Source organism: Curtobacterium sp. Leaf183 (assembly GCF_001424385.1).
GTDB lineage: Bacteria > Actinomycetota > Actinomycetes > Actinomycetales > Microbacteriaceae > Curtobacterium.
Genome location: NZ_LMPO01000012.1, coordinates 55,386 through 107,862, shown reverse-complemented (window position 1 = coordinate 107,862; position 52,477 = coordinate 55,386). Strand labels below are relative to the sequence as shown.

Sequence of the window (52,477 nt, the reverse complement as noted above, 5' to 3'; positions counted from 1 at the left end):
GGCGCGGTGCGGGTCCGACCCGCACCGCGCCTCCCGGGTCCCACCGTCGGAATCGACCAACGGAAGCCGCATGACCACAGTCCTCTACCTGACCAGGCGGGTGCTCCAGGCACTCGCCGTGGTCCTCATCGTCACGATCGTCGTGTTCTGCCTGCTGCACGCCCTGCCGGGCGGCCCCGCCCGCGGCGTGCTCGGTGTCTCCGCGACCCCCGCGCAGATCGCCGCGTTCAACCAGCAGCAGGGACTCGACCAGGCGCTGCCGATCCAGTACTTCCGGTTCCTCGGGCGGCTGCTGAGCGGCGACCTCGGCACCTCGTACACGCTCAACGAACCGGTGTCGCAGCTGATCCGCGAACGCCTGCCGAAGACCCTCGTGCTCACCGGCCTGTCCGCGGTGCTCGGGCTCGTCATCGCGATCCCGGTCGGCATGTGGCAGGCAGCCCGTCGCAACGGTGCAGTGGACTACACGGTCACGGCGCTGGCGTTCGTCTTCTACTCGACGCCGGCCTTCTTCCTCGGCCTGATCCTGATCGTGGTGTTCACCCAGCAGCTGCCCTGGCTGCCGTCGCAGGCGCCGACCGGGTCCACGCTCGCCGAGGTCTTCCAGGACCCCGCCGGACTCGTGCTCCCGGTGCTGACCGGTGCGCTCGCGATGATCGCGGTGTTCAGCCGGTACATGCGGGCCTCGACGCTCGAGAACCTGCAGGAGGACTACGTGCGCACGGCCCGCGCCGGCGGGGCGTCGACGGCGACGATCCTACGCCGGCACGTGTTCCGGAACTCGCTGACGCCGGTCGTCGCGATGCTCGGCTACTACCTGCCGGTGCTGTTCGGCGGTGCGCTCGTCACCGAGCAGCTGTTCAACTACCCGGGCATGGGGCTGCTGTTCTGGAACGCGGCCCAGTCCTCGGACTACCCGACGCTGCTCGGCTGCGTCCTCGTCATCTCGATCGCGACGGTGATCGGCACGCTGCTGGCCGACGTCGCGCAGTCCTTGATCGACCCGAGAGTGAAGGCGGACCGCGCATGACCACCGTGCAGATCGCACCGGAAGCCCCCGGCGCCCCCGTCTCGGTCGCCGCGACCGGGTTCCGCCTCGCCGCCCGCCGGTTCTCGCACAACACGCTGGCGGTCATCGGCCTCGTCGTGATCGTGGTCATCGTCCTGTTCTGCTTCGTCGGCCCGTTCCTGTACCCGACCGACCAGACCCACACGCAGCTGTCCCAGGCGAACCTCGGCCCGAGTGCCGGGCACTGGCTCGGCACCGACGCCGTCGGCCACGACGTGGTCGGCCGGCTGATGTACGGGGGCAAGGTCTCGCTGCTGGTCGGCATCGCAGCTGGGGTCCTCGCGACGGTCGTCGGCACCCTGTGGGGTTCGATCGCCGGGTACGTCGGCGGCTGGGTCGACGCGGTCATGATGCGCATCGTCGACGCCGGCATCGCGATCCCCGCGCTGTTCATCCTGCTCGTCATCTCGGCGATCACCACGCCCGGTGTCGCGGGGCTCATCGTGATCCTCGGCCTGGTGTCGTGGCTCGTGCCCTCGCGCCTGATCCGCGCCGAGACCCTGACGCTGAAGAACCGCGACTACGTCCTGACGCTCCGTGCGATCGGCGGCTCGCACGCCCGTGCCATCGGCAAGCACCTGCTGCCCAACTCCGTGTCGACGATCGTCGTCGCCGCGACCTTCCAGGTCGCCGACGCGATCCTGCTGGTCGCCTACGTGTCCTACCTCGGCCTCGGGGTGCAGCCCCCGGCGACGGACTGGGGCGGGATGCTCTCGGCGGGACTCACCGCCGCGTACTCGGGACGGTGGTGGCTGATCGTGCCACCGGGTCTCGCCGTGATCCTGGTCGTCTGCGCGTTCAACGCCGTGGGCGACGGGCTGCGGGACGCCTTCGACGTGAGGGGACGAGGATGACCGACATCCTGCAGATGACCGACCTCGGGGTCACGTTCACGACCGAGTCCGGCCCGGTCGACGCCGTGCGCGGGGTCTCGCTGGCGGTCGCCCCCGGCGAGACCCTGGCGCTCGTCGGCGAGTCCGGCTCGGGCAAGTCCACCGTGGCGCTCGCCGCGATGGGGCTGCTCTCCGGCAACGCGACGGCGACCGGCAGCGCCGTGGTCGACGGCCACCAGGTGATCGGTGCCGGGGAACCCGCACTGCGTGGACTGCGCGGCAGCACGGTGTCGATGGTGTTCCAGGAGCCGGCGACGGCCCTCGACCCCCTCACCCGGGTCGGTGCGCAGATCGCCGAGGTCGTCCGGAACCACCGGCAGGCGTCGGCGTCCCAGGCGTCCGCCGAAGCCGTCGAACTGCTCCGAAAGGTCGGGATCCCGGAGCCCGAGCAGCGCGCGAAGGCCTTCCCGTTCCAGCTCTCCGGCGGGCAGCGGCAGCGCGTCGTCATCGCGATGGCGATCGCGAACGCGCCGAAGCTCCTGATCGCGGACGAACCCACCACGGCGCTCGACGTCACGGTGCAGGCCGAGGTCCTCGAGCTGCTGCGCGCGCTCGCCGTGGACAGCGGCACCGGCGTGTTGCTCGTCACGCACAACATGGGCGTGGTCGCGGACTTCGCCGACCGGGTCGCCGTGATGCTGCAGGGCGAGATCGTCGAGACCGGCAGCGTCGAGGACGTGCTGCTCCGCCCGCAGCACGAGTACACGAAGCGGCTGCTCGCCGCCGTGCCGCGGCTCGACACCCCCGAGACGGTCGCGATCCGCGAGCGGGCAGCGGCACCGGCATCGGGACCGGGCGCGCCGGGCGTCCCGGCCGGTCCGGACGGGAGGCCCGATGCGGCTCCGGTCGTCGACCTGCGGGACGTCTCGGTGACGTTCGGGCGCGGTGCGCGGGCGGTCCACGCCCTGCAGGGCATCGACGTCGCGGTCCACGCGGGCGAGACCGTCGGCCTGGTCGGCGAGTCCGGTTCGGGCAAGTCCACGGCGGCGCGGGTCGCCCTCGGGCTCATCCCGCCGACCTCCGGCACCGTGAGCCTGTTCGGGCAGGACCTGCGCCGGACGCCCCGACGCGACCGGCGGGCACTGCGCGCGGGCATCGGCGTCGTGCTGCAGGACCCCGTGGCCTCGCTGGACGCCCGCATGTCGGTCGGCGAGTGCATCGCCGAACCTCTCGCAGTGCACCGTCGCGGCATGTCGGCATCCGAGCGGCGCACGCGCGTCGACGAGGTCCTCGACGCCGTCCGGCTTCCCCGGGCGCTGGCGAACCGGGCACCGCGCGAGCTGTCCGGTGGGCAGCGTCAGCGCGTCAGCCTTGCCCGGGCGCTCGTGCTCGAGCCGCGGTTGCTCGTCGCCGACGAACCGACCTCGGCGCTCGACGTCAGCGTGCAGGAGGCGGTGCTCGAGGTCCTCACCGAGCTGCAGGCCGACTTCGGGTTCGCGTGCCTGTTCGTCTCGCACGACCTGGCCGTCGTGCAGCACTTCGCCGAGCGGGTCGTCGTGATGCGGCGCGGGGTCATCGAGGAGCAGGGCACGACGGACACGACCCTGCTGCACCCGACGACCGACTACACGCGTCGCCTGCTCGCCGCGGTCCCCGTGCCCGACCCGGTGCTGCAACGACAGCGGCGGACCGAGCGCCTGGCGACGCTCGCGGCGGTGTCCTCGTGACCCGGGTGCTGGCCGGCATCGACGTCGGCGGGACGAACACCAAGGTCGTGCTCGCGACCGCCGCGCTGCAGGTGGTGGACCGCATCGACCTGCCGACGCCCGCCCACGCCGGTGGGGCGGCGATCGTGGCGAGCGCGCTCGGAGCCGTCAGCGGTCTGCTCGAGTCGCACCGGGCCTCCCTGGCGGGCGTCGGGATCGGCGCGGCCGGCGTGGTCGACGCTGCGACGGGCACGGTCCTGGTGACCGGGAACTCGTTCACCGGATGGGCCGGGTACGGGGTGACCGAGGCGGTGACGCAGGCACTCGGTGTCCCGGCGACGCTCGACAACGACGTGAACGCGTTCCTGCTCGGCGAGATCGCCGCCGGGGCGGTCGTGGGGGAGCGCAACGTGCTCGGCATGACGCTCGGCACCGGTGTCGGCGGAGCCCTCGTGCTCGACGGCACGCTGTTCGCCGGACCGCGCGGTGCCGCCGGCGAGATCGGCCACGTGCCGGGGTTCGGCGACGGGCTGTGCACCTGCGGGCAGCACGGGCACCTCGAGACCATCGCCGCCGCGCGTGGCATGGCCGACCGCTACGAGGCCGTGACCGGCCGCCGCTTGCCCGTGCACGCGATCGCCGACGCCGCACGCGCTGGTGACCCCGAGGCCGCCTCGGTGTTCCGGACGGCCGGGTGGGGGATCGCCCGCGGCATTCTGCTGACGGCCGGGATCCTCGACGTGACGACGGTCGTCATCGGTGGCGGTGTCGCGCGCTCGTGGGACCTGCTCGCGCCCGCGATCGAGGCCGCGATCGCCGCCGAACCGCCCGTCTCCGGGGCGGCCATCCGGGTCGAGCCGGCCCTGCTCGGGTCGGACGCGGTCGCGCTCGGGGCCGCGGCACAGGTGCGCGCCCGCGTGCTCGACGCCGAGCTCGCGTAGCGGCGCGCGGCGCTCGGCGCTGCCGCCACGACGTTCCCGCCACTTCGTGGTGCGATCTGCTCCCGCACAACAGAAAGCACCTCGAACCACGTGGTCACGCGGTTCGAGGTGCTTTCTGTTGTGCGAAGACGCGCGGCGCGACGCTGAGTGACGTCCCGCCGACTGCCCTGACCCCGTCGACCTGATCGTGACGGGGTCGACCGGGTCAGGCTCGGCGGGCTCCGACGCGGGGCAGGACCAGTCCGAGCACGATCATGGCGACCGCGAGGACCGCGTGCAGCACGTTGTCAGCGCTGTTCAGCGGGACGAAGTTCGCGGCGCTCGCCATGTTCGCGGTGAACAGGCCGTAGACGAAGAGCACCGCGTAGACGATGCCGCCGACGAGCAGGTACAGCCGGGCACCCGTGGCGGTGCGTGCGGCGAGCAGCCCGACGATGCCGAACAGCAGGTGGACGATGTTGTGCAGGACCGAGACCTGGAACAGGCCGAGCAGGTGCGCCATCGAGCCGTTGCCCGCGGCCGACATCGTGCCCATGTCCATCGTGAGTCCGGGGACGAAGCCGGCGATGCCGACGATGAGGAACACGACGCCGAAGACGAGGGCGCCCTTCTGGGTCCAGGTGGAGCCGTAGCCGGTGCGGCCGGCTGCTGTGTGCGCTGTCATGACGAGACCTTTCGTGGTGGTGAGTCGTCGTGTTCGGCAACCCGTGGCAGATCGTATGCACAGGGGATTCGGAGCGCTCGCCGTGCCGGTTTGCAGCCTTGACCAGGAACAGGTCCCGACTCGTACGATCGACGGGTGGCCACCAGCGCAGATCCCGTCGTCCTCCTGACCGCGTTCGAGCCCTTCGGTGGTGCGGCGCGCAACCCCTCGTGGGATGCCGTCCAGGCCGTCGCATCCGCGTGGGACGGGCCCGGACGGGTCGTCGTCGAGCAGCTGCCGGTCGTCTTCGCCGAGGTCCGCGCCGCGCTCGTCGCCGCGGTCACGGAGCACCGGCCGACGCTCGTGATCGCCACCGGTGTCGCCGAGGGCCGGACGACCGTGTCCCCCGAACGGGTGGCCGTCAACATCGACGATGCGCGCATCCCGGACAACGCCGGAGCCCAGCCGATCGACGAACCGATCGACCAGCGCGGCCCCGACGGCTTCCTGACGACCCTGCCGATCAAGCGCATCGTGCGTGCCGCGACCCGGGCCGGTGTGCCGGCGGCCGTGTCGAACACCGCGGGCACGTTCACCTGCAACCACGCCTTCTACGAGCTCATGTCGATCGCCGCCAACGAGGGCTTCCGTGCCGGTTTCGTCCACGTCCCGGCGACGCCCGAGTCGGCGACCGGCGACGTCCCGACCCTGCCGCTCGACGACCTGGTGACCGCGCTCACCCTCGCCGTCCGCGAGTCGCTCGACCCCGCCCCCGACGCCGTCGTCACGGGCGGCACCGAGCACTAGCACCCCGATGCGTCCGTCGAAGTGCGGACTGGTGCGACCCCTGAACGGGGGATGAAGATGCTCTTCAGTTGCACAGCGCAACGGGTCAGTCCCGGTCAGTGGAGTGGGTCCGGCCCCGACAGAGGAGTCGTCATGAAGAAGTCCATCGCAGCGGCGTTCGCCGCGACCCTCATCGCCGGCGGGCTGTTCGCCGCCGCACCGGCATCGGCCCTGACGGCCAGCCCCCAGGTCGTCGGCGGCGAGCGTGCCACGAACACGTGGGCGGTCCAGCTCGAGGCGTCCGGCGGGTCCATCCCGTCGGGCTACGTCAGCAACTGCACCGGCGAGCAGATCACCGCCTCGTGGGTGCTCACCGCCCGGCACTGCATCGACGGCATCGGTGCGATGAACGTCTACCACTCCAACTCGACGTCGAACCGCGGCGCCGCATCCGTCGTCGACCGGGTGTCCGCCGCACCGACGGGCGACATCGCGCTCGTGCACCTGCGCACCGCGTCCGCGCTGTCGTCCTACGCGCCGCTCGACCTCGCAGCGACCGCGAAGTCGAGCGGCACCGGCACGATCCAGGGCTACGGCCTGCGGGCGAACGCGACGCAGTCCGACGGGCTGTACCAGGCGAGCGTCTCGCTCACCGGCGCCAGCACCGACGCCTACAGCGGCCGCGCGCAGCACGTCACCGGTGTGAGCGGCGCATCGAACCACGGCGACTCGGGCGGCCCACTGATCGTGAACGGCAAGGTCGTCGGCGTGTGCTCGACGGGCGACAGCGCCGACCCGGGCGCGAACACCCGGGCCGGCTCCAACTACGCGCTGCTGACGCAGTCCGCGTCCTGGATCCGGTCGACGGCCGGCGTCTGACCCACTGACGGACAGGAGGTCCGGTGCCAGCTGGCACCGGGCCTCCCGTCCTTGCTGTGGTCGCGCTCATGGCGGGCTCCGGCCCGACCTGAACGCGCGTCCGCCCGCGTCGGAGGACCGTGGTTGCATGAGCCAGTACGACAAGCGCGACCCGAACTCCCTCTACCCCGCACCGCCGTACCCGAAGCAGGAGCAGTCCCTGCCGGGTGCCGCCTGGAAGATGGACCCGAAGCCCGACCACGGCGAGCAGAGCTACGTCGGCAAGGAGCGCCTGACGGGCTTCCGCGGGATCGTCACCGGCGCGGACTCCGGCATCGGCCGTGCCGCCGCGATCGCGATGTCGCGCGAGGGCGCCGACCTCGTCCTGTCCTACCTGCCGGACGAGCAGGAAGACGCCGAGGAGGTCCGCGACCTGCTCGAGTCCGAGGGACGCCGGGCGGTCCTGGTCCCCGCCGACATCTCGGACGAGCAGTACTGCAAGGACCTCGTCCAGCAGGCCGTCGACGAGCTCGGCGGACTGGACACCCTGGTGATGGTGGCCGGTCGCATGGAGAGCAACGAGGACATCCTGACGCTCGACACGCAGATGTTCGACTCGACGTTCAAGACGAACATCTACTCGCTGTTCTGGTTGACGAAGGCCGCGGTGCCGCACCTGGAGCCGGGGTCGACGATCGTGACGACCGGCTCGATCCAGGCGTCGACACCGTCGCCCGACAAGATCGACTACGCCGTGTCCAAGGGCGCGATCAAGCTCTTCACCGAGGCCGTCGCCCAGCAGCTCGCCCCGAAGGGCATCCGCGTGAACTCGGTTGCCCCGGGACCGGTCTGGACGCCGCTGCAGCCGGGCTCCGACGACGCCGAGACCGTGTCGCACTTCGGTGAGCAGTCGCCGTTCGGCCGCCCCGGCCAGCCCGCCGAACTCGGTGCCGCCTACGTGCACCTGGTGAGCCCGGAGTCGAGCTACCAGTCCGGTTCGACCATCACGATCGCCGGTGGCACGCCCGCGTTCTGAGTCACGCCCGCGTCCGGACGCCCTCCGCTCCCAGGACACCGAGGAGCGCGAGGGCGTCCGCGTCCGGTGACCCCGCTGGCGCCGTGTAGAGCACGAGGAACTGGTCCCGGTCCGTCAGCGCCAGGCTGTCGCAGTCCACGGTGACCGGGCCGACGGCCGGGTGGTGGAAGGTCTTCGTCAGCATCGGCGCCGTCCGCACGTCGTGCTGCTCCCACAGTCGGGCGAACTCGGTGCTGCCGGTCCGCAGTTCCTCGACCAGGGCGGACACCGTCGGGTCGGCGGGGTACCGGGCCCGCGCGCTCCGGAGGTGCACCACGACGTCGCGCTGGAACTCGGTGCCGTCGGCGATGCCGAACGGCGGCTGCTCCGGCTGGCCCCCGACCGGGAAGGCCTTCCTGGCCAGGTTCCGCTCCGACGGTGGGCGCTCGCCGAAGTCCTCCATGAGCGCGGCGGCGAGCGCGTTCCAGGCGAGGACCTCGAACGTCGCTGAGATGACGATCGCTGCGGTCTGCGGGAGCCGTTCGACGACAGCGAGGATGCTCGGTCGGACGTCACGCCGGACGAGTCCGCGGTGCAGCGGAGCGGTGCCGGCGAGCAGGTGCAGGTGCTCGGACTCGGCGTCGGTCAGCAGGAGCGCGCCGGTGATCGCGGCGAGGACCTCGGCCGACGGACGTGGCGCGCGGCCCTGCTCGAGGCGGACGAAGTACTCGGTCGAGATGTGCGCCAGGACGGCGACCTCCTCGCGCCGCAGCCCCGGAGTCCGTCGCCGCGGGCCGGAGGGCAGACCCACGTCCTCGGGTCGGAGTCGTTCGCGCCGCGACCGGAGGAACGCGGCGAGTTCCTGCTTGTCCATGGTCCGAGTCTGCTCGCTCCCACGATCCCGATCCTGGTACGGCTCGTACCTGGCTCCGTCGACCCACCGGGCCGGACGCTGAGGGCATGACGAACGACACCACCACCCACACGCCCATCGGCCTGCTCTCCGGCAAGGTCCTGTTCATCACCGGTGCCAGCCGCGGCATCGGCGCTGCCGCGGCCCGGCTCTTCGCCCGCGAGGGCGCCGCGGTCGTGCTCGCTGCTCGCAGCACCGGCGCACTCGACGCCGTCGTCGCCGCCGTCCGCGCGGACGGCGGCACCGCCGACGCCGTGGTACTCGACCTCGCCGACCCCGACAGCATCCGCGGCGCCGTCGCCCGGGTCGACGACCTGCACGGCCGTCTCGACGGGGCGTTCAACAACGGCGCGGCGATCCAACAGCCCGGACCCCTCGACACCACCAGCGACGAGGACCTCGACGAGCAGTTCGCGGTGAACTTCCGCGGGCACTGGGTCGCGATGACCGCCGAGGCCGCGCTGATGCGTCGGGCGGGCGGTGGCGCGATCGTGAACACGTCGAGCATCGGCAGCCGACGCGCGAACCCGGCCCTGCCCGCCTACGGCGCGATGAAGCGCGCGCTGAACAGCATCACCGAGACCGCCGCCGTCACCTGGGCGCCCGAGCACATCCGGGTGAACGGCATCACCCCCGGTGGGACGGCCACCGAGATGATCGACGCGTGGGAGGCCGCGACGCCCGGCATCGCGGCGCAGATCAACGCCTCGGTGCCGCTCGGTCGGATGGCGGAGCCGGCGGAGGTCGCCGAGGTCGCCGCCTGGCTGCTGAGCGACCGCGCCTCGATGGTCACCGGCGCGATCGTCCCCGTCGACGGCGGTGCTGGCGCCTGACCGCGTCGGGGGGACGTGCGCGCTACTCGACCAGCGCCTGGGTCCCGAGCACGATCGCGAGCGAGAGCCGCTCCGCGTCGGCCGTCCCCGGCTCGGCGGTGTAGGCCATGATCCGCAGGTCCTCGGGCCCGACCACGAGCGTGTCGCAGTCCACCTGGATCGGCCCCACCGTCGGGTGGTGGATGGTCTTCTGCCGCGTCGGGTGGTCCGTCGGTGCCGGGGCGGCGGACTCCCACAGCGCGACGAAGCGCGGGCTCGCAGCGCGCAGGTCCCGCACGAGCTGCTGCAGCTGCCGGTCGAGCGGGTAGCGCGCGGCGGTCGACCGCAGGTCCGCCACCACCCGCTCCTCGAAGGCCCCCTGTTCAGCCGGGGTGTGCACGGCGCGACTGCCCGACCCGACCAGGTGCCGCCAGACCGTGTTCCGGTCGTGCCCGCGGAGCGCACCGATCGGCCCCATCAGCGCGTCGTACGGCAGGTTCGCGACGAGCAGGTTGCCCGCGGCGTCGAGCACGGCGACCGGGGTGTCGGCCAGCCGGTCGAGCAACCGCTGCACGCTCGGCGGGATCCGCGTGGGGACGACGTCCGCGCCGGGAGCGGCGTGTCCGGCGAGCGCGTAGAGCAGCTCGCGCTCGGCGTCCGCCACCCGCAGCGCCCGGACCAGCGCCTCGACGACCTGGGCGGACGGCGACGTGGCACGGCCCTGCTCGAGGCGGGTCAGGTAGTCGGCGGAGATCCCGGCCAGGCCGGCCAGCTCCTCGCGCCGCAGTCCGGTGGCCCGCCGGCGGGGCCCGATCGGCACCCCGACCGACGACGGGGCGACGTGGTCGCGCAGCCGCCGCAGCGTGCTCCCGAACTCCGAGTGGTCCATGCCGACAGTCTGCCTCGCGGGGACCGGCCGGGGCCTGGCCCTGCCAGTCCTACGACAACGGGGCGGCTGTCTGCCCGGCAACGGACGGGCGCACGCTGCGGTCATGACAACGACACTCGTGACCGGCGCCTCCCGTGGCCTCGGCAAGGAAACCGCCCGTCAACTCGTCGCCGCCGGGCACACCGTCTGGGTCGGCGCTCGCGACCTGCGGGCCGGCACCGCGGTCGCCGAGGAGCTCGGCGCGCGGGCCGTGCAGCTCGACGTGACCGACGACGCCTCGGCCGCCGCCGCGTTCGCACACCTCGATGCGGCGGGCGGGCTGGACGTGCTGGTCAACAACGCCGGCATCGCGATGTGGGGGCTGAACGGTCCCGACGCACTCGCCGTGTTCGACACGAACGCGGTGGGCATCGTCCGGACCACCGAGGCGGCGCTGCCCCTCCTGCGCCGCTCGGCGAACCCGCTCGTCGTGAACATCGGCAGTGCGCTCGGCTCGTTCGCCGCGACCCACGACCCCGCGAAGCCCGCGTCCACCGTGAACGCGATCGTCTACGGCGCGAGCAAGGCCGCCGTGTCCATGCTCACGGCGCAGTACGCCCGCGCCGTCCCGGAGGTGCACTTCGTCGTGCTCGAGCCCGGCTACACCGCGACCGAGCTCGGCGGGGCGCCGAACCCCCACGGTCGCCCGGTCGAGGTCAGCGCGGCGACGGTCGTGGCCGCGGCATCGGCGGGCCCGGAGGGCCCCAGCGGCGTGTTCCTGGAGGACGGCGAACCGCTCGGGTGGTGACGACCCCACGCTGGGTGTGACGGACGGGAGGCCCGGTACCGACCCGGGACGCGCCTCCCGTCCGCGACGCGGTCACGTCCACCGCACCAGTCGGCCGGCCGGGCCGGATGGCCGGTCGACGGACCACGTTCAGCCCGACGGGCGATCCGCCCGGAGCGTCCGATGGTGTTCCATCGCGGGATGACCTCCGTCTCCGTCCCCGATCGGTGGCGGAGCACCGACAGGGCAGCGCGCCTGCGGGACGCGGGCCTGGCGCTCGTCATCGCGACGGCGTCCGCGGCGTGGATCTGGCACCGGCTCGGGTTCCCCGCTCGCGGGACGGCCTGGGCCGAGGACTCCGGCCGGTTCCTCGAGCAGCGCATCGCGTCGGGTCCGATCCGGACGCTGTGGCACCCGTACGACGGGTACCTGCACCTCGTCCCACGGGTGCTCGTGGACGTCGCCGTGGCGATCCGCCCGGTCCACGACTACGCGACGGTGGTCAACGCACTGTCGTGCACCGTGATCGGCCTCGTCTGCGGTGCGGTCTTCCTGCTCGCGGGTCCGGTCGTCCGGGCCTGGCCGCTCNCCGCCAACCTGCACTGGTACCTGCTGTTCCTTGCCCCGTGGCTGTTCGCGGCACGACCCCGGTCGTGGTGGTCGGCAGCCGTGCTGGCGGCGACGGCGCTCGCCGTGACGCTGACCGAGATCCAGACCGCGGTGTTCCTGCCCCTGTTCCTGCTGGCCCGACGCGAGCGACGTGCACTGCCCGTGCTGGGTGCGGCGCTCCTCGGCATCGCGGCCCAGGTCGTGGCGACCGTGACCCATCCGCGGCCACCGGCGACGAGCATCACCAGCCCGAGCGACATCGTGCTGGGCTACCTGACGCAGGCCTTCGCCGGCGGCTGGACCCCACGGGTGCAGCGTGTCGGGATGGCCGTCCTCGACCACGGCTGGTGGGTCCTCGTCGTCCCCGCGGTCGCGGTCCTGGCCGCGCTGGCGGTCGCCGCCCGTGTCGGCGGTCCGCAGCGTCGCTGGATGTCGGTCGCCCTGGTGGGAGGGTCCGTCGTGGTGTGGACCGCGGCGTTCGCGCTCAACCACGTCGACGACAGCGACTGGTCCGCGTTCACCCGGCAGCAGTACGCGGGCACCGGCCCGTACCGCTACGCCGCCGCCGCGTCGATGCTGCTCGTCGCAGCCGTCGTGCTCGCCGCCGACGCCCTGCTGGCCCGTGGCCGGTGGTGGGCGGTGCCGGCATGGCTGCTCGTCGCGAGCGTGGTCGCGGCCGGCGTGCTCGGTGCCCACACCGTGGAGCGCCGGGACGCGGGTCCGGTCTGGGCGACACAGGTCGAGCATGCGGTGCCCGGGTGTCGCGCGGACCCGACCCGGTCCGTCCAGATCAGCGCCGCGCCCATCCGGCCCACGTGGCGCGCCGACGTGCCCTGCTCGTGGATCCTGCCGTCGGCGGGTCCCGTCAGATGAACTGCCGGAAGTTGGTCGAGGCCAGGTCCAGCAGCTCGTCGCCGCGGCCGCTCAGGACGGTTCGGATCGCGTAGAGCGTGAAGCCCTTGGCCTGCTCGAGCGTGACCGCCGGCGGCATCGACAGCTCCTGGCGGTCGGCCTTGACCGACACCAGCGCCGGGCCGTCGTGCGCGAGGGCCGCTGCCATCGCCGACTCGAAGTCCGCGGACTCGTCGACGCGGAAGCCCTTGATGCCGATCGCCTCGGCGACCTTCGCGAAGTCGGGGTTCCGCAGCTCCGTGCCGAAGTTCACGAAGCCCGCCGCCTTCATCTCGAGCTCGACGAAGTTGAGCGACGAGTTGTCGAACACGACGATCTTCACCGGCAGCTCGTTCTGCACGATCGTGATCAGCTCGCCGAGCAGCATCGTCAGCCCACCGTCACCGGCCATCGCGATGACCTGCCGGTCCGGGAACGCGGTCTGTGCGCCGATCGCCTGCGGCACCGCGTTCGCCATCGTGCCGTGCACGAACGACCCGATCAGCCGTCGCTTGCCGTTCAGGGTCAGGTACCGGGACGCCCACACGACCGGCGACCCGACGTCCGGGATGAACACGGCGTCGTCGGCGGCGAGCCGGTCGAGCACGCGCGTGACGTACTGCGGGTGCAGCGGCTTGTGCTTCCCCGCGGGGACGGCCAGGTCGTCGAGCTTCTCGCGGGTCTTCCGGTAGTGCTTGCGGGCGTCCTCCAGATGGTGCGCGGGCTTGGCGCCGTCGAGCAGCGGGATGAGCGCGAGTGCGGTGTCCTTGACCGTGCCGACCAGCCCGATGTCCACCGGGTGCCGGCGCCCGAGCTGTGAGCCGCGGACGTCGACCTGCACGTGCTTCGCCTTCGCCGGGAAGAACTGCTGGTACGGGAAGTCGGTGCCGAGCATGAGCACGACGTCGGCGTCCTCCATCGCGCGGTACCCGGACGCGAAGCCGAGCAGCCCGGTCATGCCGACGTCGTAGGGGTTGTCGTACTCGATGTGCTCCTTGCCGCGCAGGGCGTGCACGATCGGGGCCTGCAGCCGCTCGGCCAGGGCGACGACCTCGTCGTGGGCCCCGGCGACACCGGCGCCGGCCAGGATCGTGATCTTGTCGGCGCCGTTCAGCAGGTCCGCGGTGCGCTGGAGCTCGGCCTCGGACGGGAGGACGCGCGGGGTGGCGCGCTCGATGCGGGTGGTCCGGGTGTCCTTCGCCTCGGCGAGCAGCACGTCCCCGGGGATGACGAGCACCGCGACGCCGCGCTTCTCGATCGCCTCACGCATCGCGATCTCGAGCAGGCGGGGCATCTGCGTCGGGTCGGCGACGTACTCGACGTACACGGAGCACTCGCGGAACAGCTCCTGCGGGTGGGTCTCCTGGAAGTACCCGGAGCCGATCTCGGCCGTGGGGATGTGCGCGGCGATCGCCAGCACGGGCACGCGGGAGCGGTTCGCGTCGAACAGCCCGTTGACCAGGTGCAGGTTGCCCGGGCCGCAGCTGCCCGCACACACCGCGAGCTCCCCGGTCAGTTCCGCCTCGGCCGACGCGGCGAACGCGGCCGCCTCCTCGTGCCGGACGTGTTCCCACCGGATGGTGCCGTCCTTGCGCAGGGCGTCGGTGAACCCGTTGAGGGAGTCCCCCGGCAGGCCGTAGACCCGCTGGACGTCGTTCAGGCGGAGGGTGGCGACGATGTTCTCGGCAACGGTGGGCATGCGGTTCCTCTCGTGGTGGACACCTCCCGGTGTAGTCGTCCCGCGCGGGCGGCGACCGGACGGCGCGTGGCCGGTCGCGTCAGGACGGAGCCTGTCTGAGCGCTTTCGGATGGGCTCGACGTGCTCCGTGTGCACGCTGGTCCTCCGGGGCTGCGACCATGGACGGATGATCGACGACGCGCCGCCGCTCCGACCCCGCCGCCGAGAGCCCGACGCGAACGGCATCCTGGTGCGCTCCCCGTACCCGCTCGCGATGCTGGCGATCGGCATCGGCGCAGTCGTCGTCCTCACCGTGGTCGGCTTCTTCCTCGGCACCGTGGACATCGGGTTCGCCCGCGCCCTCAACGCCCTGCACACCGGTGCCCTCCGCGCCGTCACCGACGGGGTCTACCACGCGATCAGCCCCGCGCCCGCGATCGTCGTCACCGTCGTCGTGACCGGCGTGATCTGGGCCGTGCAGCGCAACGTCCGACCCGCGGCAGCGTTCGCCGGGGTCGTCGCGATCACCTGGGTGCCGTCGGCGATCGTCAAGGAGATCGTCCACCGCACCCGACCCGACGTGTCCGTGCTGCCGCACCCGTTCCCCGTGCAGCCGGACCCCGGGTACCCGAGCGGCCACACGGTGTTCATGGTGGCCTTCACGATCGCGATCTGCTGGGTGCTGCGCGACACCCGGTGGCATGCGTTCGCCGTGACCGTCGGCACGATCGCCGTCGTCGTGGTGTTCTTCTCGGTGACGATCGACGCCGTGCACTACCCGACCGACGCACTGGCCTCGGTGGCGTGGGCGCTCGCCGTGGCCCCGGCCGCGCGGGTGCTCTGGGTGGACCTGCTCATGCCGCGGCTGCCGTACCTGCGGCCCGCCAAGCCCGTCGCCCGCTGACGCCGCCGGCTCTGATCTGCGGTCGGGTCTGCCACGGGTGGTCGAATCGCGCGTGGTCGGTCGGAACTTCCGACTGACAACGCGCGATCCGACATCCTCTGCGCGGAACGTCTGCCGCGTCAGTCCGCGCGAGCTGCCCGTCGACCCCGCGCCGCCAGCAGCGCGACGACCGCGACCACGGCGGCCGCGAGCATCACGATCGCCAGCGGCGCCGCCGTGCTCGACCCGCCGATGCTCACGAGCGGTGACACCAGTGCCGCGAGCCCGAACTGCAGCGCACCGAGCACCGCCGAGGCGCTGCCCGCGGCGGACGGCACGGCTCCGAGTGCCAGGGCCGTCGCGTTCCCGAGCACCAGCCCGAGGCTGCCGACCGCGGTGAACAGGGGCACGGCGAGCAGGAACACCGGGGCTGCGGTGACGACGAGCAGCGCGAACGCCACCGTCGAGGCCAGCACCAGGACGATGCCGAGCGACAGCACCCCCGTCACGGAGCGACGCTCGGTGAGCTTGGCGGACAGCACGCTGATGCCCATGAGCGCCAGCGCGTTCAGCCCGAACGCCAGCCCGTAGCCGACCGTGCCCAGGCCGAGCATGTCCTGGTACAGGAACGGCGACGCCGAGATGTACGCCATCATCACGGCGAAGGCGAACCCGAACACCGCGGTGTAGCCGAGGAACGTCCGCGAGCGCAGTGCGGTGAGCGGCGAGGACGACGACGAGCGTGCGGCCCGGAGGGCGTCCCGGTGCGAGCGCAGGTGTGTCTCGCGGATGACGGCGAGCACCGCCACGAGCATGACGACCGACAGCCCGAGCACGATCGTCAGCAGGCCGCGCCACCCGATCGGACCGGTGAGCAGTCCGCCGAGCAGCGGGGCGACGACCGGCGCGACGCCGCCGACGATCATCATGAGCGAGAACGCCCGGGCCGCGGGCTTCCCGGTCGCCAGGTCAGAGATCACCGCGCGGCCGATCACCATGCCGGCGGCTCCGCCGAGGCCCTGCAGCAACCGGGCGACGATCAGCACGGCCACGTTCGGCGCGAGCACGGCGGCGACGCTGGCGAGCACGCACAGCGCTGCGCCGGCGATCAACGGGGGCACGCGGCCGAAGCGGTCGGACAGGGGACCGAAGACGAGCTGCCCGGCGGTCACCCCGACCAGGAAGGCGGTGAGGGTCAGCTGCACCGTGGTGGCGGACGCTCCGAGCTCCCGCGTCATCTCCGGGAACGCGGGCAGGTACAGGTCGGTGGCGAACGGCGCCACCGCGCTGAGCAGGCCGAGCACCAGCAGCAGCGCTGTCGTGATGCCCTGTGGTCGTGTCGTGGGTGTCGCGAGGTCCGCGCGGATCGAGCCGGTGTTCGTCGTCATGGTTATGAAAGCATAACTCATTGCTGGTCGGCGGTACAGTCGCTGCATGGAGCCCGCCCCGACCGACGACGTCCTCGCGGAGTTGGCCGACGTCGTCCTGCGCATCTCCCGCGAGGTCGACCCGAACGCCTCGCACGCGCTCGACATCGTGCCGCTGACCGGGACGGAGGCGCTCGTGATGCGGTGGATCGACCGGCACCAGGGCACCTCGCCGAGCGCCACGGCCGAGGCCACCGGGCTGCAGCGGAGCAACCTCAGCGCGGCACTCCGCTCCCTGGTGGCGAAGGACATGGTGGACCGGCGCGCCGACCCGCAGGACGCCCGCCTCGTGCAGCTCTTCTCGACGGTGCGCGCGAAGGAGAGCATCGCCGTGCTGCACGCGCACTGGGCCGAGCAGCTGCGCGGCGCCCTCGGCACGGACCACGCGGGCGTGACCGCGACCCTGGCGCTGCTCACCCGGATCGACGACGGACTGCGCCGGTAGTCAGTGCGCCGACCGGTCCGTCCCGCGGTCGCGTACCGATCCCTCCCGGTGACCGCGTGCCAGGCTCGGACCATGACCTACATCGCCAGCGACGACCGCTACGACTCGATGACGTACCGCCGCACCGGCCACTCCGGCCTCGACCTGCCGCTGCTCTCGCTGGGGTACTGGCACAACTTCGGCGACGACGTGCCCTTCGAGACGCAGCGTGCCGTCAGCCGCCGTGCGTTCGACCTCGGCATCACCCACCACGACCTCGCGAACAACTACGGCCCGCCCTACGGCGCCGCCGAGGTGAACTTCGGCCGCCTGATGCGTGAGGACTTCGCGCCCTACCGCGACGAGATGGTCATCTCGACCAAGGCCGGGTGGGACATGTGGCCGGGCCCGTACGGGCAGGGCGGCGGGTCGCGCAAGTACGTGCTCGCCTCGCTCGACCAGTCCCTGACCCGCATGGGCCTCGACTACGTGGACGTGTTCTACTCGCACCGCCTCGACGCCTCCACCCCGCTCGAGGAGACGATGGGCGCGCTGCACACCGCCGTCCAGCAGGGCAAGGCGCTGTACGTCGGCATCTCGTCCTACGACACCGAGCGCACCCGCCAGGCGGCCGCGATCCTGCGCGACCTCGGCACGCCGCTGCTGATCCACCAGCCGTCGTACTCGATGCTGAACCGTTGGATCGAGACCGAGGGGCTGCTCGACACCGCCGGCGAGCTGGGCTTCGGCGTCATCGGGTTCACCGCGCTCGCGCAGGGGCTCCTGACGGGCAAGTACCTGGATGGGGTGCCGGCCGACTCGCGTGCTGCCGCGGGCAAGTCCCTCGACGCGTCGAGCATCACGCCCGAGGTCGTCGAGCACCTGCGCGCGCTCAACGCCGTCGCCGAGTCGCGTGGGCAGACCATGGCGCAGCTCGCCCTGTCGTGGGCACTCCGCGACGAGCGAGTGACCTCGCTCGTGATCGGGGCATCGCGGGTGTCACAGCTCGAGGACAACGTGGCGGCACTCGGCGACCTGACGTTCTCGGACGACGAGCTGCGCGCGATCGACGAGCACTCCGTCGGCATCGCGGACGTCGACCTGTGGGCAGGAGCGCGTGCCGGCGACGTCTCCTGACGGGTTACATCGCGGTTGACATGGCATCTGACATCCAATATGTTGAACGCACCGAGCCAGATCAGGTGCTCGACAACCCAGGAGTCATCATGAGCGTCGTCGCCGCGACCGTCCGCCCCGCCACCGTCGTCGTCCCGAGCCGGCTGCTGAACGCCGTGCTCTGCGGGCTCGAGGCCGCGGGGGCCCGGCTCCCGCACACGCTGGCGGTCCCCGTCATGGTCGCCCACGACGCGGTCGCCGCGATCGCCTACCGCTGACGTCCGCCGACTGCGGACAGGAGGTCCGGTGCCAGCTGACACCGGACCTCCTGTCCGTCTCCGGCCCGCCACCAGTGCCCGGTCGGCCTCAGCCGACCACCCGCTCGACGGTCCGTCCGCGCAGCCGCTCCCGCGAGAGCGCCGGCAACAGCGACCCCGTGTCCCGCTCCAGCACATGCGTGCCCGGTGCCACCACCAGGTCGACCGCGTCGAGCAGCCCGTCGTCGAGCACGACATCGGCCGCCTGCGCGTAGGCGTCCACGTGCGAGGTCGTGCGCGGCCCGACCACCACCGACGCGATGTCCGGGTGCGTGAGCGCGAAGCCCACGGCGAGCTCGAGCAGGGTCAGGCCGGCCTCGTCAGCGAGCCGGCCGAGCCGGTCGGCGACCGCGAGCTTGTGCCGGTTCCCCGGGCTGTCCACGGCGAAGGTCTCCGGCTGCGCCGCCGCGTGCGGTGAACGAGGCTGCGGTGACCCGGCGCGGTAGGCGCCCGCGAGCCACCCGCCCGCGAGCGGCGAACCGGCCAGCACCCCGAGGCCGAACCTGCGGGCGACCGGGAGCACGGTGCGCTCTGCCGTCCGCGTCAGCAGCGAGTAGGGCACGTGGGTCGCCGTGGCGCGCTTCGTCCCGGCGCGGAGCCACTGCGCCTCGACGAGCTCCTCGGCGGGGAAGCCGGGGATCCCGAAGCTGCGGATCTTGCCCTGCGCCACCAGGTCGGCGAGTGCGTCGAGGGTCTCGTCGAGCGAGGTCGTCGGGTCCGGGCGCGCCGGTTGGTACAGGTCGATCACGTCCGTGCCCAGGCGGTGCAGGCTCCGCTCGACGGCGCGGAACATCCAGCGCCTCCCGGCGCCGCGGTGCGCGCGGTCGTCGTCCATCGGGTCACCGAACCGGACCGACACGAAGACCTCGTCGCGGCGTGCGGCGATCGCCGCCCCGACCGCACGCTCGGCCGCGCCCCCGCCGTCCGCGTCCGACATGTCGACGGCGGTGACGCCGCGTTCGAGCGCGGAGTGGACCAGGTACTCGGCCTCGTCCAGGTCACGTGCCGCGATCCCGGCGACGGCGTGCGTCCCGAGCGTCAGCGCGCTGACCGGCGCCCCCGTCCGCCCCATCGTCCGCTGCTCCATGCGCGCCACGATATGGGTGCTCTGGACGGCAGTGGCCGCCGGTGACGAACCGTGACACGGCCGGCTCCGTGACGCCGTGTGACGCGTGTGCCCCGAGCCGCGACCCCCCGTGACGCTGCGTTGCGACGCGTGTCGCGACGGTCGCGCCGTCGCCGACGCGGTGCCTACGGTCCTCGACATGACCCGATCCGACACCCGGCGGCCGATCCACCGCCGTCCGACCCGACGCACCACCGTCGCGGTGGTCGCCGCGCTCGCCGCCGGCGCACTGCTGGCCGGCTGCTCCGCCGGTTCGACCGCGGCCACGCGGGACTCCGGCCCCGTCCGCGGCGGCACACTCGTCTACGCGACGGACCGGGAACCCACCTGCCTCGACCCGCACAACTCCGGGGACATGCCGCAGACGTACATCGCGCGCCAGTACCTGGACTCGCTCGTGTCGCTGCAGGAGGACGGCAGCGTGCAGCCATGGCTGGCGTCGAGCTGGAGGATCTCGGACGACGGCACGCAGTACGACTTCACACTGAAGCAGGGCGTGGAGTTCACCGATGGCACCCCCTTCGACGCCCAGGCGGTGGTGGACAACTTCACGCAGATCCTCGACCCGGCGACGCAGTCGTCGACCGACCTGCTGTACCTGACCGGGTACTTCGACAAGGCCACCGCGATCAGCGACCACGTCGTCCGGATCACCCTGAAGCGGCCGTACTCGCCGCTCCTGGCCGCCCTGTCGCAGGCGTTCTTCGGCATGGAGTCGCCGAAGGCCATGGCGCGCGGACTCGCCGCGAACTGCGAGTCGCCGGTCGGGACGGGGCCGTTCGAGGTCGCGAAGTGGAACCACGAGCGCGACGTCGAGCTCGTCCGGAACGACTCGTACAACAGCGCCCCGGCTGACGCGAAGCACCAGGGGCCCGCGTACCTGGACGGCATCACGTGGAAGTTCCTCAAGGACAACACGACGCGGTACGGCGCGCTGAGCTCCGGCGAGGCGGACGTCATCTTCAACGTGCCGCCGGAGAGCGAGGGGCTGGCGAAGGCGGACCCGTCGATCGAGCTGCAGTCGTTCGTGCACTCGGGCTCGCCGTTCAGCCTCGACCTCAACACGCAGAGCACCGTGTTCAGCGACATCCGGGTTCGGCAGGCGTTCGTGCACGCCTCCGACGCGAAAGAGGCCGTCGAGAGCGCCTACAACGGGGTGTTCCCCTACGAGGGCAACGCCGTCTCCTCGGGCACGCCGCACTACGACGCCGCGTACCACGAGCCGTTCCCCTACGATCCGGCAGCGGCGAAGCAGCTCCTCGACGAGGCCGGCTGGACCGGACGCGACGCGGACGGTTACCGGACGAAGGACGGCGAGACCCTGACGGTGACGCTGCCCTACAACGCGGACTCCGCGGAGACCCCGCCGGCGGACGTCACGATCCTGCAGGACATCCAGGCGATGGAGAAGCGCGTCGGGATCAAGGTCGTGCTGCAGGCGCTCGACTCGTCCTCGATGAACGCGGTGTGGGGCGACCCGAAGGCGTACGACCTGCTCGGGAACTACTGGAACAGCCCCACCCCGCACGTGATGTACATCAAGTACTCGAAGGCGACCTACGACGTCGACAACGGCCAGAACTCGGCGTTCGCGTACGACGACGAACTCGACCGGCTGCTCATCGCGGGCACCGCGACGACCGACCCGGCGAAGCAGGCGACGGCGTACGCGAAGGCCCAGCAGATCCTGACGTCGAAGGCCTGGAGCCTGCCGCTCTACCCGATCCAGACCCGCCTCGGCATCGCCGACCGCGTCAGCGGCGTGTGGATCGAACCCAGCGAGGGCGAACCCGTCCTCTCCGACGCCTACCTGATCGACGGAGGCAAGTGATGGTCATCCGAGTCACCAGACGCATCGTCGAGGCGGTGGTCCTGCTCCTCGCCGTGGGCACGATCGTGTTCTTCCTCGAGCACGCGGTCCCCGGCGACCCCGCCGTCGCGATCCTCGGCGGCGCCGCAGCGCACCCGACGAAGGAGGCCGTCGCCGCGGTCACCGCGCAGTACGGCTTCGACCGGCCGCTCCTGGGGCAGTACGGCGACTTCCTCGCAGGCCTGTTCCGGCTCGACTTCGGCGAGTCCTACACGCTGAAGCAGTCCGTCACGAGTGTCATCGCCGGGCAGATCGGCCCGACGCTCGCCCTCACGGTGACCGCGCTCGTCCTGGCCTGGGTGCTCTCGATCGTCTCGACCCTGCTGACCGCGGGGCGGCCGGGCATCGTCGGCCGGATCGGCTCGGTGGTCGAGACCGTCGCCGCCGGGCTGCCGCAGTTCTGGCTCGGACTCGTGCTGCTGCTGGTGTTCGCGGTGCAGCTGCACTGGTTCCCGGTGATCGGCTCGGGCCCGCTCGGCATCGTGTTGCCTTCACTCACCCTCGCGATCCCGCTCGCCGGGTTCCTCGGCCAGGTGACCCGCGACGAGTTCGAGGACAAGCAGCAGCAGCCGTTCGTCCTGTCCGCTCGGAGCCGCGGGCTGTCCGAGAACGCGATCCGCGGGAAGTACGTGCTCCGGCACGCGGCGCTCCCCGGCGTCACGCTCTCCGGCTGGGGTCTCGGCTCGCTGGTCTCCGGCGCCGTCATCGCCGAGGTCGTCTTCGCCCGACAGGGCATCGGTCAGGTCCTCGTCACCGCCGTGAGCGCGCAGGACCTGCCGCTCGTCATCGGCATCACGTTCGTCGTCGCACTCGTCTACGTCGTCGCGAACATCCTCACCGACATCGCGTACGTCGTGGTCGACCCACGACTGCGCCGCACGACCGGAGCCACAGCATGACCCCGACGACCATCGCGGCCCTGCCAGCCACCGAGTTACGCCGCACGACCGGAGCCGCAGCATGACCACCGCGACCATCGCACCCAGCGAACCCCGTGCCCTGCAGCCCGACCCGGCACCCGCCGAAGCCGGTGTGCGGAAGGTGCGCCGTGCCTCCCACCCGTTGCGACGCGTGTCGTTCTGGGTGGCGGCCGCCTTCATCGCGCTCGTCGCGGTGGCGGCCCTCTGGCCGTCCCTGCTGGCGCCGCAGGACCCACTCGCCATCGACCTCGGCAAGAGCTTCGACGCTCCCAGCGCGCAGCACGTCTTCGGGACCGACCAGTCCGGCCGCGACGTGTACTCGCGCCTCGTGCACGGCGCCGGCCAGTCCGTCCTGATCGGCGTCGGCGCCACCGCGCTCGGGCTCGCCGGAGCCGTCCTGCTCGGGGTCCTCGGCGGGCTCGGCGGTCGTGCCGTCGACGCCGTCGTGACCCGCGTGATCGAGGTCCTCTACGCGTTCCCGGGCATCCTGCTCGCGCTCATCCTGATCGCCGTGTTCGGCTCGAGCGCGGGGACGCAGATCCTCGCCGTCGGCATCGCGACCGTCCCCGGGTACGCCCGGATGGTCCGCGGGCAGGTGCTCGCCGTGCGGAACGCCGGGTACGTGCAGTCGGAGCGGGCGCTCGGCCACTCCTCGGCGCACGTCCTGTTCCACACCCTGCTGCCGAACGCCTTCCGGCCGCTCACCGTCCTGGTCACGCTCGGGATCGGGCAGGCGATCGTCTGGGCGTCGGCCCTCGGGTTCCTCGGCATGGGCGTCCAGCCACCCGCTCCGGAGTGGGGCGCGATGCTCAACGCCGGCCGCAACTACCTGCAGCAGGCGTGGTGGCTCGACTTCTGGCCCGGCGTCGTGATCGTGCTCCTCGCGTTGTCGCTGACCGCCGTCGGTCGCGCCGTGCAGACCCTGACCCAGCCTGGAGGCCCCCGGTGACCGCTCCTGACCTGCTCACGTCCGCCACGTCCTCCGTCCCGTCGGGTGGTGCCGCTCGTCCGACCGGTCCCCTCGTCGAGGTCCGGGACCTCTCCGTCGCCTTCGGCGACCGCACCGTCGTGCGGGACGTCTCGTTCACGCTCGAACCAGGCCGCTGCGTCGCGATCGTCGGCGAGTCCGGCTCCGGCAAGAGCGTCACCGCCAGGTCGTTGCTCGGGTTGAACGGCCCGTCGTCGTCGACCACCGCCGCGGCGCTCTCGCTCGGCGGTCGCGACCTGCGCGACCTGTCCGACCGTGCGTGGCGCGGGGTCCGCGGCAAGGACGTCGGCTACGTCCTGCAGGACGCCCTCGTCTCGCTCGACCCGCTCCGGAGGGTCGGCGCATCCGTCGCCGACGCACTCCGCGCGCACGGGGTGGGCCCGCGCTCCGCCCGTGAGCAGCAGGTGCTCTCGCTGCTGGGCCGCGTGGGGATCCCCTCGCCGTCGCTGCGTGCTCGGCAGCTGCCGTCCGAGCTCTCCGGCGGGCTGCGGCAGCGTGCGCTCATCGCCGCCGCGATCGCCCTCGACCCCGCGGTGCTCATCGCCGACGAGCCGACGACCGCGCTCGACACCACGGTGCAGGCGCAGATCCTCGCGCTCCTCGACGAGCTCCGCGCCGGGGGGACCGGCCTCGTGCTGATCAGCCACGACCTCGGCGTCGTCGAGCAGCTCGCGGACGAGGTCGTCGTGATGCAGCACGGCGTCGTCGTCGAGCAGGGGTCCGTCGCCGCCGTCCTCGGCGATCCGCAGCACGCCTACACGAAGCGCCTGCTCGCCGCGATCCCCTCCGCCCACGCACCCGGAGCACGGCTGTCGGACGCACCGCCGGCGACGCTCGCGCCGCGTCCGGCATCGCGCCCGGTCCCGGTCGCCGGCTCCGTGGTGCTGTCCGTCTCGCACGTCAGCAAGCGGTACCGGGGGCCCGACGGAGTCGTGCGCACCGTCGTGGACGACGTGTCGTTCGAACTCCGGGCCGGCGAGACACTCGGCATCGTGGGGGAGTCCGGGTCCGGCAAGTCCACGACCGCGGCGATCGCCCTCGCACTGACCCCGCCGTCCTCGGGGCAGGTGTTGTTCGAGGGGCGGCCGTGGTCAGCGCTGCCGGAGCGTGCCCGTCGGGCCGACCGCCCGCGGATCGCGACCGTGTCGCAGGACCCGCTGTCCTCGTTCGACCCGCGACGCACCGTGGGCGAGCTCGTACGCTCGGCGCTCGTCGGCGCGCGGTCCGCGCGAGCGGTCGACGCCGCCGGTCCGCCCCGCGCTGCCGGCACGGACGCGGCACGGGTCGATGCGCTGCTGCAGGGTGTCGGGCTGGACCCGTCGCTCGCCGGCCGACACCCGCTCACGCTGTCCGGCGGTCAGCGGCAGCGCGTCGCGATCGCCCGGGCACTCGCCACCGATCCCGATGTGCTCGTCCTCGACGAAGCCGTCAGTGCGCTCGACGTCTCGGTCCAGGCGCAGGTCCTCGACCTGCTCGCCGACATCCGCCGCGAGTACGGCACCGCCGCGCTCTTCATCTCCCACGACCTCGGTGTGATCCACCACGTCAGCGACCGCGTGCTCGTCCTGCGCGACGGTCGGGTCGTCGAGGAGGGGCCGGCCGACCAGGTCTTCCGCTCCCCGAGCGACCCGTACACGCAGGGGCTGCTCGACGCGGTCCCCGGCGTCAGCGTGCACCGGGACCCCCGAACCCTCCAGGAGGAATCATGACCACCACCGCACTGCCCACCCGTGCGTCGCTCCTGGCGCAGTTCGCCCCGGTCTTCGAGCGCATCGCCGCCGGCGCCGTGGACCGTGAGCGGTCGCGGACCCTGCCGCACGAACAGGTCCGGTTGCTCGCCGACGCCGGGTTCACCGCGGTGACCGTCCCCGTCGCGTCAGGCGGTGGTGGCGCGACCGTGAGCGACCTCGTCGCGCTGCTCGTCCGGCTCGCCGAGGCCGACTCGAACATCCCACAACTGCTCCGCGCGCACTTCTCCTTCGTCGAGGAGCTGCTGCTCGACCCGGGCGTCGTCCGGCGCGAGGACTGGCTCACCCGCATCGCCGCCGGCGAGGTCGTCGGGAACGCCAGCCACGAGCGGAGCAGTGCCGGCGTCGGGTCCCTCGCGACGCACCTCGTGCCGGACGGCGACGGCTGGCGGCTGCACGGCGAGAAGCACTACAGCACGGGCACGATCTTCGCCGACTGGACCACGGTCACCGCGCGGACGCCGGACGGTCACACGGTCGGGGTCACCCTGCGGGTCGACGACCCCGGCGTCCAGGTCCGCGACGACTGGAACGGGTTCGGCCAGCAGCTCACCGGCAGCGGGACCACCCGGTTCGACGGCGTCCGGGTGGAGCTCTGGCAGCTCCGACCCGAGCGCGCCGAACGACGCACGGTGCTGCCCGCGTTCCTGCAGACCGTGCTGCTGGCGTCGCTCGCGGGGGTCGCCGCCGCTGCCGCCCGGGACGCCGCCGACTTCGTGCGCACCCGGACCCGGCACTACCAGCACGGGGTCGGAGCGACCGCCGCGTCGGACCCGCTCGTGCAGTCCGTGGTCGGTCGGATCGCGGCGGACGCCGTGGCCGCCGAGGCGCTCGTGCTCAGCGCGGCCGCCGCCATCGACGACGCCCACGACGCGGTCGTCTCGGACGCGCCCGACACGGGCGAGCGCATCGACGCGGCCGAGCTCCGGACGATCGCGCTGCAGTCGACCGTGGTCGAGGCGGCGCTCCGGGCGACGACCACCCTGTTCGAGGTCGGCGGGGCGAGCGCGACCGACCGCGACCGGGCGCTCGACCGGCACTGGCGGAACGCGCGGACGCTGTCCTCGCACAACCCGGTCGTGTTCCAGCAGCGCGTGATCGGCGACCACCTGGTGAACGGCGCACCCCTGACGTACTTCTGGGCAACGGGCGAGGCGCGCTGACGCCCGGTCGCGCGGCGGACGGCCGCTGGTACTCTGGTCCGCAGCAAGTGTGTATCTACCGGCCGCCGCACCTCGGCGGACAGCGGCGGCACCCGATGGGTCCGCCGGACAGCCGCGGGCCGAGAAGGCACACCTCGACATGCTCCAAGCGCGTTCCTCTGACGCTTCGCTGATCGCCCTCGCCGGACGGTCCTACTTCCCGATCGCGTTCATCGCGCGGCTCCCCTTCGCGATGATGGTCGTCGGGGTCCTGACGCTCGTCGTCGCCTCGCGGGACTCCGTCGCGCTGGGTGGGATCAACTCCGCCTTCGTCGGCATCGGCTCGGCCGTCTTCGGCCCGATGGTCGGTGCCGCGGCCGACCGGCTCGGCCAGCGGAAGGTCCTGGTACCTGTCGGCCTGGCGAACGCTGCGCTGCTCGGCGTCTTCCCCCTGGTCGTGCAGAGCGTCGCGCCGGACCTCGCCGTGCTGGCGCTCTCCTTCCTGATCGGGGCGTCCGCGCCGCAGGTCGCCCCGATGTCCCGCACACGACTCGTCGCGATCGTCCGCCAGCGCATGACGAAGGACCGCCACGAGCGGGTCCTGTCCGGCACGATGGCGTACGAGTCGGCCGCGGACGAGACGGTGTTCATCATCGGGCCGTTCCTGGTCGGACTGCTCGCGAGCGCGATCGCCCCGTGGGTCGCCGTCGCCGGTGCCTCGGCGCTGACGTTCGTGTTCGTCACGGCGTTCGCGCTGCACCCGACGGGCCGCCTGTCGCTCGGACACCGCGACGACGCCCCGCAGGCCCCGGCCCGACAGCTGCTCCGCCCGCGGCTGGTCGTCGTCGTGGTCGGCATCCTCGGGATCGGCTTCTTCTTCGGGTCGACGCTGACCTCGTTGACCGCGTTCATGGGGACCCATGGTGAGTCCTCGCAGGCCGGGCTGCTCTACGGCGTGATGGGCATCGGTTCCGCCGGACTCGCACTCGGCTCGGCGTTCTTCCCGCGGTCGTTCGGCGTCGGGTGGCGCTGGCTCGTGTTCGGCGTCGTGCTGCTCGGGGGTGCGATCGCCTTCGCGTCGGCGGACTCGGTGCTCGCCGTCGGCATCGTCCTGGCCGTGATGGGCATCGGCATCGGCCCCACGCTGGTCGCGCAGTACAGCCTGGGGTCGGACCGCTCCCCGGTCGGCCGGTCCGCGACGACCATGACGATCCTCGGGTCCGCCGTGATCGTCGGGCAGTCGCTCACGTCCGCAGTCGTCGGCGAGGTCGCGGAGTCCGCCGGCACCGGGGCAGCGATGCTCTTCCCAGCCCTGTCAGCCGGCATCGTGGTGCTCGCCGCCGTCGTCAACCTGCTGCTCACGCGCCGCGACGCGACCGTCTGACGCACGGGAGGCCCGTGGCGGCGCAGCCACGGGCCTCCCGTCCGGCTCGTCGCGTCTCGCACGGTGCGCGGTTCGTCGGCCGGTGCGTCGTTGGCCGTTCCGCACGGTGCGTGGTTGGTGGCCCGTGCGCGGTTGTGTGTCTGGTGGCAGGTTGTTGCTCGTCACCAGGCGGTCAACCTCGCACCGGCGCGCAACCTCGCACCGTGCGCGACCCCAACCTCGCACCGTGCGCCGCCGTGACCGCGCCGCGCCGCGACCGCGCCCCCGCCGCGCCTACTCGGTGTCGTCGACCAGCAGGTCCTCGTGGCGGTACTCGCCCGACCGGACACCCGCCCGCGCGATCATGTGCGTCGACACCGGCACCAGGAACAGCTGGAACACCATGATCGGCAGCACGACCCAGAACGCCGTCCAGGTGCCGACGGCGACGACGATCGCCGCGAGGGCGAGTGCGAGCCCGAGCACCTGCGGCTTGGCCATGGCGTGCAGTCGGACCAGCGGGTCGGGGAAACGGACGATCCCGACCGCCGCGCCCAGGGAGAGCACCGCCGCGACCAGCAGCAGGACGAGCGCGATCCACGCCCGGACGCCCGCGGTGTCGATGAAGGACTGCAGGACCTCGGTCACGACTCGCTCCGTTCCGGGGTGGTCACGTCGGTGCCCTCGTCGGACGGGTCGGACGAGGGCGTGACCGCGCGGGCCACGGCCACCGTGGCGAAGACGCTCGTCGCCGCGATCACCACGAGCACGGGAATGGCGGTGAGGTCGCGACGGACGGCCATCGCGACGGCGATCACCACGAGCACGGTGGTCAGCACGAGGTCGGAGCCGATCATCCGGTCGAGGATCGTCGGACCACGGACGATCCGGAACACGGCCAGCACGAGGGTCGCCCCGAGGAGCGCGAGCACGAGCGCGACACCGATCCCCATCACGATCAGGCCGGCGTTCACCGTGTCACCTCCGGCACCGGGTCGGACAGTTCGCGCACGTCCTGCTTCGACCCGAGGGCGCGGATCACCAGGGCGTCGATGCGCAGGGCCATCTGCTTCTCGCTGTCGACCTGTTCCTGCCGCTCGGTGTCCAGCACGTGCAGCAGCAGTCGCCGCCGGTGCAGGTCGACGTCGGCGACGTACGAGCCCGGCACCAGCGAGATCGCCAGGGTCGCGAGCGTGAACGTCATCTCGGACGTGGTGTGCAGCTGCACGAGGACGATCGAGCTGCGCCGCACCCCGCGTGGCCGGAACGCCACCCACGCGACCTTGAAGGACGCCGCGATGACGAGCCCGGTCCAGACGACCAGGAACCGCAACGCGTGCGGGATCGAGAACCGCGGCGACAGCGGCACCGGCGGGAGCGGCAGGGCCTGCGTCACGAGCAGCGCGACGACGACCCCGCACAGCAGCGTCAGGGGCGTCCACGATCCCCACAGCAGCGCCCAGAGCACGGTCAGGCCGATGCCGAGCGGCACCTCGTAGCGCCAGGCGACGACGATGCGTCGCGCACGGCTGATGCGTCGGGTGTCGTCGGTCACGGTGCGCTCCCGAGGACGGCCTGGACGTAGGAGGCGGGCGACTCGAGCGAGGCCGCAGCACGGGTCGCGTAGCCGTAGAGCGGTCCGGCGACCACCGTCAGCGCCACCGAACCGAGGACCGCGACCGTCGTCACGCCGACCAGCATGCGCGGCAGGCGCACCTTCTCGCCGGTCCCGAGTGACGGCCGGGAGGCCCCGCTCACCGGGGCAGCGTCGGTGACGGTCACCGTGCCTCCCGCGACGACACTGCCGTCGGCCTCCGACCGCGTGACCGGCGCCGGTTCCGGCGCGCGCAGGTGCTCGTGTGGCTCGGCGACCGAGGCGTGCGGCGCCGCCGCCTCGGCGGCGGGCTTCGGACGCCAGAACGCGGCGTCCCACACCCGCATGAGCGCGTAGAGGGTGAGCAGCGAGGTCACGACGCCGGCGCCGATGGTCACGTACGCCATCGGACTGCCCGACTCGGCGGCGGCGCGGAACAGGCCGAGCTTGCCGATGAAGCCGGAGAAGGGCGGGATGCCACCGAGGTTGAACGCCGGCACCAGGAAGAGTGCCGCGAGCAGGGGCGTGGCCTTGAGCAGGCCGCCGAGGGACCGGGTCGACGTGGTGCCACCGACCCGTTCCATCAACCCCGACACCAGGAACAGCGTGGTCTGCACGACGATGTGGTGCACCGTGTAGAACACCGCGGCGGCCGTGCCCGCGACCGTCCCGAGGCCGATGCCCATCACCATGAAGCCGATGTGACTGATGAGCGTGAACGACAGCAGCCGTTTGACGTCGGTCTGCGACACCGCACCGAGCACCCCGACGACCATCGTCAGCGCGGCGACCACGAGCAGCACGGTGTTGAGCTGCGGGCGCGGGAAGATGATGGTCTCGAGGCGGATGATCGCGTAGATGCCGACCTTCGTCAGCAGTCCCGCGAAGACCGCGGTGACCGGCGCCGGGGCGGTCGGGTACGAGTCGGGCAGCCAGAACGCCAGCGGGAAGACGGCGGCCTTGATGCCGAACCCGATGAGCAGCATCGTGTGCAACAGGAGCTGCACGTGCTCGGGCAGCCCGGCCATCCGCTCGCTGATCTGGGCGATGTTGACGGTGCCCGTCGCCCCGTAGACCAGGCCGATCGCCGACAGGAACAGCGCCGACGCGATCAGGCTCGTCACGATGTACGTCGTTCCGGCCCGGACGCGCTGCTCGCTGCCGCCGAGGGTGATGAGCACGTAGCTGGCCACCAGGAGCATCTCGAACGCGACGTACAGGTTGAACAGGTCGCCGGCGATGAACGAGTCGAGCACGCCGGCGGCCAGCACCAGGTAGGTCGGGTAGAAGATCGTGACCGGGGCCTCGCCGTCGTCAGCGGCCAAGCCCTGTCCGATCGAGAACAGCAGCACCAGCAGCAGCACGCTCGCGGAGACGGTCAGCAACAGGGCGCTCAGCCGGTCGACGACGAGTGAGATGCCGTACGGGGCCTGCCAGCCGCCGACCTGCACCACGATCGTGCCGTGCTGGTCGACGAGCACCATGAGCGTCGCCGCGACCGCGAGTGCGATGACCAGGACGGCGACGGTGATCGCGCGCTGGAGCTTCTGGTGTCGGAGCAGGCCGAGCGCGACGGCGGCACCGAGCAGCGGGACGAGGACCAGCAGGGGCGCGAGGAAGGTCATCGGCGTTCCTCTCGCTCGGCGTGCGGTTCGTGGTGGCGCTCGTGGCCGTCGTCGGACTCGGGGTCGGTGTCCGTCTCGGGGTCGTCGTGCTCGGCGCGCGAGCGGTCCCGGCGGATCGCGACGTCGGCCTCGTCCACCTCGACCTCGTCGGCGCGTGACAGCGTCCACGAGCGGTGGATCAGCGCGAGCAGGAAGGCGCTGACGGCGAACGTGATCACGATGGCGGTCAGGGCGAACGCCTGCGGGAGCGGGTCCGTGATGCCCTCGGCGGACTTGCCGATCGGCGGGTTCCCCGCGGCGCCGGACATCACCAGCAGCAGCAGGTTGAGCGCGTTGCCGAGCAGCAGGAAGCCGAGCAGCATCCGGGTCAGGGAGCGTTCGAGCAGCAGGTACACGCCGCACGAGAAGAGCACGGCCATCGCGATGACGAGGACGAGGGTGACGGTCATGCGGAGACCTCTTCCTGGTCACGGCCGGCTTCGATGGTGTCGCGGGTCGGTACGCGGGAGTCCTCGAGCCGCTGCCGGTCGACCTCGGCACCCAGGCTCCGCAGCACGTCGAGCACGAGCCCGACGACCACCAGGTAGACCCCGATGTCGAAGAACGTCGCCGTGACGAACTCCACGTGCCCGAGCACCGGGACCGTGGCCTCGAAGAACTCGGAGTACAGCGCGTCCTTGCCGAAGAACAGCGGGACGATGGCGGTGACGGCGGCCGTGGCGACCCCCAGGCCGAGCAGTCGCCCGGCGCGGACGGGAGCGGCGGCGCCGAGCTCGGCCGCGCCGCCGGCCAGGTAGCGGGCGGCAAGGGCGATCCCCGCGACGAGCCCGCCCGCGAACCCACCGCCGGCCGCGTTGTGCCCAGCGAAGAGCAGGTACAGGGAGAGCACGACCAGCCCGTGGAACAGCAGTCGGACGACCACGTCGAGCAGCGCGGAGCGACCGGTGGGCAGGGCCGCGCTGGTCGGCAACCAGGCGCGCGGCTCACCGTCCGTCCGCTCGTCGGCACCGGGGGACCGGTCGCGCAGCCGGGGCAGGGTGTCCTCGCGCGAGTTGACGAAGATCAGGCTCGCCACGCCGGTGGCCGCGGCGACGACGACGGTGAGCTCGCCGAGGGTGTCCCAGCCGCGTAGGTCGACGAGGGCGACGTTGACGACGTTGAGCCCGTGCCCGAACGAGCTGGTCAGCGCCGGGATGTCCGGCCAGATCGGGGTGGCGGTGCGTGCCGAGGCGGAGACCACGACCACGATGGCCAGGGTCAGCCCTGCCAGCCCGGCGAACAGCGCGCGGAGGACCCGGAAGCGCGAGGGGTTCGCGGTGTTGATCCGCGGGGGGAGGCGCCGGAGCACCAGCACGACGGCGATGAGCGTGACGGTCTCGACGACGAGCTGCGTGAGCGCCAGGTCGACCGCCCCGTGCAGGACGAACAGCACGGACATGCCGTAGCCGGTGACGCCGACCAGCACCGCGGCGGCGAACCGGGTCTTGGCGGCCGTGACGGCGACCGCGGCGACGGCCATCACGACGACGACCGGGATCTGCCCCCACGAGTCGGCGAAGCGCACGTGGAACTGCCACGGACCGCCGACGACCAGGTTGGCGAGCGCCCCGGCGACGAACACCGACAGGATCACCGTCAGGTAGTAGGGGAGCGAACCGCGCTGCAGGTTGGCGGTGAGGGTCGTCGCGCCGCGGTCGAGCCCGCGCATCAGGCGTCGGTAGGTACCGGCCGCGCTCGGGGACCCGGCGAGCCGGTGCTGGACGGCCTCGACGCGCACGCGAGCGGCGAAGAGCGCTACGCCCCCGAGCAGGGTGAGCGCGGAGATGCCGAGGGCGGGCTCGAGCCCGTGCCAGAGCGCCAGGTGGGGGACGGGTTCGTCGCCCGGCAGCGACGACGCGGTGGCCGCGGGCTCGATGCCGTGCGCGACGAGCGGGGTCAGGAGCCCCAGTGCGAGTCCGGTCAGGCCGAGGACGGACGGCACGACACCGAGACCGTGCAGGGCGTGCGGCTCGGTCTGCTCCACCCCGCGCTTGGTCGCGAAGGTGCCCCAGAAGAAGCGGAGCGAGTACGCCGCGGTCAGGACCGACCCGACCGTGACCCCGACCAGGGCGACCCACGCCCATGCGGCGTCCGGGCCGTGCAGGGCCTCGAGGAAGCCGGTGAGCACGGCTTCCTTCGCGACGAAGCCGATGGTGGGCGGGATGCCGGCCATCGAGACCAGGGCCAGGACGGCGACCGTCGCGAGCCACGGCATCCGCCGCCCGAGCCCACTGAGTCGGGCCAGGTCGCGCGTGCCGGTGACGTGGTCGACCGTGCCGACGACCAGGAAGAGCGTGGACTTGAAGGTGGCGTGCGCGACGAGCAGCGCGATCCCGCCCAGGGCCACCGCGGGTGCGCCCCACCCGGCGGCGAGCACCAGGAAGCCGAGCTGCGCGACGGTGCCGTAGGCCAGCAGCAGCTTGAGGTCGGTCTGGCGCAGTGCCCGGTACCCGCCGACGAGCATGCCGAGCACCCCGAGCACGGTGATGGTCTCGCGCCAGCCGTCGAGCAGCGCGAACGCCGGTGCCAGGCGGGCCACGAGGTAGATGCCGGCCTTCACCATCGCCGCGGCGTGCAGGTACGCGCTGACCGGGGTCGGGGCCGCCATCGCCGCGGGGAGCCAGAAGTGGAAGGGGACGATCGCGGACTTCGTCAGCGCGCCGACCAGGACGAGCACCACCGAGACCGTGACGACGGTGCCGGTCGGTGCCTGCGCGACGATCGCGGAGAGCTGCGTCGTGCCTGCGGTGACCGACAGCATGACCAGGCCCGCGAGCATCGCCAGACCGCCGGCGGTCGTGACGACGAGTGCCTGCATCGCCGCGGCCCGACTGGCGCGCTTGGCGGCGTCGTGGCCGATGAGCAGGTACGAGAAGACCGTGGTCGCTTCCCACATCACGAACAGCACGATGACGTCGTCGGCGATGACCAGGCCGTACATCGACCCCGCGAACGCCGTCAGGACCCCGGCGAACCGACCGAGTCCGGGTTCGTCGTCGCCGAAGTACGACGCGCAGTAGACGAGCACGAGCGCGCCGACGACCGACACCACGAGCGCGAGCACCCACGAGAGGGCGTCGACACGCAGGGCGATCGCCAGGTCGAGCTGTGGGATCCACGAGAACGACTCGGTGACGCCGCTGTGCAGTGCGCGGTCGGTCTGGGTGACCGTCAGCACGGCGGCAGCCACCGGGGGAACCGCGGCGACGAAGAACACGCGGCGACCGAGCAGCGGCGTCAGTGCCGGTACGAGCAGTGCGACGACGGCGAACGCGACGAGGACGGTGACCATGGGGCGCCTCCTCGGGGTCGGGCGTTCGAGTCCGGCTCTGGGTGGCTCCCAGGCTACCGAGAGCCGGATGGGCAGAACCTGAGCGGCCGGACAGGATGCCCGACCGCGGGTCAGACTGCGAGCACCACTCTGCCCGCACCGGCCGCACCCTGTCCGGCGGCGCCGCTACCGCCCGTGCGCGCGGGACGGGATCTGCGTCGCGAGCTTGCCGCCGGACACGTCGAGCAGCGTCCCCGTGATGTACGCCGACGCGTCGCTCGCCAGGAACACGAGCAGGTCGGCCACGTCGTCCGGGGTCTCCCACCGCCGCAGCGACAGCGTGTCGAGCAGCCGGTCCTGGGCCTCGGTCGACATCGTCGCGAAGCCGTTCATCGCCGTCGGCACCATCCCGGGCGCGTACGCGTTGACCGTGATGCCCCACGGCCCGAGCTCCGATGCCAGCACCCGTGTGAAGGCGACGACCGCCGACTTCGAGGCCGCGTAGGCCGCACTCCCCACGCTCGGCACGATCGCCGCGAACGACGCCGCGTTGATGATCCGGCCGCGCCCCGCCCGCTGCATCACCGGGGCCACCGCCTGGCTCATCAGGAACGTCCCGCCCAGGTTGACGTCCATGCACCGCTGCCAGTCCGGCCACGACAGGTCCGCCACCAGACCGTCGACGTTGATGCCGGCGTTGTTCACGAGCGCGTCGACCGTGCCGTGGCGCTCGACGACGGTCGCCACGGCAGCGGCGACCGACTCCGGGTCCGCGACGTTGCAGACGACCCGGTCGGGGTCGTCCGGTCCGTCGAAGGCCAGGTCGAGCGCCACGACCCGCGCGCCCTCCGCCCGGAAGCGCTCAGCGAGCACGCTCCCGATCCCGCGGCCGGCTCCGGTGATGACGACCACGCGGTCGCCGAGGTCGAGGTGCATCGTCGCTCCTGTCCGGCCGGCGGACGTCGCCGGCTCCATCACCTCTACCATTCCCCACATGACGAACGCAGCGCCAGACCGGGTCCTCTGGGTGACGGGCGGCGGCAGCGGCATGGGCGCTGCCGCAGCACGCGCCGCAGCCGCGAGCGGCTGGACGGTGGTGCTCAGCGGGCGCCGAGTCGACCGGCTCGACGGGGTCGCCGACGAGATCCGGCAGGCGGGCGGCTCCGCGGACGTGCTGCCGCTCGACGCAGCCGACCGGGAGGCCGTGGTCGCCGCCGCCGCGACGCTCACCGCACGACACGGCCGGTTGGACGGCCTGGTGCTGGCCGCGGGGCTGAACGCTCCGGAACGACGGTGGGACGACCAGTCCGTCGACGGGTTCCGTGCGATCGTCGACACCAACCTGACGGCGGTCGTCAGTGTCGTCGACGCCGCCCTCCCGGCACTCCGCGCCAGCGGTGCCGGCGTGGTGGTCGTCGTGTCCTCGTACGCCGGCTGGTCGTTCCAACCGGGCGCCGGCGTGGCGTACTCGGCCTCGAAGACGGCGCTCGGGTCCGTCGTCCGGAGCCTGAACCAGCAGGAGGCCCCGCACGGCCTCCGCGGGACGCACCTCTGCCCGGGAGACGTCGCCACGGACTTCCTCGACCAGCGCCCGCAGGTCCCCGACGCCGCTGCCCGTGCCGTGATGCTCACCCCCGAGGACATCGGTCGCACGATCGGGTTCGTGCTCGACGCCCCGGCGCACGTGCGCGTCGACGAGCTCGTGATCAGCCCGGTGGCCCAGCACTGACCGGGTGGCTCGTGCGGTGCTGACCTGACGGACCGCCGGGTGTCCGCCGGACAGGTGCCGAGCCTCCCGTCCGTCGTCCGTGGCACGCGCCTAGCGTGACGGCCATGCGCACCCGCACCGCTGCCCCGCTCGCGTCGCTCGCCCTCGTCGTCCTGGCGCTCGCCGGGTGCACGGCCGGACCCGACGCCGAGGACGACCCGACCCGGGGCCGCACCACGGCCTCCCCGCCGAGCGACCTGGCCCGCGACGAAGTGGCGCCGACCGGCGCCGTCCGCGACGTCGCGACGGACCTCGACGCACCCTGGTCGGTCGTGCTGACCGAGGACGACGTCCCGCTCGTGAGCCTGCGCGACTCCGGTGACGTGCTCGAGCTGGCGGACGACGGCAGCACGCGCACCGTGGGGACCGTCGACGGGATCCGCCACGGTGGCGAAGGCGGGCTGCTGGGTATGGCGGTCGAGGACGACGACCTGTTCGTCTACTCCACCGGGCAGGACGGCAACCGGGTCGAGCGCTACCCGCTGACGGGTCGGGCCGGGGCGTACGGGCTCGGCGACCCCACCACCGTCATCGACGACCTGCCGTCCAACAGCTTCCACAACGGCGGCCGCATCGCGTTCGGGCCGGACGACATGCTCTACGTGACCGTCGGTGACGCCGGCGACCGGTCCGAGGCGCAGGACCGCGACTCGCTCGCGGGGAAGATCCTGCGGCTGACGCCGTCCGGGGCGGTGCCGGACGACAACCCGTTCGCCGGCTCGCCGGTGTACTCGCTCGGACACCGCAACGTGCAGGGGCTCGGGTGGGCCGACGACGGCACCATGTTCGCCTCGGAGTTCGGGGAGAACACGTGGGACGAGCTCAACGTGATCACCGCCGGCAAGGACTACGGCTGGCCCGAGGTCGAGGGGAAGGGCGGCACCGACCGGGGCTTCGTCGACCCCGTGCAGCAGTGGCGGACGGACGACGCGAGTCCGTCCGGGCTCGCCGTCGTCGACGACACGGTGTTCGTCGCGAACCTGCAGGGCGAGGTCCTGCGGTCGGTGCCCGCCGCGGACCCGACCACCTCGCGCGAGTGGTTCGGCGGCGCCTACGGCCGGCTGCGCACGGTGCTCGAGGGGCCCGACGACACGCTCTGGTTCGTCACGAACAACACCGACGGCCGGGGTTCGTCCGGGGACGGCGACGACCGGGTGCTCTCCGTGGACCTCACCGACTGACGCGGGCGTACTGTCCGGGACATGCCTGCACTCACCGACACGTTCGTCATGTCCAACGGCCTGCACATCCCGAAGATCGGCTTCGGCACGTGGCAGATCCCGTCCGGCTCCCGGGCCTACGACGCCACCCGCGCTGCACTCGACGCGGGGTACCGCCACATCGACACCGCGCTCGCGTACGGCAACGAGGCCAGCGTCGGCGAAGCGGTCCGCGACAGCGGCGTCCCGCGTGACGAGGTCTTCATCACCACGAAGCTGCCCGCCGAGGTCAAGACGGCGTCGGGTGCGCGCGACGCCTTCGCCGAGTCCTCGGGGAACCTCGACCTGGGCGTCGTCGACCTGTACCTGATCCACGCGCCGTGGCCCTGGAGCGACATGGGCAGCGACCACCGCGACGGCAACGTCGAGGTGTGGAAGGTCTTCGAGGAGCTGTACGAAGCGGGCAAGACCCGGTCGATCGGCGTCTCGAACTTCGCGGTGCCGGACCTCGAGCACCTGCTGGGGAACACCGACGTCGTGCCGCACGCGAACCAGATCCGCTGGTTCATCGGCAACACCCAGGACGACACCACGGCGTTCTGCAGCGGACGGGACATCCTGGTCGAGGGGTACTCGCCGCTCGCCACCGGCGGGTTGCTGGAGAACGCGGAGATCCAGGAGATCGCCGCGCGGTACGACAAGAGCGTCGCCCAGGTCGCCATCCGGTACCTGCTCGAGAAGGACGTCCTGCCCCTGCCGAAGTCGACCACCCCGTCGCGCATCGCCGAGAACGCGGACGTCGACTTCGTGCTGACACCCGAGGACGTCGCGGCGCTCGATGCCCTGCAGGACACCACCGACTGAGCCGGTCCCGGTAGCCTGGCGCCATGTCGACGATGACGGACCTGGTCCCCGACCCCGGCGCCCTCGAGCGCATCGCCACGGGCAGCACCTGGGCGGAGGGGCCCCTGTGGGTGCCCGCCACCGGGACGCTGCGGTGGTCCGACATCCCCGGCGACCGCATCCTTCAGTGGCACGCGTCCTCCGGGCAGACCGACGAGTACGCGACGAGCGTGGAGTTCACGAACGGGCGCACGATCGACCACGACGGCAGCGTCGTGCAGTGCTCGCACGGGCACCGTCGGGTCGAACGTGACCGCGACGGCGTCGTCACGGTGATCGCGGACGCGTGGAACGGCGTCCGGCTGAACTCCCCGAACGACGTCGTCGTGGCCCGTGACGGCGGCGTCTGGTTCACCGATCCGGCGTACGGCATCACCCAGCCGCGCGAAGGCCACGCCGGGGTGCGGGAGTACGGCGACCACTGGGTGTTCCGCTGCGGACCCGACGGCGCGGACCTGCGACCGGTGGTGCTCGACGTCGACGAGCCGAACGGGCTCGCGTTCAGCCCCTCGGAGCACGTGCTCTACGTCGCGAGCTCCTCCGGCGACGATCCGGTCATCCGCGCGTACGACGTGGCCGACTCGCCCCGGGGTGACGGCGACGCGGTCGCCCCGCGCGTGAAGAACGGTCGCGAGTTCACCCGCTTCGGCGCCGGCGAGGGGGTCCCGGACGGCATCCGCGTCGACACCGACGGCAACGTGTGGTCGTCATCGCACCGCGGCGTCGTCGTGTTCGCGCCGGACGGCACCCGGCTCGGCGAGGTCGCCGTGCCCGAGGTCGTCTCGAACCTGTGCTTCGGCGGCCCGGACGGCACGACGCTGTTCCTCACCGCGACCACGTCCGTGTACCGGCTGCCGACCACCGCCCGGGACGCCGTATCCTGACTCGGCCATGCAGTGCGACTACTTCGACCGCGGGGTGTGCCGGTCGTGCACGCTCATGGGGCAGCCGTACGCCGAGCAGGTCCTCGACAAGGAACTCCGCACACGGGAGCTCCTGCACGACGCGGTCGAGGCGGCAGGTGGACCCGGTTCCGTCTCCTGGTCGTCGGCCGTCACCAGCCCCGAGTCCGGGTACCGCAACCGCGCCAAGATGGTCGTCGGCGGGTCGTCCGAGCACCCCACGATCGGCCTGCTCGACCACCGGCAGCGGGGCGTCGACATCCGGCACTGCGGGATCTGCACGCCGGGGATCCGACAGGCGCTGCCCGTCCTGGCCGAGTTCGTCACCTCGGCGGGACTGATCCCGTACGACGTCGCCACCCGGCGCGGTGAACTGAAGTTCGTCCTGGTGACCGAGTCGCCGGACGGTGAGCTGATGGTGCGGTTCGTGCTGCGGTCCGAGGGACAGCTGGCGCGGCTGCGGTCCCGGCTCGGGGACCTGCTGCTCGCCCTGCCGCGGGCGATGGTGGTGACCGCGAACCTGCTGCCCGAACACAAGGCCGTCACCGAGGGTGAGCGCGAGGTCGTGCTCACCGAGCAGGAGACCCTGCCGATGCGGATGGGCGGCGTGACGATGCACCTGCGCCCGCAGAGCTTCTTCCAGACGAACACCGCCGTCGCCGCCCAGCTCTACGCCCAGGCCACGGAGTGGATCGACGAGGTCGCCCCCGCGACGATGTGGGACCTGTACTGCGGCGTCGGCGGGTTCGCCCTGCACGCCGCACGCCCGGGTCGACTCGTGACCGGCATCGAGACGTCGCGCGAGGCCGTCCGTTCCGCGACGCAGTCGGCCCGGGAGGCCGGGCTCGTCGACGTCCGGTTCGCCGCCGACGACGCCACCGCACACGCGCTGCGCTCCCGGCCGGAGCAGACCCCGGAACTCGTAATGGTGAACCCGCCCCGCCGCGGCATCGGCCCCGAGCTGGCGGACTGGCTCGAGGCCTCCGACGTGCAGCACGTCGTCTACTCGAGCTGCAACCCGGTCACGCTCGCGAAGGACCTGGCGCGCATGCCCTCGTTGCGGCTGCGTCGCGCCCGCGTGCTCGACATGTTCCCGCAGACCGGCCACCTGGAAGCGGTCACGCTCATCTCGCGATCCGGACTCTGACCGGGGTCGCGGTCGGGAGACCGAGCATTGCCAGGGGATTCGGATGTTCGTGTCCCCGGGTACACGTGATCGCCGCCTGCGCGGGGATCGACACATACAGGGTCGGGCTCGGGGTACACATCCCCCCTGGGTAGAACTGTTTGTCTCAGTTTGATAACGGGACGGAGTTTCCTATGGTGGCCCACCGTGACGCCGGCGCGGACCACTGCCCCCGGCGACACCTCAACAGACCGCGATCGGTCGGGGTGGGCAGTGGGACGCCGGATCCCGGCGCGCGGCCCCGCTGGAGCAACACACATGAAGAAGACCACCCGAACCCGCGCCGTCCTCGGCGGACTCGCCTTCGCCGGCATCGCAGCGGCCGGCGTGGGGCTCTCCGCCCCCGCGAACGCCGCCTCCGGCTCGACCTGGGACGCCCTCGCGCAGTGCGAGTCCGGCGGCAACTGGGCCATCAACACCGGCAACGGCTACTACGGCGGCCTGCAGTTCACGCAGGGGACCTGGGCAGCGAACGGCGGCACCGGCAGCCCGGCGAACGCCAGCCGCGAGACCCAGATCGCCGTCGCCGAGCACGTCCTCGCATCGCAGGGCTGGGGCGCTTGGCCCGCGTGCTCCGCGAAGCTCGGCCTGAGCGGCACCACCGGCGCGGCCCCGGCGGCCATCCCGCAGCAGCAGGCGGCTCCGGCCCCCGCAGCGCCGGCCCCCGCGCAGCAGGCTGCGCCGAAGGCGACCACGCCCACGACGACCGCTGCTCCGAAGGCCGTGGCCCCGGCGGCTCCGGCTGCGCCGGCGAAGCCCGCCGCCGTGCCGACCAGCGGCAAGACCTACCAGGTGGTGTCGGGCGACACGCTCGACAGCATCGCCACGAAGCTGGGCATCGACGGCGGCTGGACGAAGCTCTGGGCCGCGAACACGTCGATCGACGACGCGAACCTGATCTACGCGGGCCAGACCCTGCAGCTCCCGGCCTGATCCGGCCGACCGGTCACGCGAACGCCCCCACGACCGACGGTCGTGGGGGCGTTCGCCGTTGCGCGTGACGCGCGCGTCAGTGCGGGTTCGTCGCCAGCCAGTGCGTCAGGTCGTCGGACCGGAGGGCGGCACTCAGGGTCTGGACGGCACCGTCGTTCACGATGACGAACGACTGCCCGTCCGGCGCGGTCCCCCCGCCCGCCGTGGGCATTGTGAAGGTCTGCAGGTCGGTCGGTGTGACGTGCCGCAGCGACCAGCCCAGACGCAGGAGGGTGCCGGAGTCGAGACCGGCGTCGACGGACAGGTACCTGCTCGTCGCGGCGACGAAGTCCCGGATGCGACCCGGGTCGGTGATCGTGCCCTTCGACAGCAGTCCGTCGACGATGCCGCGCATGAACGCCTGCTGGTTCCGGACGCGGGTGTGGTCGGCATCGGCGAACGAGTACCGCTCGCGGACGAAGGCCAGCGCCGCGTCGCCGTCGAGCCGGTTCGCGCCGGCGTCGAAGTGGTGGCCGCGTGCGGTGAACGCGGTGGGGGCCTGCACCGTCACCCCGCCGACCGCGTCGGTCATGCCGGCGAACCCGGCGAAGTCGATCTCGGCGACGTGGTCGATCCGGACGTCGAGCAGCTGTTCGACGGTCTGCACCGTGAGCGGGACACCACCCCACGCGTACGCCGCGTTGATCTTCGCCGTCCCGTGCCCCGGCACGTCGACCCACGAGTCGCGCATGATGGACATCAGCTGGACGGACCGCCGGTCTGCCGGGACGTGCGCGAGCATCAGGGTGTCGGACCGGCCACCGGCCGCGTGGTCACCGTCGGGGTCGAGGCTGCTGCGTGAGTCCGACCCGATGAGCAGGACGTCGAGCGCGTCGTCGGACCGGGTCGGGCGGTCGCCGCTCGGGAACGCGTCGGCGATGGTGTCGGTGTCGCGGTCGTAGCTGCTCGCGAGGCTGCCGACGAACACGCTGGCGACGACGGCGACCACTGCGGCGATGCCGAGCAGTGACCCGACGGCGGCGAGCAGTGCGACGAGGAACGGGCGTCGACGACGCGTGGCGGAACGGCGGCCGGACATGCAGACTCCTGGGATCGAGTCGGCATGGGTGCCGACGCTCCAGTCTACGACATCCGGTATATCAGATGCTAGGACTTCCTGCCGCGATCGATGATCCGACCCAGGGCCGCCCGCAGCTCCGGGTCGTCGGGCAGCACCTCGCGCTCCACGTGCTTCGCTTCGTCCCACGCGGCACGACCGCGCTCGGTGACGATCACCACGCGGCGTCGGCGGTCGTCGGGGTGCGGTCCCCGTTCGACCAGACCGTCCCGCTCGAGTCGCTCGAGCGTGCGCGACATGGTCTGGGGCTGGACGCGGGCCGTGCGCGCGATGGTGTCGGCGCCCGTCGGCCCCGTGCGCAGGAGGATGTCGATCGCGATCAGCGCCGCGTGCGGGAGCCCGATGGCACGCAGCCGCTCGTCCCAGTCGCGCTCGACGGACCGGGACGCCGCCGCCAGGAGCCGGCCGAGTGGCCAGGCCGCGGGATCGTCGTGCATGGTGGTGAGTCTACGGAGCGCCGATCGGGTGGGACCGAGTCTTCAGCATGCTGACGATCGGAGTACGCTCAGCCGCGTGCCCCGCTTCCTCCGCATCGTGCTCCCTGCGCTCGTCATCGTCGTCTGGCTCGGCGTCGCCTCGGTCGGCGGCCCGTTCTTCGGCAAGATCTCCGAGGTCTCGACCAACGACCAGACCTCGTTCCTGCCCGCGTCCGCCGACGCGACAGAGGTGCAGCAGCAGTCCGCAGCGTTCCGCGACGAGACCGGCGCCCCGGCCGTCGTCGTGCTCGAGCGTGACGGCGGTCTGCGGTCGTCCGACACCGCAGCCGCGTCCGACCTGGCCCGGACGCTGGGCGAGCGGTCCGACGTCGAGGCCGTCAGCCCGCCGATCCCGAGCAAGGACGGCGACGCGGTGGAGATCGTCGCGACCCTGACGACGGCCGCGGACACCGGTGACGCGGTCGCTGCCATCCGGACCGACGTCGACCGAGCGCTGCCGTCCGGAGTGCAGGGCTTCGTGACGGGGCCAGCCGGGTTCACCGCCGACCTGACGGAGGCATTCGCGGGCATCGACGGGATCCTGCTCGGGGTGGCACTCCTCGCCGTGCTGGTGATCCTGGTGGTCGTCTACCGGTCGCCACTCCTGCCGTTCCTGGTCCTCGGGACTGCCACGTTCGCCCTGACGGCCTCCATCCTGGTCGTCTACGCCCTGGCGAAGGCCGGCATCGTCACCGTGAACGGGCAGGTGCAGGGCATCCTGTCGATCCTGGTGATCGGGGCCGCGACGGACTACGCCCTGCTCTACGTCTCGCGCTACCGCGAGGCGCTGCGGGACGAGCGCACCGGGTGGGACGCGACGAAGGCGGCGTTGCGCGGCAGCCTCGAACCGGTCCTGGCCTCGGGCGGCACCGTCATCGTGGGGGTGCTCTGCCTGCTGCTGTCCGACCTCAACTCGAACAAGGCGCTCGGTCCCGTGGCGGCGATCGGCATCGCGTTCAGCGTGCTCGCCGCCCTGACGCTCCTGCCCGCACTGCTGCTGGCCTTCCGCCGCGCCGCGTTCTGGCCGCTCCGGCCCACCTTCGGCAGCGCGCACCCGGCCGTGACCGGGCCGGACGCCCGCGGGCTCTGGGCGCGGGTCGGTCGTCTGGTGGCCCGTCGCTCGCGCGTGGTCTGGATCGTCTGCACGGTCGGTCTGCTCGCGATGGGGACCGGCTTGCTCGGGCTCCGCGCCGACGGCGTCCCGCAGAGCGACCTGGTGATCGGTCAGTCCCAGGCGCGGGACGGCCAGGCCGTGCTCGCCGACCACTTCCCGGGCGGATCCGGCAGTCCGGCCCAGGTGATCGGCGACGCCGACCGGCTCGACCGGCTCGTCGCCGCCATCGAGCGCACCGACGGCATCGACGGGGTGGCCGCGGTGTCGAAGCAGTCCCAGACCGGCACCGTGCCCGTCGGCACCGACGCGGACACCGCCCGGTCCGGGAGCGCTCAGCCGGGCACCGGGCAGCGGGCAGAGCCCACCGTCGTCGACGGGCGGGTCCTGCTGCAGGCAACCCTGACGCACACCGCCGACTCCGACGCTGCCGAGCAGACCGTGCGGGACCTCCGGGTCGCCGTCGAGCGCGCCGACCCCGGCGCGATCGTCGGCGGGGTCACCGCGACGGCGGTCGACACGAACGACACCGGCATCCGCGACCGCACGCTCATCATCCCGGTCGTGCTGGTCGTGATCCTGCTCATCCTGATGCTGCTGCTCCGGAGCATCGTCGCGCCGCTGGTGTTGATCGGCAGCGTGATCGTCTCCTTCGCGGCAGCGCTCGGCGTGGGCGCCCTGGTGTTCGACCACGTCTTCCACTTCCCCGGTGCCGACCCGTCCGTCCCGCTGTTCTCGTTCGTGTTCCTGGTGGCGCTCGGCGTGGACTACAACATCTTCCTCATGACCCGGGTGCGCGAGGAGACGATCCGCTCGGGGCCGCACGAGGGCGTCCTGCGGGGCCTCGGTGTCACCGGTGGGGTGATCACCTCGGCCGGGGTGGTGCTCGCCGCGACCTTCGCCGCGCTCGGCGTCATCCCGATCCTGTTCCTGGTGCAGATCGCCTTCGTCGTGGCGTTCGGGGTGCTGCTCGACACGATCGTGGTGCGCTCCCTGCTCGTGCCGGCGATCGTGTACGACCTGGGTCACCGTGCGTGGTGGCCGTCGCGCCTCGCACGCAGGCGCGCTGACATGTGACACGCTGGGCCCATGCCAGTCCCCTCGACGCAGCCCGCCGCAGAGCGCAAGCTCCTCCGTGACACCGTGCAGGACAAGATCCGCGACGCGATCATGGACGGCACCCTCGAAGCCGGCGAACGCCTGAACGACGACGACCTGATCGCCTGGCTCGGTGTCTCCAGGACCCCGATCCGCGAAGCGCTCGCGGAGCTCGCCCGCGCCGGTCTGATCGAGATGGCGCCGAACCGCTACACGCGGGTCGCAGCGCCGACGAAGGACGAACTGCTCGACGCGTACCGCACCCTCGGCGTGATCTACGGCGGCGTGGTCCGGCTGGCGGTCCCGCGGTTCACCGACGCCCAGCGCCGCAAGGTCGTCGCCATGCTCGACGACGTGACGAAGCGGACCGAGCACGCCGAACAGGCACAGGTCGCGCACGACGGGGCTGACCTGTACGCGATGTGGGCCGGTGCCTGCGGCAACGCCTCGCTCGAGCAGCTCTGCCGGTCGACCACCGACGGCCTGGCCTTCAAGCTCCGCGTGCCCGAGCTCGCCGAGCTCGTCCCCGCTGCGGTGGTCCTGCCCGAGCTGCAGAAGCTCCGTGACGCGGTCCTCGCGAAGGACCCGATCGCCGCCGAGCTGGCGATGGAGGCCGTCCACCTGCTGCCGACGCGCGGCTGAGCCGGGGCGGGCAGCGGACGGGCGCGAGTCGCTGCCAGCAGACGGACAGGAGGCCCGCACCGGGCCCGCCACGCGCCTCCAGTCCGGGGGCCAGGGCACCGGGCCGGTGTCGGGACTCATGCTCGGCTCACGGTCTGCGGTTATCGTGCTGCAGTGAGCACGCAGCCTGAAGAGACGACCGAGCGCCCCCGTCGCGGCGTCCTGCCGCCCCGGCACGGCCGGCAGAAGCGGGGGATCGGCGTGGTCTTCCCGGCCATCGCCGGCGTCCTGACGATGGGGCTGCTGCTCAGCGGCGGGTACGCGGCGTACGCGTACAACCGCCTCGCGTCGAGCGTCACCAAGGTCGACGCGATCACGGGGTCGACCTCGACGCACGACGACGTCGACGGCAAGGCGATGAACATCCTGCTGGTCGGCGACGACCACCGGCCCGACAACGCGACGCCCGAGCAGCTCGCCGAGCTGAGCACCGAGACCGACGGCGGCGCGACCAACACCGACACGATGATCGTGTTGCACATCTCCGCGGACGGCAAGGACGCGACGATGATCTCGTTCCCCCGCGACTCGTACGTGTCGATCCCCGGTGTCGGCAAGGGCAAGCTCAACAGTGCCTTCTCCTACGGCACCATGAACGGTGGCGGTGCCGCCGGCGGTGCGCAGCTGCTCATCAAGACTATCGAGGGCCTGAGCGGCCTGTCGATCGACCACTACGTGCGGGTGTCGCTGCTCGGGTTCTACGAGATCGTCAAGCAACTGGGCCCGGTCTCCGTCTGCCTCAAGGAACCCGCCCAGGACACGTACTCCGGCGTGGACCTGCCCGCCGGCAACTCGCAGCTCGACGCCAAACAGGCGCTGTCCTTCGTGCGCCAGCGACACGGGCTGCCGAACGGCGACCTGGACCGCCAGGTCCGCCAGCAGTACTTCCTGTCGCAAGAGGCACGGAAGATCCTCTCGGCGGGCACCCTGCTGAACCCCGTCAAGACCACGAACATCATCGACGCGATCGGTGGGTCGATCGAGACCGACCAGGGTCTCGACATGCTGTCGCTCGCGACGCAGCTGCGGAACCTCCGGCCAGCCGCCATCAAGTCGGCGACGATCCCGATCCTCGGCACCCCGACCATCTACGTCGGCGGTTCAGCGCTGTCCATCGTCGAGGTCGACACGGCCGGCATGCCGGCGTTCGTGCAGGGCCTGGTCGGGCAGCCCGAGGCCTACACGTCGGCCACCGCGGCGGACCCGGCGTCGGTCGCCGTCACCGTGCTCAACGGCAGCGGAGTGACCGGCGCGGCAGGCGCAGCGGGCACGACGCTCGCGGGGCGCGGCTTCCAGGTCGGGGCGCCGGGTTCGTCGGACACCACGGCGACGACGATGGTGCAGTACCCGGCGGGGTCGGAAGCCCAGGCCAAGGCCGTCATGGCAGCGGTGCCGGGCGCGGTCGCCGTGCAGACCCCGACCGCGACCGGCGTCACGCTCGTGCTCGGGACCGACGGCAAGACCGCGGTCGCGACGGTGCCCACCGAACCGGGTGGCGGGTCGTCCGACGGCGGTTCCGGGGACCCCTCGGACGCGGCGTCACCCTCGGACGCGGCGTCGCCCTCCGACGAGCCGAGCCCGTCGTCGACGGCCGTGCACGCCTACGGCGAAGCGGACGCCTGCATCTACTGACCGAGTTGCGGTCTGGCGCCAGAAATGTCACATTCTGGTGGTGCACGCCGATCTGTCTGTCACCCGGTCCGAAGAACGCGCGCTCATGGTCGCCGTCGGCAGGGGTGACCGGGCCGCCTTCACGCGGATCCACACCCGGTTCCGCCCGCTGGTGCACCGGTGGGTGCGCCAGTACCTCGCCGATGCGGGTCTCGCCGAAGAGGTCGTGCAGGACGTGTTCCTCGAGCTCTGGATGATCGCCGACCGGTTCGACCCGTCGCACTCCGCGATCGCGTGGATCCGGACGATCACCCAGCGGCGCGCGATCGACCGTCTGCGGAAGTCGCGCGCGGACCGCGACCGCGACCTCCGGATCGGCGCCAGGGACCTCGAGCTGGTCGACCACGCGAGCGTGGAGCGCGCCGAGTCGGTCCTCGACCGCGTCGAACTCGGCCGTGCGCTGCGGACCCTCCCGCCGCGATAGCGCGACGCGGTCGTCCTGCGTCACCTCGTGGGGATGAGCGGGCCGGAGACCGGCGCCTGCCTGGGCGTGCCGACGGCGACCGCGAAGACGCGTGCGCGCGACGGCGTGCTGGCGTTGCGACGGGTCATGACGAGCCCGTCAGGCACGTCCCCGTAGGTTCGACGGGTGACCACCCCCGCGCTGCCGATCACCCTCATGACGTACAACATCAAGAACCCGGACCCGGCGCACGCCTGGCCCGCACGGCTGCCCGTCGTGCTCGACGTGGTCCGCCGCAACGGCCCCGACGTGCTCTGCGTGCAGGAGGCGTTCGCGCACCAGATGGACGACCTGCGGCGGGGGCTGCCCGGGTACGCCGACGTCGGGCAGGGCCGCGAGGGCGGCACGGCGGGGGAGCACGCCGCGGTGTTCTTCCGGACCGACCGGTTGCGTCCGGTCGACGAGGGCTCCTTCTGGTTGTCGGACACGCCGGACGAACCGGTGTCGAACACCTGGGGCAGCGTCTACCCGCGCATCGCCAACCACGCCCGGTTCCTCGACGTCCACGGTCCGGAGTTCACGCTGCTGACGACGCACTTCGACCACGAGGAGAACGCGCACGGCGACGAGGTCCGCGCCCGCAGTGCCGCGCTCGTCGTGGAGCGCCTGGCCGGGGTCGACGGTCCGCTGCTCTTCGCGGGCGACTGCAACGAGCCCGCCGGCTCCGGAGCGGCGTCGCGGGTGTTCGCCGACGCCGGCTGGTCGGACGCGTGGACGGTGGCAGGCGACCCGGACGACCGGACTGCGACGTACAACGACTGGCGTGCGCCGGTGGACACCGGGGCACGAATCGACTGGGTGTTCACGAAGGGCGTCGCCGGCGTCGACCGGGTCCGCATCGACCACGACGGACCGGAGACCTGGTTCGCGAGCGATCACTTCCCGGTCGTCGCGACGATCCGGGTGTGACCACGGCGTCGGGGTCAGCAGCTCCGCGCGGCGTTCACCGGCATGGGTGAGCCGATGACCGTGACGGTGGTGTCGTCGGTCAGGGCGGACACGCCGTTCGTCCCCGCGCCCTTGCGGTCCGACGGCCAGCCCTCGGCGAGCAGGACCTGCCACGCCGGGGCGTCGTCCGACCCCAGGGACTCGCGGTCGCCGGTCGGGGTGTCCGTGATGACGTCCTCGAGGTCGTCGCCCACCTGGACGCCGTCCGGACCGCTCAGCTCGACGACGCCACCGGTGCGGGCCCGGACGTCCGCGCGCAGGATGCGGACCTCGAGTGCGTTGCCGAGCTCGGAGGGCGAGGCGAGGGCGGCGACCCGCAGCGCGCCGCCCCAGGTGTAGGTGACACCGGCGGGGAAGCAGCGCCCCCCGTCGCCCTCGGCCGTCTGCGTGCGCGACGGCGTGCCGAACAGCCGGTCGAAGAGCGCCACCGTCTCGTCCCCGTTGCGCATCGACGCCACGGCGACGGTCCGGTCCCCCCGGCGGAGCGTGATCGACTCGGAGTCGAGCTCGAGGCCGTCGACGCGCTTGAGCTTGGCGTTCGAGACGTGCGCGGCGCTCGGGTCCGGTGCGAGCTCGGCGGCGACGGCACGCCCGTCCGTGGGGCCACCGCTCGACAGGTCGGCGGCCGTGGCACCCACCAGGACGGCGAGTGTGGCGGCGCCGAGCGCGAGCGAGATCCGTGCAGTCACCGTTCGACGGTACGACCAGCTGCGCCGTTGCGCGACGGCTGTTACCGGATCGGGGCCTCGCCGTCACCGGACCGTGATCTTCTGCTGGACTGGACAGGTCTTGTACATGTACCGTTGCTGTCATGCCCGTCTCATCGAAGCGACGCCTCGTCGCCGACGCCCTCCGCGACGCGATCGCGACGGGCCGCTACGTCCCCGGGGAGCGCCTGCCCGGGGAACACGACCTGGCCCAGCGCTACTCCGTCAGCCGGGGGACCGTCCGCGCCGCGTTGGCCGAACTCGCCGACGACGAGTACATCGCGACCCGCGGCGGCCTGGGGTCGGTCGTGACCTTCGACGGTGCCGCGCTCGACCCCCGAGCCGGTTGGGCGCGGTCCATCGCCGGCAGCGGCACCCCCGTGCACGCCACCACGCTCCGGATCGAACGGATCCAGGACGCGGAGCTCGCGAGCCTCGTCGGCGCCGACCCCGCGTTCGTCGCGGTCGATCGCGTGCGGTCGATCGACGGCGGCCCGCACGTCTCGTTCGAACGGAGCATCGTCCCGCGCATCGGCCGACTCGACCAGGCGGTCGAGGACGGACTGGTCGACGGGTCCCTCAGCGCGACCATCGAGGCAGCAGGGCTCGTGCCCGCCCGCGCCGAACAGTGGATCGACGTCCGGCCGCTCGACGAGGACGAGGCCGTCGTGCTCGGTCGTGCCGCCGGCACCCCGTTCCTGCACAGTCGTCGGGTGGCGCGGACGGCAGACGGGGCCTTCGTCGAGGCCGTCGACAGCCTGCTCGACCCGGAGCGGTTCCGGATCCACATGCGCTTCGGCCAGGGCGACCCGCGACCCAGCACGCGTCCGGACCAGGGGGACCCGCGATGAGCCGCACCACCGACCACGCCCTGGCCGCGTTCCAGGGGCTCGCGATCGGCGACGCCCTCGGCATGCCGACCCAGTCGATGTCCCGCGACGAGATCCGGCTCGACCACGGCGGCATCACGGGCTTCGTCGACGCCGGCCCACACCAGCGCATCGCGCACGGCATGCCCGCCGCGAGCATCACCGACGACACCGAGCAGGCCGTGCTGGTCGCGCGCCTGCTGGTCGAGGGCGATGGACGGATCGACCCCGCCCGCTTCGCCCAGGCGCTCATCGACTGGGAGCGCGGCATGGCGGCGAAGGGGTCGCTCGACCTGCTGGGTCCGAGCACCAAGACCGCCGTGCAGCGCATCCTCGACGGCGTCCCCGCCTCCGAGGCCGGGTCGACCGGCACGACGAACGGCGCGGCGATGCGCATCACCCCCGTCGGCATCGCGACGCCCGCCGACGACCTCGAGGCGCTGGTCGACGCGGTGCAGGACGCCTCGCGCGTCACGCACGACACCGGGATCGGCATCGGTGGGGCCGCCGCGATCGCCGCAGCCGTCAGTGCCGGGATCGACGGGGCCTCCCGGCACGAGGCGCTCGACGTCGCGGTGGCCGCAGCGGCCGTCGGCGAGCGACGCGGGCACTGGATCGCCGGCGCGTCGATCGCCGCGAAGACCGCCTGGGCGCGCACCTGGCTGCCGACCGTGCCCGCGGCCGAGCGGGTCCGGGCGATCGACGGCGTCATCGGCACGAGCGTCGCGAGCCAGGAGTCGGTGGTCACCGCCCTGGCCCTCGTCGCGCTCGACCTCGACCCGTGGGACACGCTGTGCACCGCGGCGAGCACCGGCGGCGACACCGACACGATCGCGGCGATGGCCGGGGCGGTGCTCGGTGCCGTCCACGGGACCGACGCCTGGCCGGCCGGATCGGTCGCCCGCGTCGAGTCCGTCAACGACCTCCGGTTCACCGAGGTCGTGACACCCCTGGTCACCCTGCGACACCGCAGGTAGGCCCCGAGCGGTGGCATCCCCCACGAGTCACCGCTCGGGTCCAGCACGACGAACCCTTCCGACGACGTAAGAGGAACCATGTCCCACCAACCGACCGCCGGCACCCTGACCAGCGTCGAACAGCGCGGCATCGAACCCGTGCCCACCGCCGAACGGACCGGCAGCTCCGGAGCGCTGTTCTGGGTCTGGTTCGCCGCGAACATCTCGATCCTCGGGCTGCCGCTCGGCGCCACCCTCGTGGCCTTCCAGCACCTCAACGTCTGGCAGGCGCTGCTGGTCGCCGTGATCGGCGCCGCCGGCTCGTTCGCGCTCGTCGGGGTGATCTCGATCGCGGGTCGTCGCGGCGGTGCACCCGGACTCACCCTGAGCCGCGCGGTGTTCGGCGTCCGGGGCAACATCGGCCCGACGTTCGTCTCGCTGCTGTCGCGGCTCGGCTGGGAGACGGTGAACACCACGACCGCCGCGTTCGTCCTGCTCTCGCTCTTCACGATCCTGTTCGGCACGGACGGCGACGCGAAGCACACCCCGCTGCTGACGGTCGTCGCCATCCTGGTGTTCGTCGTCGCGACGGTGCTGATCTCCGGCCTCGGCCACGCCTTCATCGTCGCCGTGCAGAAGTGGGCGACCTGGGTGTTCGGCGCGCTCAACGTGTTCGTGGCCGTGTTCCTGGTCCTGCGCGTCGACTGGGACGTGGTCGGGAGCGCACCGGCCGGCCCGTTCGCCGCGATGGCCATCGGGATCGGCACCATCGCCGCCGGCACCGGGATCGGCTGGGCGACCGCGGGCGCGGACATCGCGCGCTACACGAAGACGAGCGTCCGGGCCTCGAAGCTGGTCGCTGCGAGCGCCGCCGGCGCGGGCATCCCGCTCGTGCTGCTGGTCGGCCTCGGCGCCCTGGTGTCGGCCGGTGACCCGACGCTGGCCCGGGCCGGGGACCCGGTCGCAGCGATCCGCGACCTGCTGCCGGGGTGGATGGCGATCCCGTACCTGATCGCCGCGTTCGGCGGCCTGCTGCTCTCGAACCACCTGTCGGTCTACTCGGCGAGCCTGACGACGCTGACCCTCGGCATCAAGGTCCCCCGCGTGTGGGCGGTGACGGTGGACGTCGTCGTGACCTTCCTCGGCGCCATGTACTTCATGCTCGTGGCCGACGGCTTCTACGCGCCGTTCATCACCTTCATCTCGGTGCTCGCCGTCCCGATCACCGCATGGCTCGGGGTGTTCATCGCCGACATCACCCGGCGC

49 protein-coding genes (1 of these 49 running past the window's edge) are annotated in these 52,477 nt (G+C 72.3%); 33 read left to right on the top strand and 16 right to left on the bottom strand.

The features are described from left to right. The first annotated feature begins 70 nt into the window (after positions 1–70). Genes ASG04_RS16310 through ASG04_RS16295 form a run of 4 tightly spaced genes read left to right on the top strand, consistent with a single transcriptional unit; the run spans position 71 to position 4,549 of the window. Entirely contained in the window at positions 71–1,030 is a 960-nt protein-coding gene (locus ASG04_RS16310; RefSeq protein ID WP_056126479.1) for an ABC transporter permease, read from the top strand. Continuing rightward, positions 1,027–1,923: an ABC transporter permease gene (locus ASG04_RS16305; RefSeq protein ID WP_056126477.1), complete on the top strand. Its 897-nt coding sequence runs from the start codon at positions 1,027–1,029 to the stop codon at positions 1,921–1,923. The genes ASG04_RS16310 and ASG04_RS16305 overlap by 4 nt, the downstream gene beginning before the upstream one ends. Next, complete coding sequence (locus ASG04_RS16300; RefSeq protein ID WP_056126474.1) at positions 1,920–3,629, top strand: dipeptide ABC transporter ATP-binding protein; 1,710 nt, start codon at positions 1,920–1,922, stop codon at positions 3,627–3,629. The genes ASG04_RS16305 and ASG04_RS16300 overlap by 4 nt, the downstream gene beginning before the upstream one ends. Then, entirely contained in the window at positions 3,626–4,549 is a 924-nt protein-coding gene (locus ASG04_RS16295) for an ROK family protein (RefSeq protein ID WP_200938548.1), read from the top strand. Before ASG04_RS16300 ends, ASG04_RS16295 begins: the two co-directional genes overlap by 4 nt. 205 nt (positions 4,550–4,754) lie before the next feature. Here the strand turns inward: ASG04_RS16295 and ASG04_RS16290 are convergent, their stop codons facing one another. Next, positions 4,755–5,213: a DUF4383 domain-containing protein gene (locus ASG04_RS16290; RefSeq protein ID WP_056126472.1), complete on the bottom strand. Its 459-nt coding sequence runs from the start codon at positions 5,211–5,213 to the stop codon at positions 4,755–4,757. Between the two features lie 135 nt (positions 5,214–5,348). On the opposite strand from ASG04_RS16290, the gene pcp reads away from it, so the two are divergent. The 3 genes from pcp (at position 5,349) to ASG04_RS16275 (ending at position 7,872) form a co-directional block, all read left to right on the top strand. Further along, positions 5,349–5,999: a pyroglutamyl-peptidase I gene (pcp, locus tag ASG04_RS16285; RefSeq protein WP_056126471.1), complete on the top strand. Its 651-nt coding sequence runs from the start codon at positions 5,349–5,351 to the stop codon at positions 5,997–5,999. Positions 6,000–6,131: 132 nt separating this feature from the next. Then, complete coding sequence (locus tag ASG04_RS16280; RefSeq protein WP_056126469.1) at positions 6,132–6,857, top strand: S1 family peptidase; 726 nt, start codon at positions 6,132–6,134, stop codon at positions 6,855–6,857. 127 nt (positions 6,858–6,984) lie between these two features. Next, positions 6,985–7,872: an SDR family oxidoreductase gene (locus ASG04_RS16275; protein WP_056126468.1), complete on the top strand. Its 888-nt coding sequence runs from the start codon at positions 6,985–6,987 to the stop codon at positions 7,870–7,872. A 1-nt stretch (position 7,873) separates the two neighbouring features. Here ASG04_RS16275 and ASG04_RS16270 read toward each other — a convergent pair whose 3' ends face one another. Then, entirely contained in the window at positions 7,874–8,725 is an 852-nt protein-coding gene (locus ASG04_RS16270) for a helix-turn-helix transcriptional regulator (RefSeq protein ID WP_056126466.1), read from the bottom strand. Between the two features lie 86 nt (positions 8,726–8,811). Between ASG04_RS16270 and ASG04_RS16265 the strand changes: the two genes are divergently transcribed. Beyond that, entirely contained in the window at positions 8,812–9,597 is a 786-nt protein-coding gene (locus tag ASG04_RS16265; RefSeq protein ID WP_056126464.1) for an SDR family NAD(P)-dependent oxidoreductase, read from the top strand. Between the two features lie 22 nt (positions 9,598–9,619). Here the strand turns inward: ASG04_RS16265 and ASG04_RS16260 are convergent, their stop codons facing one another. Beyond that, complete coding sequence (locus ASG04_RS16260) at positions 9,620–10,465, bottom strand: helix-turn-helix transcriptional regulator (RefSeq protein ID WP_056126462.1); 846 nt, start codon at positions 10,463–10,465, stop codon at positions 9,620–9,622. 103 nt (positions 10,466–10,568) lie between these two features. Here ASG04_RS16260 and ASG04_RS16255 point away from each other — a divergent pair, with 103 nt between their 5' ends. Then, positions 10,569–11,252, top strand: a complete 684-nt coding sequence (locus tag ASG04_RS16255) for an SDR family NAD(P)-dependent oxidoreductase (protein WP_056126459.1) — start codon at positions 10,569–10,571, stop codon at positions 11,250–11,252. Positions 11,253–12,705: 1,453 nt separating this feature from the next. Here ASG04_RS16255 and poxB read toward each other — a convergent pair. Continuing rightward, positions 12,706–14,430, bottom strand: a complete 1,725-nt coding sequence (poxB, locus tag ASG04_RS16245; RefSeq protein ID WP_056126455.1) for a ubiquinone-dependent pyruvate dehydrogenase — start codon at positions 14,428–14,430, stop codon at positions 12,706–12,708. Positions 14,431–14,596: 166 nt separating this feature from the next. Here poxB and ASG04_RS16240 point away from each other — a divergent pair, with 166 nt between their 5' ends. Beyond that, positions 14,597–15,313: a phosphatase PAP2 family protein gene (locus ASG04_RS16240; RefSeq protein WP_056126453.1), complete on the top strand. Its 717-nt coding sequence runs from the start codon at positions 14,597–14,599 to the stop codon at positions 15,311–15,313. A gap of 119 nt (positions 15,314–15,432) precedes the next feature. On the opposite strand, the gene ASG04_RS16235 is transcribed toward ASG04_RS16240, so the two are convergent. After that, positions 15,433–16,680 carry a multidrug effflux MFS transporter gene (locus ASG04_RS16235; protein WP_056126452.1) on the bottom strand — a complete coding sequence of 416 codons (1,248 nt, stop codon included), beginning with the start codon at positions 16,678–16,680 and terminating at the stop codon, positions 15,433–15,435. A gap of 46 nt (positions 16,681–16,726) precedes the next feature. Between ASG04_RS16235 and ASG04_RS16230 the strand changes: the two genes are divergently transcribed. The 3 genes from ASG04_RS16230 (at position 16,727) to ASG04_RS17520 (ending at position 18,537) form a co-directional block, all read left to right on the top strand. After that, on the top strand, positions 16,727–17,164 hold the full coding sequence (locus tag ASG04_RS16230) for a MarR family winged helix-turn-helix transcriptional regulator (RefSeq protein WP_056126450.1): 438 nt from the start codon (positions 16,727–16,729) through the stop codon (positions 17,162–17,164). 72 nt (positions 17,165–17,236) lie between these two features. Next, entirely contained in the window at positions 17,237–18,280 is a 1,044-nt protein-coding gene (gene mgrA / locus ASG04_RS16225) for an L-glyceraldehyde 3-phosphate reductase (protein WP_056126709.1), read from the top strand. A 20-nt stretch (positions 18,281–18,300) separates the two neighbouring features. Next, the gene (locus ASG04_RS17520) at positions 18,301–18,537 is read left to right on the top strand and encodes a hypothetical protein (protein WP_156463720.1); all 237 of its coding nucleotides are present in this window, start codon (positions 18,301–18,303) and stop codon (positions 18,535–18,537) included. A gap of 88 nt (positions 18,538–18,625) precedes the next feature. Here the strand turns inward: ASG04_RS17520 and ASG04_RS16220 are convergent, their stop codons facing one another. Further along, complete coding sequence (locus ASG04_RS16220; protein ID WP_056126448.1) at positions 18,626–19,663, bottom strand: aldo/keto reductase; 1,038 nt, start codon at positions 19,661–19,663, stop codon at positions 18,626–18,628. A gap of 178 nt (positions 19,664–19,841) precedes the next feature. On the opposite strand from ASG04_RS16220, the gene ASG04_RS16215 reads away from it, so the two are divergent. From ASG04_RS16215 to ASG04_RS16190, 6 genes are all read left to right on the top strand, one after another. Further along, the gene (locus tag ASG04_RS16215) at positions 19,842–21,533 is read left to right on the top strand and encodes an ABC transporter substrate-binding protein (protein ID WP_056126708.1); all 1,692 of its coding nucleotides are present in this window, start codon (positions 19,842–19,844) and stop codon (positions 21,531–21,533) included. Continuing rightward, positions 21,533–22,471, top strand: coding sequence for an ABC transporter permease (locus tag ASG04_RS16210; protein ID WP_056126446.1), 939 nt, complete (start codon positions 21,533–21,535; stop codon positions 22,469–22,471). The genes ASG04_RS16215 and ASG04_RS16210 overlap by 1 nt, the downstream gene beginning before the upstream one ends. A gap of 61 nt (positions 22,472–22,532) precedes the next feature. Continuing rightward, positions 22,533–23,441, top strand: coding sequence for an ABC transporter permease (locus ASG04_RS16205; RefSeq protein WP_082518311.1), 909 nt, complete (start codon positions 22,533–22,535; stop codon positions 23,439–23,441). Beyond that, positions 23,438–25,189 carry a dipeptide ABC transporter ATP-binding protein gene (locus ASG04_RS16200; RefSeq protein WP_235515576.1) on the top strand — a complete coding sequence of 584 codons (1,752 nt, stop codon included), beginning with the start codon at positions 23,438–23,440 and terminating at the stop codon, positions 25,187–25,189. Before ASG04_RS16205 ends, ASG04_RS16200 begins: the two co-directional genes overlap by 4 nt. Beyond that, positions 25,186–26,391: an acyl-CoA dehydrogenase family protein gene (locus tag ASG04_RS16195; protein WP_056126444.1), complete on the top strand. Its 1,206-nt coding sequence runs from the start codon at positions 25,186–25,188 to the stop codon at positions 26,389–26,391. The genes ASG04_RS16200 and ASG04_RS16195 overlap by 4 nt, the downstream gene beginning before the upstream one ends. A 139-nt stretch (positions 26,392–26,530) precedes the next feature. Then, a complete protein-coding gene (locus tag ASG04_RS16190) occupies positions 26,531–27,754 on the top strand; it encodes an MFS transporter (protein ID WP_056126442.1) in 1,224 nt (407 codons plus the stop codon). Between the two features lie 273 nt (positions 27,755–28,027). Here ASG04_RS16190 and ASG04_RS16185 read toward each other — a convergent pair whose 3' ends face one another. The 7 genes from ASG04_RS16185 to ASG04_RS16155 all read right to left on the bottom strand — a co-directional run bounded on the left by ASG04_RS16185 (position 28,028) and on the right by ASG04_RS16155 (position 35,198). Continuing rightward, positions 28,028–28,381: a cation:proton antiporter gene (locus ASG04_RS16185; protein ID WP_082518309.1), complete on the bottom strand. Its 354-nt coding sequence runs from the start codon at positions 28,379–28,381 to the stop codon at positions 28,028–28,030. Beyond that, on the bottom strand, positions 28,378–28,707 hold the full coding sequence (locus tag ASG04_RS16180) for a sodium:proton antiporter (RefSeq protein ID WP_181437045.1): 330 nt from the start codon (positions 28,705–28,707) through the stop codon (positions 28,378–28,380). Before ASG04_RS16180 ends, ASG04_RS16185 begins: the two co-directional genes overlap by 4 nt. After that, positions 28,704–29,288, bottom strand: coding sequence for a Na+/H+ antiporter subunit E (locus ASG04_RS16175; RefSeq protein ID WP_056126440.1), 585 nt, complete (start codon positions 29,286–29,288; stop codon positions 28,704–28,706). The genes ASG04_RS16180 and ASG04_RS16175 overlap by 4 nt, the downstream gene beginning before the upstream one ends. Next, positions 29,285–30,952 carry a Na+/H+ antiporter subunit D gene (locus tag ASG04_RS16170; RefSeq protein WP_056126438.1) on the bottom strand — a complete coding sequence of 556 codons (1,668 nt, stop codon included), beginning with the start codon at positions 30,950–30,952 and terminating at the stop codon, positions 29,285–29,287. Before ASG04_RS16170 ends, ASG04_RS16175 begins: the two co-directional genes overlap by 4 nt. After that, positions 30,949–31,401, bottom strand: coding sequence for a Na(+)/H(+) antiporter subunit C (locus ASG04_RS16165; RefSeq protein ID WP_056126435.1), 453 nt, complete (start codon positions 31,399–31,401; stop codon positions 30,949–30,951). Before ASG04_RS16165 ends, ASG04_RS16170 begins: the two co-directional genes overlap by 4 nt. Then, positions 31,398–34,283, bottom strand: a complete 2,886-nt coding sequence (locus ASG04_RS16160; RefSeq protein ID WP_056126433.1) for a Na+/H+ antiporter subunit A — start codon at positions 34,281–34,283, stop codon at positions 31,398–31,400. The genes ASG04_RS16165 and ASG04_RS16160 overlap by 4 nt, the downstream gene beginning before the upstream one ends. A 165-nt stretch (positions 34,284–34,448) precedes the next feature. Beyond that, positions 34,449–35,198, bottom strand: coding sequence for an SDR family NAD(P)-dependent oxidoreductase (locus ASG04_RS16155; protein ID WP_056126700.1), 750 nt, complete (start codon positions 35,196–35,198; stop codon positions 34,449–34,451). A gap of 58 nt (positions 35,199–35,256) precedes the next feature. Between ASG04_RS16155 and ASG04_RS16150 the strand changes: the two genes are divergently transcribed. From ASG04_RS16150 to ASG04_RS16125, 6 genes are all read left to right on the top strand, one after another. Continuing rightward, a complete protein-coding gene (locus tag ASG04_RS16150) occupies positions 35,257–35,991 on the top strand; it encodes an SDR family oxidoreductase (RefSeq protein ID WP_056126431.1) in 735 nt (244 codons plus the stop codon). A 104-nt stretch (positions 35,992–36,095) separates the two neighbouring features. Continuing rightward, positions 36,096–37,211: a PQQ-dependent sugar dehydrogenase gene (locus tag ASG04_RS16145; protein ID WP_056126429.1), complete on the top strand. Its 1,116-nt coding sequence runs from the start codon at positions 36,096–36,098 to the stop codon at positions 37,209–37,211. Positions 37,212–37,232: 21 nt separating this feature from the next. After that, complete coding sequence (locus tag ASG04_RS16140) at positions 37,233–38,054, top strand: aldo/keto reductase (protein ID WP_056126427.1); 822 nt, start codon at positions 37,233–37,235, stop codon at positions 38,052–38,054. Between the two features lie 23 nt (positions 38,055–38,077). Beyond that, the gene (locus ASG04_RS16135) at positions 38,078–38,977 is read left to right on the top strand and encodes an SMP-30/gluconolactonase/LRE family protein (protein ID WP_321164492.1); all 900 of its coding nucleotides are present in this window, start codon (positions 38,078–38,080) and stop codon (positions 38,975–38,977) included. A 7-nt stretch (positions 38,978–38,984) separates the two neighbouring features. Continuing rightward, the gene (gene rlmC, locus ASG04_RS16130) at positions 38,985–40,142 is read left to right on the top strand and encodes a 23S rRNA (uracil(747)-C(5))-methyltransferase RlmC (protein WP_056126426.1); all 1,158 of its coding nucleotides are present in this window, start codon (positions 38,985–38,987) and stop codon (positions 40,140–40,142) included. 297 nt (positions 40,143–40,439) lie between these two features. Continuing rightward, the gene (locus ASG04_RS16125) at positions 40,440–41,114 is read left to right on the top strand and encodes a transglycosylase family protein (RefSeq protein WP_056126424.1); all 675 of its coding nucleotides are present in this window, start codon (positions 40,440–40,442) and stop codon (positions 41,112–41,114) included. A gap of 76 nt (positions 41,115–41,190) precedes the next feature. Here ASG04_RS16125 and ASG04_RS16120 read toward each other — a convergent pair whose 3' ends face one another. Next, entirely contained in the window at positions 41,191–42,192 is a 1,002-nt protein-coding gene (locus ASG04_RS16120; protein WP_056126422.1) for an LCP family protein, read from the bottom strand. A 68-nt stretch (positions 42,193–42,260) separates the two neighbouring features. Beyond that, entirely contained in the window at positions 42,261–42,668 is a 408-nt protein-coding gene (locus tag ASG04_RS16115; RefSeq protein WP_056126419.1) for a MarR family winged helix-turn-helix transcriptional regulator, read from the bottom strand. 76 nt (positions 42,669–42,744) lie between these two features. Here ASG04_RS16115 and ASG04_RS16110 point away from each other — a divergent pair, with 76 nt between their 5' ends. The 5 genes from ASG04_RS16110 to ASG04_RS16090 all read left to right on the top strand — a co-directional run bounded on the left by ASG04_RS16110 (position 42,745) and on the right by ASG04_RS16090 (position 48,640). Next, on the top strand, positions 42,745–44,895 hold the full coding sequence (locus tag ASG04_RS16110; RefSeq protein ID WP_056126417.1) for an MMPL family transporter: 2,151 nt from the start codon (positions 42,745–42,747) through the stop codon (positions 44,893–44,895). A 12-nt stretch (positions 44,896–44,907) separates the two neighbouring features. After that, the gene (locus ASG04_RS16105) at positions 44,908–45,558 is read left to right on the top strand and encodes a GntR family transcriptional regulator (RefSeq protein WP_056126415.1); all 651 of its coding nucleotides are present in this window, start codon (positions 44,908–44,910) and stop codon (positions 45,556–45,558) included. Between the two features lie 153 nt (positions 45,559–45,711). Then, positions 45,712–47,229 (top strand): LCP family protein, encoded by a 1,518-nt coding sequence (locus ASG04_RS16100; protein WP_056126414.1) that lies wholly within the window; start codon positions 45,712–45,714, stop codon positions 47,227–47,229. A gap of 40 nt (positions 47,230–47,269) precedes the next feature. Beyond that, the gene (locus ASG04_RS16095; protein WP_156463718.1) at positions 47,270–47,692 is read left to right on the top strand and encodes a sigma-70 family RNA polymerase sigma factor; all 423 of its coding nucleotides are present in this window, start codon (positions 47,270–47,272) and stop codon (positions 47,690–47,692) included. Positions 47,693–47,857: 165 nt separating this feature from the next. Further along, the gene (locus ASG04_RS16090) at positions 47,858–48,640 is read left to right on the top strand and encodes an endonuclease/exonuclease/phosphatase family protein (protein WP_056126410.1); all 783 of its coding nucleotides are present in this window, start codon (positions 47,858–47,860) and stop codon (positions 48,638–48,640) included. 14 nt (positions 48,641–48,654) lie between these two features. Here ASG04_RS16090 and ASG04_RS16085 read toward each other — a convergent pair whose 3' ends face one another. After that, positions 48,655–49,368, bottom strand: a complete 714-nt coding sequence (locus ASG04_RS16085; protein ID WP_056126408.1) for a hypothetical protein — start codon at positions 49,366–49,368, stop codon at positions 48,655–48,657. Positions 49,369–49,490: 122 nt separating this feature from the next. Between ASG04_RS16085 and ASG04_RS16080 the strand changes: the two genes are divergently transcribed. From ASG04_RS16080 to ASG04_RS16070, 3 genes are all read left to right on the top strand, one after another. Continuing rightward, positions 49,491–50,237, top strand: coding sequence for a GntR family transcriptional regulator (locus tag ASG04_RS16080; RefSeq protein ID WP_056126406.1), 747 nt, complete (start codon positions 49,491–49,493; stop codon positions 50,235–50,237). Beyond that, positions 50,234–51,232, top strand: a complete 999-nt coding sequence (locus tag ASG04_RS16075) for an ADP-ribosylglycohydrolase family protein (RefSeq protein ID WP_056126405.1) — start codon at positions 50,234–50,236, stop codon at positions 51,230–51,232. The genes ASG04_RS16080 and ASG04_RS16075 overlap by 4 nt, the downstream gene beginning before the upstream one ends. 78 nt (positions 51,233–51,310) lie before the next feature. Beyond that, positions 51,311–52,477, top strand: the 5' portion of a protein-coding gene (locus tag ASG04_RS16070) for a purine-cytosine permease family protein (protein WP_056126403.1). Its footprint extends 321 nt past the window's final position; only the first 1,167 of its 1,488 coding nucleotides appear in the window; its start codon is at positions 51,311–51,313; its stop codon lies beyond the right edge, outside the window.

What these genes read in the sequence shown, in the direction of transcription:
- ASG04_RS16310 (WP_056126479.1), top strand. Translation starts at nt 71, where the DNA reads ATGACCACAGTCCTCTACCTGACCAGGCGGGTGCTCCAGGCACTCGCC.
- ASG04_RS16305 (WP_056126477.1), top strand. Translation starts at nt 1,027, where the DNA reads ATGACCACCGTGCAGATCGCACCGGAAGCCCCCGGCGCCCCCGTCTCG.
- ASG04_RS16300 (WP_056126474.1), top strand. Translation starts at nt 1,920, where the DNA reads ATGACCGACATCCTGCAGATGACCGACCTCGGGGTCACGTTCACGACC.
- ASG04_RS16290 (WP_056126472.1), bottom strand. Translation starts at nt 5,213, where the DNA reads ATGACAGCGCACACAGCAGCCGGCCGCACCGGCTACGGCTCCACCTGG.
- ASG04_RS16280 (WP_056126469.1), top strand. Translation starts at nt 6,132, where the DNA reads ATGAAGAAGTCCATCGCAGCGGCGTTCGCCGCGACCCTCATCGCCGGC.
- ASG04_RS16275 (WP_056126468.1), top strand. Translation starts at nt 6,985, where the DNA reads ATGAGCCAGTACGACAAGCGCGACCCGAACTCCCTCTACCCCGCACCG.
- ASG04_RS16270 (WP_056126466.1), bottom strand. Translation starts at nt 8,725, where the DNA reads ATGGACAAGCAGGAACTCGCCGCGTTCCTCCGGTCGCGGCGCGAACGA.
- ASG04_RS16265 (WP_056126464.1), top strand. Translation starts at nt 8,812, where the DNA reads ATGACGAACGACACCACCACCCACACGCCCATCGGCCTGCTCTCCGGC.
- ASG04_RS16260 (WP_056126462.1), bottom strand. Translation starts at nt 10,465, where the DNA reads ATGGACCACTCGGAGTTCGGGAGCACGCTGCGGCGGCTGCGCGACCAC.
- ASG04_RS16255 (WP_056126459.1), top strand. Translation starts at nt 10,569, where the DNA reads ATGACAACGACACTCGTGACCGGCGCCTCCCGTGGCCTCGGCAAGGAA.
- poxB (WP_056126455.1), bottom strand. Translation starts at nt 14,430, where the DNA reads ATGCCCACCGTTGCCGAGAACATCGTCGCCACCCTCCGCCTGAACGAC.
- ASG04_RS16240 (WP_056126453.1), top strand. Translation starts at nt 14,597, where the DNA reads ATGATCGACGACGCGCCGCCGCTCCGACCCCGCCGCCGAGAGCCCGAC.
- ASG04_RS16235 (WP_056126452.1), bottom strand. Translation starts at nt 16,680, where the DNA reads ATGACGACGAACACCGGCTCGATCCGCGCGGACCTCGCGACACCCACG.
- ASG04_RS16230 (WP_056126450.1), top strand. Translation starts at nt 16,727, where the DNA reads ATGGAGCCCGCCCCGACCGACGACGTCCTCGCGGAGTTGGCCGACGTC.
- mgrA (WP_056126709.1), top strand. Translation starts at nt 17,237, where the DNA reads ATGACCTACATCGCCAGCGACGACCGCTACGACTCGATGACGTACCGC.
- ASG04_RS17520 (WP_156463720.1), top strand. Translation starts at nt 18,301, where the DNA reads ATGGCATCTGACATCCAATATGTTGAACGCACCGAGCCAGATCAGGTG.
- ASG04_RS16220 (WP_056126448.1), bottom strand. Translation starts at nt 19,663, where the DNA reads ATGGAGCAGCGGACGATGGGGCGGACGGGGGCGCCGGTCAGCGCGCTG.
- ASG04_RS16215 (WP_056126708.1), top strand. Translation starts at nt 19,842, where the DNA reads ATGACCCGATCCGACACCCGGCGGCCGATCCACCGCCGTCCGACCCGA.
- ASG04_RS16210 (WP_056126446.1), top strand. Translation starts at nt 21,533, where the DNA reads ATGGTCATCCGAGTCACCAGACGCATCGTCGAGGCGGTGGTCCTGCTC.
- ASG04_RS16205 (WP_082518311.1), top strand. Translation starts at nt 22,533, where the DNA reads ATGACCACCGCGACCATCGCACCCAGCGAACCCCGTGCCCTGCAGCCC.
- ASG04_RS16195 (WP_056126444.1), top strand. Translation starts at nt 25,186, where the DNA reads ATGACCACCACCGCACTGCCCACCCGTGCGTCGCTCCTGGCGCAGTTC.
- ASG04_RS16190 (WP_056126442.1), top strand. Translation starts at nt 26,531, where the DNA reads ATGCTCCAAGCGCGTTCCTCTGACGCTTCGCTGATCGCCCTCGCCGGA.
- ASG04_RS16170 (WP_056126438.1), bottom strand. Translation starts at nt 30,952, where the DNA reads ATGACCTTCCTCGCGCCCCTGCTGGTCCTCGTCCCGCTGCTCGGTGCC.
- ASG04_RS16165 (WP_056126435.1), bottom strand. Translation starts at nt 31,401, where the DNA reads ATGACCGTCACCCTCGTCCTCGTCATCGCGATGGCCGTGCTCTTCTCG.
- ASG04_RS16160 (WP_056126433.1), bottom strand. Translation starts at nt 34,283, where the DNA reads ATGGTCACCGTCCTCGTCGCGTTCGCCGTCGTCGCACTGCTCGTACCG.
- ASG04_RS16155 (WP_056126700.1), bottom strand. Translation starts at nt 35,198, where the DNA reads ATGCACCTCGACCTCGGCGACCGCGTGGTCGTCATCACCGGAGCCGGC.
- ASG04_RS16150 (WP_056126431.1), top strand. Translation starts at nt 35,257, where the DNA reads ATGACGAACGCAGCGCCAGACCGGGTCCTCTGGGTGACGGGCGGCGGC.
- ASG04_RS16145 (WP_056126429.1), top strand. Translation starts at nt 36,096, where the DNA reads ATGCGCACCCGCACCGCTGCCCCGCTCGCGTCGCTCGCCCTCGTCGTC.
- ASG04_RS16140 (WP_056126427.1), top strand. Translation starts at nt 37,233, where the DNA reads ATGCCTGCACTCACCGACACGTTCGTCATGTCCAACGGCCTGCACATC.
- ASG04_RS16135 (WP_321164492.1), top strand. Translation starts at nt 38,078, where the DNA reads ATGTCGACGATGACGGACCTGGTCCCCGACCCCGGCGCCCTCGAGCGC.
- rlmC (WP_056126426.1), top strand. Translation starts at nt 38,985, where the DNA reads ATGCAGTGCGACTACTTCGACCGCGGGGTGTGCCGGTCGTGCACGCTC.
- ASG04_RS16125 (WP_056126424.1), top strand. Translation starts at nt 40,440, where the DNA reads ATGAAGAAGACCACCCGAACCCGCGCCGTCCTCGGCGGACTCGCCTTC.
- ASG04_RS16120 (WP_056126422.1), bottom strand. Translation starts at nt 42,192, where the DNA reads ATGTCCGGCCGCCGTTCCGCCACGCGTCGTCGACGCCCGTTCCTCGTC.
- ASG04_RS16115 (WP_056126419.1), bottom strand. Translation starts at nt 42,668, where the DNA reads ATGCACGACGATCCCGCGGCCTGGCCACTCGGCCGGCTCCTGGCGGCG.
- ASG04_RS16105 (WP_056126415.1), top strand. Translation starts at nt 44,908, where the DNA reads ATGCCAGTCCCCTCGACGCAGCCCGCCGCAGAGCGCAAGCTCCTCCGT.
- ASG04_RS16080 (WP_056126406.1), top strand. Translation starts at nt 49,491, where the DNA reads ATGCCCGTCTCATCGAAGCGACGCCTCGTCGCCGACGCCCTCCGCGAC.
- ASG04_RS16075 (WP_056126405.1), top strand. Translation starts at nt 50,234, where the DNA reads ATGAGCCGCACCACCGACCACGCCCTGGCCGCGTTCCAGGGGCTCGCG.